Origin of the sequence: Stenotrophomonas sp. GD03877 (assembly GCF_029840555.1) — a bacterium.
Taxonomy (GTDB): Bacteria; Pseudomonadota; Gammaproteobacteria; order Xanthomonadales; family Xanthomonadaceae; genus Stenotrophomonas; species Stenotrophomonas geniculata.
In genome coordinates this window covers 1-55,637 of sequence record NZ_JAOCCT010000030.1, presented here as the reverse complement: position 1 = coordinate 55,637, position 55,637 = coordinate 1, and the positions used below count along the sequence as shown (strand labels likewise).

Annotated in this window: 58 protein-coding genes and 1 pseudogene (1 of these 59 running past the window's edge); 26 read left to right on the top strand and 33 right to left on the bottom strand. The window is 62.4% G+C overall.

What is annotated here, in order from left to right:
* From fusA to N5D20_RS19140, 3 genes are all read left to right on the top strand, one after another.
* Nucleotides 1–212, top strand: the final stretch of a protein-coding gene (fusA, locus tag N5D20_RS19150; protein WP_197578635.1) for an elongation factor G. Its footprint begins 1,825 nt before the window's first position; only the last 212 of its 2,037 coding nucleotides appear in the window; the start codon falls outside the window, past its left edge; it ends in the stop codon at nt 210–212.
* A 274-nt stretch (nt 213–486) separates the two neighbouring features.
* Nucleotides 487–759 (top strand): hypothetical protein, encoded by a 273-nt coding sequence (locus N5D20_RS19145; RefSeq protein ID WP_005409616.1) that lies wholly within the window; start codon nt 487–489, stop codon nt 757–759.
* Nucleotides 760–869: 110 nt separating this feature from the next.
* Nucleotides 870–1,625 (top strand): SapC family protein, encoded by a 756-nt coding sequence (locus N5D20_RS19140; RefSeq protein ID WP_010485810.1) that lies wholly within the window; start codon nt 870–872, stop codon nt 1,623–1,625.
* On the opposite strand, the gene N5D20_RS19135 is transcribed toward N5D20_RS19140, so the two are convergent.
* The 12 genes from N5D20_RS19135 to N5D20_RS19080 all read right to left on the bottom strand — a co-directional run bounded on the left by N5D20_RS19135 (nt 1,626) and on the right by N5D20_RS19080 (nt 13,443).
* A complete protein-coding gene (locus tag N5D20_RS19135) occupies nt 1,626–3,950 on the bottom strand; it encodes an ATP-binding protein (protein ID WP_197578636.1) in 2,325 nt (774 codons plus the stop codon). It abuts the gene before it with no gap.
* Nucleotides 3,947–4,693 (bottom strand): response regulator transcription factor, encoded by a 747-nt coding sequence (locus tag N5D20_RS19130; protein ID WP_279914599.1) that lies wholly within the window; start codon nt 4,691–4,693, stop codon nt 3,947–3,949. Before N5D20_RS19130 ends, N5D20_RS19135 begins: the two co-directional genes overlap by 4 nt.
* A 53-nt stretch (nt 4,694–4,746) precedes the next feature.
* On the bottom strand, nt 4,747–5,265 hold the full coding sequence (locus N5D20_RS19125) for a GNAT family N-acetyltransferase (RefSeq protein ID WP_057502829.1): 519 nt from the start codon (nt 5,263–5,265) through the stop codon (nt 4,747–4,749).
* Between the two features lie 135 nt (nt 5,266–5,400).
* A complete protein-coding gene (locus N5D20_RS19120; RefSeq protein WP_019337464.1) occupies nt 5,401–5,934 on the bottom strand; it encodes a lipocalin family protein in 534 nt (177 codons plus the stop codon).
* Between the two features lie 8 nt (nt 5,935–5,942).
* On the bottom strand, nt 5,943–7,016 hold the full coding sequence (locus N5D20_RS19115) for a class I SAM-dependent methyltransferase (RefSeq protein WP_171954271.1): 1,074 nt from the start codon (nt 7,014–7,016) through the stop codon (nt 5,943–5,945).
* Nucleotides 7,013–7,798 carry a DUF1295 domain-containing protein gene (locus tag N5D20_RS19110; protein ID WP_010485798.1) on the bottom strand — a complete coding sequence of 262 codons (786 nt, stop codon included), beginning with the start codon at nt 7,796–7,798 and terminating at the stop codon, nt 7,013–7,015. Before N5D20_RS19110 ends, N5D20_RS19115 begins: the two co-directional genes overlap by 4 nt.
* A complete protein-coding gene (locus N5D20_RS19105; protein ID WP_019337466.1) occupies nt 7,795–8,343 on the bottom strand; it encodes a DUF2878 domain-containing protein in 549 nt (182 codons plus the stop codon). The genes N5D20_RS19110 and N5D20_RS19105 overlap by 4 nt, the downstream gene beginning before the upstream one ends.
* Before the next feature lies 1 nt (nt 8,344).
* Nucleotides 8,345–9,604 carry a cyclopropane-fatty-acyl-phospholipid synthase family protein gene (locus N5D20_RS19100; RefSeq protein WP_197578637.1) on the bottom strand — a complete coding sequence of 420 codons (1,260 nt, stop codon included), beginning with the start codon at nt 9,602–9,604 and terminating at the stop codon, nt 8,345–8,347.
* On the bottom strand, nt 9,601–10,368 hold the full coding sequence (locus N5D20_RS19095) for a DUF1365 domain-containing protein (protein WP_197578638.1): 768 nt from the start codon (nt 10,366–10,368) through the stop codon (nt 9,601–9,603). Before N5D20_RS19095 ends, N5D20_RS19100 begins: the two co-directional genes overlap by 4 nt.
* Nucleotides 10,365–11,642, bottom strand: a complete 1,278-nt coding sequence (locus N5D20_RS19090; RefSeq protein ID WP_197578639.1) for an FAD-dependent oxidoreductase — start codon at nt 11,640–11,642, stop codon at nt 10,365–10,367. Before N5D20_RS19090 ends, N5D20_RS19095 begins: the two co-directional genes overlap by 4 nt.
* A gap of 1 nt (nt 11,643) precedes the next feature.
* Entirely contained in the window at nt 11,644–12,594 is a 951-nt protein-coding gene (locus tag N5D20_RS19085; protein WP_054171735.1) for an acyl-CoA desaturase, read from the bottom strand.
* Nucleotides 12,595–12,675: 81 nt separating this feature from the next.
* On the bottom strand, nt 12,676–13,443 hold the full coding sequence (locus N5D20_RS19080; RefSeq protein WP_197578640.1) for a hypothetical protein: 768 nt from the start codon (nt 13,441–13,443) through the stop codon (nt 12,676–12,678).
* A 132-nt stretch (nt 13,444–13,575) separates the two neighbouring features.
* Here N5D20_RS19080 and N5D20_RS19075 point away from each other — a divergent pair, with 132 nt between their 5' ends.
* Genes N5D20_RS19075 through N5D20_RS19065 form a run of 3 tightly spaced genes read left to right on the top strand, consistent with a single transcriptional unit; the run spans nt 13,576 to nt 15,577 of the window.
* On the top strand, nt 13,576–14,199 hold the full coding sequence (locus N5D20_RS19075) for a sigma-70 family RNA polymerase sigma factor (protein WP_054171738.1): 624 nt from the start codon (nt 13,576–13,578) through the stop codon (nt 14,197–14,199).
* The gene (locus N5D20_RS19070; RefSeq protein ID WP_049436408.1) at nt 14,196–14,867 is read left to right on the top strand and encodes a ChrR family anti-sigma-E factor; all 672 of its coding nucleotides are present in this window, start codon (nt 14,196–14,198) and stop codon (nt 14,865–14,867) included. Before N5D20_RS19075 ends, N5D20_RS19070 begins: the two co-directional genes overlap by 4 nt.
* Nucleotides 14,868–14,884: 17 nt before the next feature.
* On the top strand, nt 14,885–15,577 hold the full coding sequence (locus N5D20_RS19065) for an oxidoreductase (RefSeq protein WP_197578641.1): 693 nt from the start codon (nt 14,885–14,887) through the stop codon (nt 15,575–15,577).
* A gap of 2 nt (nt 15,578–15,579) precedes the next feature.
* On the opposite strand, the gene N5D20_RS19060 is transcribed toward N5D20_RS19065, so the two are convergent.
* The 3 genes from N5D20_RS19060 to N5D20_RS19050 are packed head-to-tail and all read right to left on the bottom strand — an operon-like array spanning nt 15,580 to nt 20,673.
* Nucleotides 15,580–17,979, bottom strand: coding sequence for a response regulator (locus N5D20_RS19060; RefSeq protein ID WP_197578642.1), 2,400 nt, complete (start codon nt 17,977–17,979; stop codon nt 15,580–15,582).
* Nucleotides 17,972–18,439: a response regulator gene (locus tag N5D20_RS19055; RefSeq protein ID WP_049436417.1), complete on the bottom strand. Its 468-nt coding sequence runs from the start codon at nt 18,437–18,439 to the stop codon at nt 17,972–17,974. Before N5D20_RS19055 ends, N5D20_RS19060 begins: the two co-directional genes overlap by 8 nt.
* On the bottom strand, nt 18,436–20,673 hold the full coding sequence (locus tag N5D20_RS19050) for an ATP-binding protein (protein ID WP_197578657.1): 2,238 nt from the start codon (nt 20,671–20,673) through the stop codon (nt 18,436–18,438). Before N5D20_RS19050 ends, N5D20_RS19055 begins: the two co-directional genes overlap by 4 nt.
* Before the next feature lie 266 nt (nt 20,674–20,939).
* Here N5D20_RS19050 and N5D20_RS19045 point away from each other — a divergent pair, with 266 nt between their 5' ends.
* Nucleotides 20,940–21,233: a hypothetical protein gene (locus tag N5D20_RS19045; RefSeq protein ID WP_049436419.1), complete on the top strand. Its 294-nt coding sequence runs from the start codon at nt 20,940–20,942 to the stop codon at nt 21,231–21,233.
* Between the two features lie 16 nt (nt 21,234–21,249).
* Here the strand turns inward: N5D20_RS19045 and N5D20_RS19040 are convergent, their stop codons facing one another.
* The gene (locus N5D20_RS19040) at nt 21,250–21,735 is read right to left on the bottom strand and encodes a TspO/MBR family protein (RefSeq protein ID WP_197578643.1); all 486 of its coding nucleotides are present in this window, start codon (nt 21,733–21,735) and stop codon (nt 21,250–21,252) included.
* A gap of 74 nt (nt 21,736–21,809) precedes the next feature.
* Complete coding sequence (locus N5D20_RS19035) at nt 21,810–23,993, bottom strand: hypothetical protein (RefSeq protein WP_197578644.1); 2,184 nt, start codon at nt 23,991–23,993, stop codon at nt 21,810–21,812.
* A 180-nt stretch (nt 23,994–24,173) separates the two neighbouring features.
* Between N5D20_RS19035 and nudI the strand changes: the two genes are divergently transcribed.
* Nucleotides 24,174–24,605: a nucleoside triphosphatase NudI gene (nudI, locus tag N5D20_RS19030; RefSeq protein WP_057502819.1), complete on the top strand. Its 432-nt coding sequence runs from the start codon at nt 24,174–24,176 to the stop codon at nt 24,603–24,605.
* A gap of 187 nt (nt 24,606–24,792) precedes the next feature.
* Here the strand turns inward: nudI and N5D20_RS19025 are convergent, their stop codons facing one another.
* Entirely contained in the window at nt 24,793–25,434 is a 642-nt protein-coding gene (locus tag N5D20_RS19025) for a DUF3693 domain-containing protein (RefSeq protein WP_197578645.1), read from the bottom strand.
* Between the two features lie 132 nt (nt 25,435–25,566).
* On the opposite strand from N5D20_RS19025, the gene N5D20_RS19020 reads away from it, so the two are divergent.
* From N5D20_RS19020 to N5D20_RS18965, 12 genes are all read left to right on the top strand, one after another.
* Nucleotides 25,567–25,845: a hypothetical protein gene (locus tag N5D20_RS19020; RefSeq protein WP_197578646.1), complete on the top strand. Its 279-nt coding sequence runs from the start codon at nt 25,567–25,569 to the stop codon at nt 25,843–25,845.
* Nucleotides 25,842–26,018, top strand: coding sequence for a hypothetical protein (locus N5D20_RS19015; protein WP_197578647.1), 177 nt, complete (start codon nt 25,842–25,844; stop codon nt 26,016–26,018). The genes N5D20_RS19020 and N5D20_RS19015 overlap by 4 nt, the downstream gene beginning before the upstream one ends.
* Nucleotides 26,008–26,214 (top strand): hypothetical protein, encoded by a 207-nt coding sequence (locus N5D20_RS19010; protein WP_197578648.1) that lies wholly within the window; start codon nt 26,008–26,010, stop codon nt 26,212–26,214. Before N5D20_RS19015 ends, N5D20_RS19010 begins: the two co-directional genes overlap by 11 nt.
* Nucleotides 26,204–26,338: a hypothetical protein gene (locus N5D20_RS19005; RefSeq protein ID WP_279914595.1), complete on the top strand. Its 135-nt coding sequence runs from the start codon at nt 26,204–26,206 to the stop codon at nt 26,336–26,338. The genes N5D20_RS19010 and N5D20_RS19005 overlap by 11 nt, the downstream gene beginning before the upstream one ends.
* Nucleotides 26,328–27,434 (top strand): replication initiation factor domain-containing protein, encoded by a 1,107-nt coding sequence (locus N5D20_RS19000; RefSeq protein WP_197578649.1) that lies wholly within the window; start codon nt 26,328–26,330, stop codon nt 27,432–27,434. Before N5D20_RS19005 ends, N5D20_RS19000 begins: the two co-directional genes overlap by 11 nt.
* 4 nt (nt 27,435–27,438) lie before the next feature.
* A complete protein-coding gene (locus N5D20_RS18995) occupies nt 27,439–27,750 on the top strand; it encodes a single-stranded DNA-binding protein (RefSeq protein ID WP_197578650.1) in 312 nt (103 codons plus the stop codon).
* 3 nt (nt 27,751–27,753) lie between these two features.
* Nucleotides 27,754–28,005: a hypothetical protein gene (locus tag N5D20_RS18990; RefSeq protein WP_197578651.1), complete on the top strand. Its 252-nt coding sequence runs from the start codon at nt 27,754–27,756 to the stop codon at nt 28,003–28,005.
* A 35-nt stretch (nt 28,006–28,040) separates the two neighbouring features.
* Nucleotides 28,041–28,181, top strand: a complete 141-nt coding sequence (locus N5D20_RS18985) for a hypothetical protein (RefSeq protein ID WP_049422023.1) — start codon at nt 28,041–28,043, stop codon at nt 28,179–28,181.
* A 59-nt stretch (nt 28,182–28,240) separates the two neighbouring features.
* Nucleotides 28,241–28,390: a hypothetical protein gene (locus tag N5D20_RS18980; RefSeq protein ID WP_279914594.1), complete on the top strand. Its 150-nt coding sequence runs from the start codon at nt 28,241–28,243 to the stop codon at nt 28,388–28,390.
* A 109-nt stretch (nt 28,391–28,499) separates the two neighbouring features.
* A complete protein-coding gene (locus tag N5D20_RS18975; protein WP_197578653.1) occupies nt 28,500–29,507 on the top strand; it encodes a hypothetical protein in 1,008 nt (335 codons plus the stop codon).
* Nucleotides 29,504–29,851 carry a phage coat protein gene (locus N5D20_RS18970; protein ID WP_057501157.1) on the top strand — a complete coding sequence of 116 codons (348 nt, stop codon included), beginning with the start codon at nt 29,504–29,506 and terminating at the stop codon, nt 29,849–29,851. Before N5D20_RS18975 ends, N5D20_RS18970 begins: the two co-directional genes overlap by 4 nt.
* A gap of 1 nt (nt 29,852) precedes the next feature.
* The gene (locus tag N5D20_RS18965; RefSeq protein ID WP_197578654.1) at nt 29,853–31,172 is read left to right on the top strand and encodes a zonular occludens toxin domain-containing protein; all 1,320 of its coding nucleotides are present in this window, start codon (nt 29,853–29,855) and stop codon (nt 31,170–31,172) included.
* A 13-nt stretch (nt 31,173–31,185) separates the two neighbouring features.
* Here N5D20_RS18965 and N5D20_RS18960 read toward each other — a convergent pair whose 3' ends face one another.
* The 11 genes and pseudogenes from N5D20_RS18960 to N5D20_RS18910 form a co-directional block, all read right to left on the bottom strand.
* A complete protein-coding gene (locus tag N5D20_RS18960; RefSeq protein ID WP_197578655.1) occupies nt 31,186–31,662 on the bottom strand; it encodes a hypothetical protein in 477 nt (158 codons plus the stop codon).
* A 67-nt stretch (nt 31,663–31,729) separates the two neighbouring features.
* Complete coding sequence (locus tag N5D20_RS18955) at nt 31,730–32,053, bottom strand: DUF3653 domain-containing protein (protein WP_197578656.1); 324 nt, start codon at nt 32,051–32,053, stop codon at nt 31,730–31,732.
* 672 nt (nt 32,054–32,725) lie between these two features.
* Complete coding sequence (locus N5D20_RS18950) at nt 32,726–33,451, bottom strand: DUF6602 domain-containing protein (protein ID WP_026070607.1); 726 nt, start codon at nt 33,449–33,451, stop codon at nt 32,726–32,728.
* A gap of 135 nt (nt 33,452–33,586) precedes the next feature.
* Nucleotides 33,587–34,519 carry an AAA family ATPase gene (locus N5D20_RS18945; protein WP_017355006.1) on the bottom strand — a complete coding sequence of 311 codons (933 nt, stop codon included), beginning with the start codon at nt 34,517–34,519 and terminating at the stop codon, nt 33,587–33,589.
* Nucleotides 34,519–35,034, bottom strand: a complete 516-nt coding sequence (locus tag N5D20_RS18940) for a hypothetical protein (protein ID WP_026070608.1) — start codon at nt 35,032–35,034, stop codon at nt 34,519–34,521. Before N5D20_RS18940 ends, N5D20_RS18945 begins: the two co-directional genes overlap by 1 nt.
* Before the next feature lie 7 nt (nt 35,035–35,041).
* Nucleotides 35,042–36,007: a CBASS oligonucleotide cyclase gene (locus N5D20_RS18935; RefSeq protein ID WP_026070609.1), complete on the bottom strand. Its 966-nt coding sequence runs from the start codon at nt 36,005–36,007 to the stop codon at nt 35,042–35,044.
* A gap of 215 nt (nt 36,008–36,222) precedes the next feature.
* Nucleotides 36,223–36,443 (bottom strand): annotated as a pseudogene (locus N5D20_RS18930) (integrase); the annotation flags it as partial.
* 1,705 nt (nt 36,444–38,148) lie between these two features.
* Complete coding sequence (locus N5D20_RS18925; RefSeq protein ID WP_329761816.1) at nt 38,149–39,072, bottom strand: ATP-binding protein; 924 nt, start codon at nt 39,070–39,072, stop codon at nt 38,149–38,151.
* A gap of 80 nt (nt 39,073–39,152) precedes the next feature.
* Nucleotides 39,153–41,003 (bottom strand): hypothetical protein, encoded by a 1,851-nt coding sequence (locus N5D20_RS18920; protein ID WP_049399271.1) that lies wholly within the window; start codon nt 41,001–41,003, stop codon nt 39,153–39,155.
* A complete protein-coding gene (locus tag N5D20_RS18915) occupies nt 41,000–41,743 on the bottom strand; it encodes a hypothetical protein (protein ID WP_017354507.1) in 744 nt (247 codons plus the stop codon). The genes N5D20_RS18920 and N5D20_RS18915 overlap by 4 nt, the downstream gene beginning before the upstream one ends.
* 532 nt (nt 41,744–42,275) lie before the next feature.
* Entirely contained in the window at nt 42,276–42,515 is a 240-nt protein-coding gene (locus tag N5D20_RS18910; RefSeq protein WP_049399270.1) for a hypothetical protein, read from the bottom strand.
* 119 nt (nt 42,516–42,634) lie between these two features.
* Here N5D20_RS18910 and N5D20_RS18905 point away from each other — a divergent pair, with 119 nt between their 5' ends.
* Nucleotides 42,635–43,822, top strand: coding sequence for a hypothetical protein (locus tag N5D20_RS18905; protein ID WP_146257381.1), 1,188 nt, complete (start codon nt 42,635–42,637; stop codon nt 43,820–43,822).
* A 432-nt stretch (nt 43,823–44,254) separates the two neighbouring features.
* On the opposite strand, the gene N5D20_RS18900 is transcribed toward N5D20_RS18905, so the two are convergent.
* A complete protein-coding gene (locus N5D20_RS18900) occupies nt 44,255–44,500 on the bottom strand; it encodes a helix-turn-helix transcriptional regulator (RefSeq protein WP_017354505.1) in 246 nt (81 codons plus the stop codon).
* Nucleotides 44,501–44,595: 95 nt separating this feature from the next.
* Between N5D20_RS18900 and N5D20_RS18895 the strand changes: the two genes are divergently transcribed.
* The 3 genes from N5D20_RS18895 (at nt 44,596) to N5D20_RS18885 (ending at nt 46,582) form a co-directional block, all read left to right on the top strand.
* On the top strand, nt 44,596–45,396 hold the full coding sequence (locus N5D20_RS18895; RefSeq protein WP_017354504.1) for a hypothetical protein: 801 nt from the start codon (nt 44,596–44,598) through the stop codon (nt 45,394–45,396).
* A 95-nt stretch (nt 45,397–45,491) separates the two neighbouring features.
* Nucleotides 45,492–45,926, top strand: a complete 435-nt coding sequence (locus tag N5D20_RS18890) for an NIF family HAD-type phosphatase (RefSeq protein ID WP_017354503.1) — start codon at nt 45,492–45,494, stop codon at nt 45,924–45,926.
* Nucleotides 45,927–46,021: 95 nt separating this feature from the next.
* Entirely contained in the window at nt 46,022–46,582 is a 561-nt protein-coding gene (locus N5D20_RS18885; protein WP_026070517.1) for a cyclin-dependent kinase inhibitor 3 family protein, read from the top strand.
* A gap of 2,286 nt (nt 46,583–48,868) precedes the next feature.
* On the opposite strand, the gene cydB is transcribed toward N5D20_RS18885, so the two are convergent.
* The 3 genes from cydB to fdhD form a co-directional block, all read right to left on the bottom strand.
* Nucleotides 48,869–49,882 (bottom strand): cytochrome d ubiquinol oxidase subunit II, encoded by a 1,014-nt coding sequence (cydB, locus tag N5D20_RS18880; protein WP_017354501.1) that lies wholly within the window; start codon nt 49,880–49,882, stop codon nt 48,869–48,871.
* Between the two features lie 11 nt (nt 49,883–49,893).
* A complete protein-coding gene (locus tag N5D20_RS18875; RefSeq protein WP_017354500.1) occupies nt 49,894–51,282 on the bottom strand; it encodes a cytochrome ubiquinol oxidase subunit I in 1,389 nt (462 codons plus the stop codon).
* Nucleotides 51,283–51,391: 109 nt separating this feature from the next.
* Nucleotides 51,392–52,252 (bottom strand): formate dehydrogenase accessory sulfurtransferase FdhD, encoded by an 861-nt coding sequence (gene fdhD / locus N5D20_RS18870; protein ID WP_026070516.1) that lies wholly within the window; start codon nt 52,250–52,252, stop codon nt 51,392–51,394.
* A gap of 477 nt (nt 52,253–52,729) precedes the next feature.
* Here fdhD and N5D20_RS18865 point away from each other — a divergent pair, with 477 nt between their 5' ends.
* Nucleotides 52,730–55,003, top strand: coding sequence for an FdhF/YdeP family oxidoreductase (locus tag N5D20_RS18865; protein WP_049399264.1), 2,274 nt, complete (start codon nt 52,730–52,732; stop codon nt 55,001–55,003).
* Nucleotides 55,004–55,034: 31 nt separating this feature from the next.
* Nucleotides 55,035–55,637: radical SAM protein (locus N5D20_RS18860; protein WP_279948135.1), on the top strand; the 603-nt coding region annotated here is incomplete at its 3' end.

The window sequence follows — 55,637 nt, the reverse complement described above, 5'->3', positions numbered from 1 at the left end:
CATCAGCGTCGGTGGGTGATGTGGTGGGCGACCTCAACCGTCGCCATGGTCGCATTGCCCGCATCGACGACCAGGACGGTCGCGCCGAGGTCAGTGGCTTTGCGCCGCTGGCGCAACTGGTGGGTTACACCACGTCGCTGCGTTCGCTCAGCCAGGGGCGGGCGAGCAGCGAGGCGCACCTGCACGGCTATGAGCCGGTACGCGCTGCATGAGGAAGGTGAGGGGAGCCCGTTCGCGGGCTCCCTTTTTTTTGTGGTCGGGAACGCGCATCCACGCATGGCGCGGATCTACTGGGAGTTGGCGGGTTTCCGTATCCACACAAGGCGCGGCGATTCCGCAGTAGATCCACGCCATGCGTGGATGGAGCCCTCGGCATGCGATTTTTTGCATTGCATCGCAACAAAACTGCAGAAAAGGCTGGATTAAAGTGATGCCTCACGATAAATTGCGCACCCCCCGTTGCTCGCCGCCGCCCGCACCCCTCTCATGCGTGATGACAAAGACCCCGGAACCCTGGAGCTGACCCTGCCGCGAAAGCGCGGTCGTCCGCCCAAGTTCGGGTACGCCATGAGTGATGCGCAGCGGGCCGCGCGCTACCGCGCGCGCCGGGCAGGGCAGGCCAACCACGCCGATGTGCGCTCCTGCTCGGACATGGTGCTGCTGGACAAGATCCGCGCCGCAGTCAGTGCGCGCGACACCGAGCTGGCCGGTTTCCTGGTCCACGTGCTCTGGCAGCGCTACCCCCTGCAACTGAAATAGGCCGTCGGTGGGGTGGCCGTTGTCATCGAGCTTGTTGATAATGCGGGATTCAGGTTGTTCCCGCTGGCGCGCCCGGGATGGCAGGCGCGCATGATCGAACGGTTCCCAAGATGACGACCACCAGCGACACCACCACCGAAGCGGCGCCGAGCAGCGCCCCCCTGTTCTACACCCGTCCGGTGCCGCTGCAGGCCGATGTGCATGCCGATCTGCGCATCCTGCCGGGCAAGCTCGAGTTTGCCGCCGGCAACAACGCCATTCCGCTGGTGCTGGGCGAGTTCTCGCTGGCCCTGCACCACTTCCCGATCCTGTTCGCTGGCCCGACCGCCGTGCCGATGGCCGCCGTTGGTGTTTCCGACCAGAACCTGTTCATCAAGGACGGCCTGTGGGAAGACGAGGCCTATATTCCGGCCTATCTGCGTCGCCACCCCTTCATCTTCATCGACACCGGTGCGGACAACGACTTCCTGCTGGGCATCGACGAAGAGAGCTCGCGCGTGGTCAAGGGCGGTGACGAAGGCCAGCCGCTGTTCGTGGACGGCAAGGCCACCGACATGGTGCAGCAGGCGCTGGAGTTCTGCGGCCAGTACACCCGCGAGCATGAACAGACCCAGGCCTTCTCCAAGGCCCTGATCGACAACGGCCTGCTGGTCGAGCGCAATGCCACCGTGCGTACCCCGGATGGCCGCGAGTTCAATCTCAACGGCTTCCTGGTGGTGGACGTGGAGAAGTTCGTGGCGCTGCCGGAAGCGACCGTGGTCGAGTGGCACCGCAGCGGCTGGTTGGCGCTGATCCATCAGCACCTGATGTCGCTGGGTCGCTTCAACGACCTGACCCGTCGCCAGGTCGAGCGCCTGGCGGCCTGATCAGGCCGATGGTGCGGCTTCCGCCCTGCGGGAGCCGTGCCACTGCTGCAATCCCTGCAGCAGCCGCCGCGCCTGGACCCAGTCGGGCGCGGCCTCATGCCCCATCTCCCACAGAGCGGCCGCCATGCCGGCCTGATCCATTGCCCGGCACATCTGCAGCGTGCCCTGCAGGCGGTGCGCATGGTGGCGTAGTGTCGCAGCATCGACGTCGTGCACGGCCTGTTCGATCCTGGCCAGCTCATAGGCAATGTCCGCAGCGTAATCCGGCTCGACGCCAGGGGCGTCATCGGGCGCAGTACGGTGCGCCGGGGGCGGAAGGCCCAGTGCCTGCAGCAAGCTCGCAACCTGCAATGGCTTGACCAGGATGGCGTCGAATCCGGCTCTTCGGCAGCGCGCCGCATGGCGGCGCCCCATGCGGGCGGACAGGGCAATCACTCGCAGGGGGGGCTCTGCCTGCGCGCGCAGCTGCTGCGCCAGAGCGTAGCCATCCGAGTCGCGAAGCCCGATGTCCAGCATGACCGTGGCGCGCGGTCGTAGCGCGTGCTCGGCCAATGCGGTGTCGGCATCGGCAACCGCGCGTACATCCGCACCCAGCCGGCGCAGCTGCTCTGCGACGATGTGCCGGCTGAGTGCATGATCTTCGACCAGGAGCAGGTCGATGCCGGCCAGTGGTGTCTGCTGCAGCGGCTCGATGGGTGGCGGATCGCCGTGGACGGCGCGGACCGGCAATCGCAGGGTGAAGCGGCTGCCGCGCCCATGCACGCTGTGTGCGGTCAGGTTGCCGCCCATGGCAACGGCCAGTTCGCGCGCGATCGTCAGGCCCAGCCCGGTGCCGCCACGTCTCTGGCCATCCTCGCTCTGCTGGAATGGCCGGAACAGAAGCGCCAGTTGAGCGGGCGCAATGCCGATGCCGCTGTCGATCACATCCAGCAACAGCTCCCGGGGAGACAGGGCGGGCGATAGTTGCAGGCGCACTTCGATACCGCCGACATCCGTGAATTTCAATGCATTGCCCAGCAGGTTGTCGACAATCTGGCGTAGTCCATCGGCATCCAGCGCGACCACCGGCGCTGGATCAGGCGTGCGATCGAGCTGGAGTGACAGGCCTCTCCGTAGTGCCTCCGGCCGGATGGCTTCCAGTGCACGGGCACAGAGTTGACCGACGTCACAGGGCACGGGATGCGGCCTGAAGCTGCCGCTGGCAAGGCGCGAGAACGCCAGTGAGCGATCGAGCAGCCTGCGCAGCGACTGGCCGGCAGCAAGCGCTGCCGCGAGCAGTTCGCGCTGCCCCTTGGGCAGGTGAGACTGGCTTAGCAGGTCGATCGAAGCCAGAATCGTCTGCGCGGAATTCCGCACCTCATGGCTGATCATCCCCGCCGCGCGCCCCAGGCGGCGTTCCGTGCGGCCGATTCGCCAACGTAGCGCCTGCCAGAGCACGGGCAGGCCGATGAGTGCCGTGGCCAGACACAGCAGCCATCGCAGGAGCGGGAGGCGCATCTGGTCAAGTGTGCTCTCGATGGATGCGGGCAGCATCTGCTGTGCCCACAACTCCAGCAGCCCTGCGTGCTCTTCGAGCGTGATGGCGCGCAGCGCCTGATCGATGCGCGCCAGCAGTTGCTGGTCCTCGCGGCGGACAAACAGGTGCAGATCGGTGGAAAAATCGCTGTCGAACGGGTGCAGTTGCAGGTTGCCCGCGAAGTGCTTCCGGATCATCGACTGCAGCGTTGCTTCCAGGCCGATGGCCGCATCGGCGATACCGCTCTCCACGGCGGCCAGCGCCGCATGGCGGTCGTGAAGGCGCAGCAGGTGGATCTGAGGATGGTGGGTCGCCAGCCAGTCGGCATAGGGGCCACCGTCAACGACGGCCAGCACCTGCGTCCTCACCCCGGTGACGTCACGGGGTGGGCGCTCGCCTTTACGCGTGGCCAGCACCGTCTTGCCGCCATGGAAAGCGCCCGATGCCACCAGGTCGGGACAGGGGAGCGGGCGACGCGAAGGGCTGCCCATGACCAGCACCAGGTCGGCCTCGTGCCGGCAGACGGCAGCGACCGCCGCGCTCGTGCTGGTGTAGGTGAGATCACGGAAGCGCAGGCCGGAATGCTGAGCGACAAGGTCGGCATAACCATGGGCGAGGGTGAGGGGCGTGCTTGAATCTGCCAGCGCTGCAGGTAGCGGGCGCAGTGATGGCGCGGTGGCGACCCGCACTTCGCGGCCGGCGGGCCATCGCTGCAGTTGCGCATCCTCGGCCGAGGCTGCGGGCAGCAGGATCAGGGCCAGCAGCAAGGTGCACGAAGTGCGCAGGCGGAGACGAGCGCGGCGCCTCATCGCACCTCCAGCTGCCGCCGCAGTGCATAGATCTCCACGTCATTGCGCAACCCGAGCTTGCGCAGGGCGGCGATCTTCTGGGTGCTGACCGTCTTGACGCTGCGATGACGGTGCAGCGCGATCTCCGAGACGGTCAGGCCGGCCAGAAGCAGGTCCAGCACTTCGCGTTCATTGCGACTGAGCTCCTGGCGGTTGGCCGGGAACAGGCAATCGGCGGGCAGGCGGCACAGTCCCTGCGAGATGCGCACGATGGCTTCAGACAACATCTCCAGGGGCTCGGACTTGCTGACCACGCCGCTGATGCCGGCCGTCAGCAGGTGGTCGATGCGGGTGGTTGGCGTCAGCGTGGCGAAGGCGAGCAGGGGAACATGAGGAAAACACTGGCGCAGCAGGGAGACCAGTTCATCACTGCTGCGGTCGCCGGGCGCCAGGGTGAGATCGATGATGGCGACATCCACTGCCAGCTGGCGCAGGCTGCTAACGAGCTCATCGCTGCGGGTGTGACTGGCGACGATATCGAAGCGGAGGTCGCGGGACAGGTGCAGGACGGTGCCGCGGCGGACGACTTCGTGATCGTCGAGGAGTGCCAGCCGCAGTCGGCGCGGTGCAGGGTATCCATTCATGCGCTGGGAGGTGATCGGCGCCCGAAGGGCGTGGCGATCATTCTGGCGCTGCTGTCGCGTCGAGCATCGAATTTGTTGGATTTTTGCGATTATTCCTAAGGGTCGATGTGCAAGACCCATCAATCCAGTGTTGCCGATTGATGCAGTGGATCGTCAGGCCACAGTCAGGCCCTTCAGGGCACGTCGCCCCCGCTGCGCAGGTCGCGGGCCATTTCGCTGGTCGCAGCCCATCCGAGATCGGCATACAGGGGCTTCCCTTGGGCAGTAGCGTGCAGCACCGCGTAGGCCACCCCTCGCCCGGCGAACGCGTGGTCGGCCAGCTTCATCAGCTGGCGGGCGATGCCGCGACGCCGGTAGCCGGGGTCCACGTAGACATTGAGTACGTAGCCGCGCGAGTCCTGCTCTGGATGGGCGGGGTGGGGCGGCCAGTCGATCAGCATCAGGCCGATGCCTGCGATGGGTTGTCCATTGTCGGAAAGGACATGGCCGAAGTAGTCGCCCGACATCAGGCGCGGCTCCAGCCATCTACGGAACGGGGCGGCCATCTGCTGCAGGACCTCTTCGCTCCGGCCGCTCTCACGGAACATCGCTTCACGGTGGGCACAGATGAGGTCGAGATCGCACGGAAGGATCTGCCGGACGACGAAGCCATTCCAGGAGGCTGTGATGGTATTGTCCGGAGTGCTGTCCATCGATCGTGTATCCGTTCAGACCCTGCTGGCTTGCCCAGCATCGTATCTGAAGGGCGCATGGTGAAAGCACCACGTTGCAATGATTGATGATCGATTGTTGCTCCAGGACGATCCACCGGGGACGAGGGTGCGGTGTCATCGCACCGACTGCGGCACCCGCCTCAGCGTGCGGGTGTCGTAACCCATCGCCGCAATCCGCTCGACTGCCTGCTGGTAGTCTCTGTCCGACACCTGCGGGGTGCGGGCCATATACCAGACGTAATCACGCTTGCTTCGCGCCACGATGGTCTGGCGGTAGCCTTCGTCGAGCCAGGCGATCACGTACTCAGCCTGGATCGGCCAGATGAACTGCATGCCCCAGATCGCGCCATTGCCTTCCTTCTCGACACGGCCGATGGGGTGCATCGACTTCTGTGGCGCATCAAAACTGCCCTTGCGATAGGTGAAGGTGGTCTGGATGCGCCCATCGGAGCGCAGGGCATAGCTCTCCACGGCGTCGAAGGCCTCGCGTTCAGGGCGCGATGGGATATGCGCGATCACGTACCAGTCACCCATGAAACGCGGCACATCCACCGATGACGGACGCGGCAGTGGGCGCGTGTCGCTGGAGCTGCAGCCGGAACCGAACAGGCCGATCGCGATCAGGGGAAGCAGTGGAAACTTTCGCATGTCACACCTCAGCGGGGCCGGAACAGGTAGTGGGCCACCAGCCACTGCTGGCCGTCGTCGTAGCCGAACAGCTCGGCGCATGCCATCCAGAACATCCGCCAGCGTTGCCACCAGATGCGCGCAGCCGCCGGCCCATAGGTCGCCGCCAGTATCGGCATCACCCGGTCGCGTGCCGCATCCTGATTGGCCAGCCAGTGCTCGGCGGTGCGTTGGTAGTGGGTGCCGTCCAGCAACCAGCGCTGATCCAGCCGCAGGTCGCGCTGGAAATGCAGAAGGGTATCGGCGGCCGGCATCAGTCCGCCGGTGAAGAAATGGCGGCCCATCCAGTTGTCGCCACCCTCGGTTTCGAACGGGTACATCAGCGTGCGATGGGCAAAGATATGCACGAACAACGCACCGTCTGGCTTCAGCCACTGCGCGATGCGCGCCAGCAGGCGCTCGTAGTTGCGCACGTGTTCGAACATCTCGACCGACACGCAGCGCTCGAAGCGTGCCGTGGGCAGCTCAAGCTGGTTGACATCGCGGGTGATCACCTCGACGTTGCGCAGCCCCCTGGCTTCACACTGCGCCATGATGTGCTGGCGTTGGCTGTGCGAATTCGAAACGGCGGTGATGCTGGCCTGCGGGTAGCGTTCTGCCATCCACAGGGTCAGTGAGCCCCAGCCGCATCCCAGTTCGAGAATCTGCTGGCCATCGGCCAGGCCTGCGCGCTGGCCGTACAGTTCCAGCATCGCGTCCTCCGCCTGGTCCAGCGTTTCGCGCCCGGTTGGGTAGTAGCAGCTGCTGTACTTCAGTCGCTTGCCCAGGCAGGCCTGGAAAAAGGCTGCTGGCACTTCATAGTGCTGTCGGTTGGCTGCGTCGGTGTGTAATGCGAGTGGGCTGTCGGCCAGCTCGGCGATGCTCCGGCTGAAGCGCGCCGACTGGCCTTCGATGCCACCCTCGCTTTCCTCATGCAGGCGTCGCGCGCACAAGCGGCGGATGCCGGCACGCAGCGCCGCATCGGGGACCAGCCCGCGTTCGGCCCAGGCGATCAGCCCGGTTTCCGCGTCTTCGGCAGGATTCAGTGAGGGGATCGCGTTCATGCGGAATGCTCCTTGGAAGGGCGGGGGAACCAGGGAAAGAACATCGGCGTGCTGCGCTGATAGGCCTGGTAGTCGTCGCCGCGGCTGCGCAGGGCCTGCTTCTCGGTGAACGGGATGCCGCTGAGATAGCGCAGGAACACATACATCAGCACGGGGCCGAGCCAGGCCAGCCACCACAGCGGGGAGCCGACGGCCAGCAGCACGTAGGTGAACCAGTGCAGCCACTCGAAGAAGTAGTTGGGGTGGCGGGAATACCGCCAGAGTCCATCACGGCAGGTGCGGCCCTTGTTCGCCGGGTTGGCGCGGAACCGGGCCAGCTGCTGGTCGGCCAGCGATTCTCCGCCCACGCTCAGCAGCCAGACGAGCGCAGCCGCCATCACCCAGGGTGCCGTGCCTGCGGTTTGATTGGCGGCGACCGCGACGAAGGGCAGGGCAAACAGCACCACCAGCAGTGCCTGTGCCATGAAGAACCCGAAGATCTTTCCCTGGTGTCCTTGCCAGTGCTCACGAAGGTAGCGATAGCGCCCGTCCTCTTCTTCGTGCCGGACCCGGTGCCAGAGATGAAGGGCCAGGCGACCGCCCCACAGGCCACCGAGCACAGCCAGCGCCACCCGTGGCGTGACCGCACCCTCGCCCAGCAACGCCAGTAGCAGCGCGGCGGCGCCCACGCCCTTGGCCCAAAGTACGTCCACAACGCCGATGTTGTGGTGGCGGCGCTGCCAGGCCCAGCCCCAGCTCATCACCAGTACCGCGTAGAGCAGCACCCAGAGCAGGTTGATCATGATGACGCTCCGACCAGAGGTGGTTGTGGCGTGGTACGCGGACCGCCACGGGCGGCGCGGCACAGGAGGGAAAGCGCAATGGCCCAGCCTGCGCCCAGCACCAGGACGCCATGCCACATCGGGCTGTTGAACTGCACCGCATCGAATCCACGCGCGGCCGACAGGTAGGCCAGTGGCGCCAGCAGCAGGCCGAACAGAGGCGGCAGGGCAGGGTGTCGCTGAAGGAAGCGCATCGAGGTGGTCAGGGTCATGGCGAATGCCGCCCACAAGGCCATGATCCAGGGCGGCGGCGCCCATCCCAGCGGGGCAGCGGCGTAGCGCACGGTGCCGCTGGCGGCCGCAGTGGCATCGACCAGCCAGGCGCAGGCCAGCGCAAGCACCAGCAGCCGCAGGTCCAGTCGCGGATGCGCCGACGCCAGCAGCTGGCTGCCGATGTAGAGCGACGCGGCCAGCAACGCAGGCCACTGCCAGCCGCGGCCCGCGCCGGCTACCGCGCACAGCCAGACCAGCTGGTTGCCAAGCAGATTGGGCCAGAACCGGCGCATTTCAGTTGCCTTCACCCGGTGCGCCCGCGGGCCGATGGCCCGGGCGCGCCAACAACAGATGCGAGACGCCGATCGAACGCTCCAGGAAACCGCCTTCGCAGTAGGCCAGGTAGAAATCCCACAGGCGGCAGAAGCGGGCATCGAACCCCTGCGCCTGCACGGCAGGCAGCTGCGCAAGGAAGCGTTGGCGCCAGGCGCGCAGGGTCAGCGCGTAGGAATGGCCGAAGTCCTGCTGGGCGATCAGCTGCAGGTCGCTGGAACGCGTCTTGGCGGCCATGATCGCGTTGATCGATGGGATGAAGCTGCCGGGGAACACATAGCGTTTGATGTAGTCGACGCTGCGCCGGGCCTGCTCGTAGCGATGATCCTCGATGGTGATGGCCTGCAGCAGGGCAACACCATCGGGCTTCAGCAGTCGCTGCAGCGTGGCCATGTAGGTGTCCAGGTATTCCGCGCCGATGGCTTCGATCATCTCGATCGATACCAGCTTGTCGAACTGGCCCTGCAGGTCACGGTAGTCCTGCGTCAACAACGTGACCCGGTCCTGCAGTCCTGCGTCCCGCACGCGCTCGGTGGCCAGCGCATGCTGCTCGGCAGAGATGGTGGTGGTGGTGACATGGCAGCCATAGTGCCGGGCGGCGTGTACCGCGAAACCGCCCCAACCGGTGCCGATTTCCACCACCCGGTCGCCCGGCTTGAGTTGCAGCTGGCGGCAGATTCGGTCCAGCTTGCGGCGCGAGGCGGACTCCAGTGATTCGGATTCGCTGGCGAACAGCGCCGACGAATACATGAGATCCGGCGACAGGAACAGGGCAAAGAAGTCGTTGCCCAGGTCGTAGTGGGCGGCGATGTTGCGCCGGCTGCCCTCACGGCTGTTGCGATGCAGCCGGTTCCAGCCGCGCAGCAGCCAGCCAGCCACACGGGCTGGGCCCTGCTCCATGCCATCAAGCAGGTCGCGGTTGCGCACCAGCAGCTGTATCAGCGCGACAAGGTCATCACAGTGCCAGTCGCCCTGGATGTAGCTCTCGCCGGCGCCGACGCTGCCCTGCGCAGCGACCTTCCGGTAGAACGCGGGATCTTCGATGGTCACCGTCACCTGCAGCCCGGCGTGGGCGTTGCCCAGCCGGACCTCGCCAAGGGCATCGCGCACGCACAGGTGGCCATCGCGCAAGGGGGCAAGCTGCGCCAGCAGGCGGCGGCGCAGGAAGGCGTCCAGCGCGCCGGGGCGCGGCAGGGTCACCGAAGGCGTCATCGAGTTCATCGTGGTTTCCCAGCAAGGGTGGGGTGGTCGTGTACGGGGTTGCGCTTCAGCCACAGCCGCAGCGCGTGCCAGTGGATGGCTGCCACCACCTGGGTGGTCATCAGTGGGTAGCAGGCGAGGACCCGCGCCAGCCCGCGGCCATCCAGGCGGCGGCGGCGCATCGTCTGGGTGGCATCGAACTGCCGGATGCCGTCGCGCCAGACCTGCATGTGCACGCGCAGGTCCTTTTCGGGGCTGTTGAATCGCCAGTCGTAACGGCAGTCCATCGGCATGAATGGCGAAACGTGAAAGCGCTTGTCGAACTGCCAGCGCAGTGACGTGCCTTCGTGGACGGCCGTAGCGACCGGCAGCACGTAGGCATGGCGTTCCTTCCAGGGCGTGTTGGTGATCTCGGCCACGATGCAGTCCAGCGTGCTGCCGTCGGCGTGGTAGCAGTAGTAGAAGCTGACCGGGTTGAATACATGCCCGGCAAAGCGAAGGTGGGTGAGCAGGCGCACCGGCCCCGAAGGTCGATGACCGAGCGTCTGCGCGGCGTGGTCGCGCACGGCATCGGCCAGAGGCTGTGCCGGATCGCCGAAATAGTCGCTGCGCCGGAACTCGGCAAGGTTGCGCCGATTGACCGACCACAGCCAGCGTCCCGCAAACACGGTCTCCAGCTCATCCAGGTCGAGCAGAAGCTGCGCAACGGGGTAACGGAACGCATGCGGGTGCGGGTGATGCCGGCGGTGCATGACCTGCCCGAAATAGAGTGCGCTGGCGCTCATGCCGCCACCTCGCCCGGTGCGGACACCCTGCGATGCGGTGCGCAGGACTCCAGCGCATCCACCACGCGGTGGGCGCTGCGGATGCCATCTTCATGGAAGCCCCAGCCCCAGTAGGCCCCTGCGAACCAGGTGTGGCGATGGCCCTGCAGCTCTGCCCAGCGCTGCTGCGCGCGAACCGCAGCATGATCGTGCACTGGATGGGCATAGTGCAGCGTGCGCAGCACCCTGGCCGGATCGATGGCCTCGCTGCGGTTGAGGGTGACTACCAGCGGCGTGCTGCCGGGCAGGCCCTGCAGCAGGTTCATGCAGTAGCTTACCGTGCAGGGCGCCGCTGGATCCTGCGGGACATGCGCGTTCCAGGCCGCCCAGGCCTTGCGGTTGCGCGGCAGCAAGGATGCATCCGTGTGCAGTACCGCCTCGTTGGATTGGTAGCGGATGGCACCCAGTACCTCGCGCTCAGCGGGGTCGGCATCACCCAGCAGGGCCAGCGCCTGGTTGCTATGGCAGGCCAGGATGACTTCGTCGAAGGCCTCGACGCCTGCGGCGCTGTGCACGCGTGCGCCCCTAGGCGTGCGTTCCACCCGCTGCACCGGGCACTGCAGGCGCTCATGCACCCGCCAGCGGCGGCGCAATGCATCCACGTAGCGGGCCGAGCCGCCGGTAACGACCCGCCAGGACGACCGCCCGGTCATCTGCAGCATCTGGTGGTTGGCCATGAACTGGGCCAGATAGCGCGCGGGGAAGTCCTGCACCGTGGCGGTGGGCGACGACCACAGCGCCGAGGCCATCGGCAGCAGGTGCTCTTCAATGAAGGCCTCGCCGTAGCGCTGATCTCGCAGGTACTCGCCCAGCGTTGGACCTTCCTCCTCGGCCAGCAACAGCGGGGCATCCCGGTAGAACCGGCGCAGATCGGCCAGCATGCCCCAGAAGCGCGGCGATACCAGGTTGCGTCGCTGGCAGAACAGGCCATCCAGCGAGGTGGCGTTGTACTCCACGCCGCTGCGTTCGCTGTGCATCGAAAAGCTCATCGTGGTCGGCTGCGACGCCACTCCCAGCTCTTCGAACAGCGCCGTCAGCAGCGGGTAGTGCTGGGGATTGAAGACAATGAAGCCGGTGTCCACGGCCATGCGCGTGCCGTCTATCTGCACGTCGTGGGTATGGGTGTGGCCGCCCAGGTAATCGTTGGCCTCGAACAGCGTCACGTCGTGCCGTTCCTGCAGCCACCAGGCGCTGGCCAGCCCAGAGATGCCTGAACCGATGACGGCGATACGCATGTCAGTACCTCGCCTTTGCCAGCACCCACTCGGGGATGGCCTTGAGTCCCTTGACCAACCCGAACGCCGCCATCACGCGCAGGCCGTACCAGGTCAGGTCAATTTCCCACCAGCGGAAGCCCTGGCGCACGGTGCCCGGGAAGAAGTGGTGGTTGTTGTGCCAGCCTTCACCGAACGTCAGCAGAGCCAGCCAGAGATTGTTGCGGCTGTCGTCTCGGGTCTCAAAGCGGCGACGACCGAAGCGATGAGCCAGCGAGTTGATGGTGACCGTGGCATGGAACAGCACGATGGTGGAAATGAAGAATCCCCACACCAGCAGCTGCGGGCCGGAGGTGTGCAGGCCCGGAGCCCATTGCTCCAGTGCTGCACCCAATGCATACAGGCCGATGGCCAGCAGCACGGGAATGGCGGTATCGAAACGGTCCAGCCAGCGCAGCTCCGGGAAGCGCGCCAGGTCCGGCACCCGCGACAGGTCGGTGGCGAAGGCTTCGCGGGTCAGGAACCAACCCATGTGGCTGCGCCAGAAGCCGCCTTCGCGCGGTGAATGCGGGTCCAGCGGCTGGTCGGCGTGGCGGTGATGGTGGCGATGGTGGGCAGCCCACCACAACGGCCCGCGCTGTACGCTGGACGCGCCGATCACCGCGAACACGAACTGCACGGCGCGCGGTGCCTGGAAGGTGCGGTGCGAAAAGTAGCGGTGATAGAACGCGGTGATGGCAAACATGCGCACCGCGTAAAGCGCCGCGGCCACGACCACCGCCGTCCACGACACGCCCACCCAGATCACCGCGATGCACGCTAGGTGCATGAGCGCGAACGGCACCGCTCGCAGCCAGTCGATGCGGCCGGGCTGTTCCGAGTTGGCATCCGCAGCGTTGCTGGTATCAACCCAACGCTGCAGGGTGTGCACCAGGCGCCAGCGTCGACGGGGGAGGGGCGATACAGAGGCCATGGCGGATCTCGGCGGGTGTCGTGTCTTCCTGTACGCAGCAGAATGCGTAATGGATGCGACGAGTTGCGGTGAATGTCGGCTTCACGTGTTCGTGACGGGGCAGCGGTCGACCAGTGGCTGCGCCCACGCCTGCTGCCACTCCGACGCGGGGCGTTGCGCGGGAGGTGAGCCGAAGCGCACCGTCACCTGCGGATAGGTGCCGCGCGCATCGCGCAGGTTGCTGGTGCCGTTGAATTCCAGCAGGCGCCGGTCGGCGCTGGCATAGACCAGCGACAGGCGGGGCGCGATGCCGCCATACCAGGTGTCCAGGCTGACCTCGATGGACTGGGCGTCGATGCCCTGCCAGCGCAGGGTGCCGGTATGCCGGACCTGCACCGGGAAGTAGCGCTGCCGCCCGGGCACCAGGAAGGGCAGCGAAATGCGTTCGCCCTGCATCAGCGCTGTCCAGTGCAGGCGGACCGCCGCGTCGAATCCCGCATCGATCACTGCGTCCGGCGGCAGATCGAGCCTGCGCTGCCGGGGCGGGCTGGCGGCATCCTCCTTCCAGGCGACCGACACGGCACCGCTGGCGGTCTCGATCTCGGCCGTCTGGCCGCTGCGTCGGTCCTGCAGCGAATAGCCGCGAGCCTGCGCAAAGGGGCTGGCCGGCAGGTGCTTGCGGGCGAACGGCTGGCCACCCGGGCACTGGTACAGCACCCAGCGCTCGGCACCCTCGCTTGCATCGCGGCGCCAGTGCACTTCCCGGTAGAGGATCCGGCCCTGCGAGGACGTTGCCACGCCCTCGCTTCGCAGCCAGGGGGCCGCCAGCGCGGCATGGGGCAGGCACAACAACAGCCAGGCGATGCGCATGGACTTCATCCGTAAGGGCGGGTCGAGGTCGTACGGCAGGCGGGGCGGGTTGGATGCGCAATGCGGGCTGCATCCAATTGCCATTCCCGCCCGTACAGGGAACAGACCTTCACCCGCCCGCCGCGAACGCAGATGTACCCTGACGCCGCCAGCACCCTCGCCAACTTCAACAGCGCACGCACCGTGTCCAGCTCCCAGCAGCCCAGCAGCGAGCCGAAAAACTGGGCCGGTGACATGGACGGTGTCGCGCGGCTGCGCGACCGCGACTGTTTCATGCGGATCTATGACCATTTCATGCCGCGCCTGTGCGTCTATCTGCGCGGGCTGGGCGCACCCGACGCGGTGGCCGAGGAGTTGGCGCAGGAATGCCTGCTGCGCCTGTGGCTGCGGGCGGCCGACTATGATGCCGCGCAGGGTGCGCTGAGCACCTGGCTGTACCGTATCGCCCGCAACCTGCATATCGACCGCGTGCGCCGCGAGCGCAGCTGGATGCAGGTGCAGGTGGCGGTGGAGCACGCCGCGATGATGGACGTGGTCGAGCGCAGCAGCGCCGAACAGTTCGCCGACCAGGCCCGGTTGCGCCAGCGCATCAACGAGCTGCCTGCGGTGCAGGCGCGGCTTGTGCGCATGTCCTACTTCGAGGCCAAGAGCCACAGCGAGATCGCCGAGGCGCTGGGCATGCCGCTGGGCACGGTGAAATCGCACCTGCGACGTGCGTTCCTGCAATTGCAGTCGAAAGTGGGAGGTGCGCTGTGAATCCGCACCACCATCTACACGAATCCACGCTGATGAGCTACGCCGCGGGCGCGCTTCCGGCGCCGTTGAGCATCGTGGCGGGCGCGCATCTGGAGCAGTGCCCGCACTGTCGCCAGCGCCTCCGCGAGGCCGAGGCGATCGGATCGGTCTTGCTGGAACAGACCCAGCCATCCACGGGCGATCTACGCCGCGAGCAGTTGCGCGACGCGATGTTGATGCGGCTGGCGACGGACGCGCCTGCCGTGGCAGTGGCGTCGCGGCCCGCTTCGAGAGAGCGGCCCGAAGCCGATCCGGACCATCTTCCTGCTTCGCTTCACCCGTATTTCGGCGCGTCGCTCAGCGGCCTGCGCTGGCGCTGGATGGCGCCGGGCGTGCACTGCATCCGTGCAGAGCAGATGCCTTCGCTGATCATGCTGAAGATCGCCCCGGGCAAGTGCCTGCCGATGCACAGCCACGGCCGCAGCGAGCTGACCCAGATCCTGCGGGGCTCGTACAACGATGCGCTGGGGTTGTTCGCGCCCGGCGACGTGGCGGACCTGGATGAGGACGTGGAGCACCAGCCGGTGACCGCGCCGGGGGTGCCGTGCATCTGCGTTTCGGCGCTGGATGCGCCGCTGGTATTCAGTGGCTGGTTGGCGCGGAAGATCCAGCGCTTCGTGAAGCTCTAGCGGGGCAGGAGACGGTGATGGCCAGGGTAGAAGCATTGCGTATTCTGTTGACCGGCGCCGCCGGGCTGGTGGGGCAGGGCGTGGCGCTGGCCTGCCAGCGCTCACCGCATGTCGGCCATCTGACCGCGCTGGTACGGCGTCCGGGCAGCCTCAACGGTGCGGGCAGCGAGCGGGTCGTGCCGGATTTCCTGCGCATCGATGAGCAGCGTGACGATCTGGCTGGCTTCAACGCGTGCTTCTATTGCGCGGGCGCACCTCCGGTGGGCACCGCCGAAGCCGAGTACCGGCGGGTGACGCTGGACACCACACTGGCCGTGGCCCGCGCGTGGGCCGCAGTGAATCCCGACGGATGCTTCCTGTATGTGTCCGGCGCCGGCGCGGACCCGCAGAGCCGGGTGATGCCGCTGCGGATCAAGGGCGAAATCGAACTGGCGCTCCGCACGATGCCGGTGCGTACCGTGATGCTGCGCCCGGGCGGCGTGCGGCCGGTATCGGGAACCGGCACGCGCCACGTGGTGCTCAAGCCCTTGTACTGGGGTGGCGCACCGCTGATGAAACTGGCTGGCGCACTCGTCCCTTCACTGGTCACCAGCAATCTGGCGGTGGGCCAGGCGATGATCGCACTGGCCGGACGGGAGCATCCACCTGCGACGGTGGAGTGCGCGGACATCAACCGGATCGCAGCGGGAACACCTGATCCGGCGCGTTGAGCTTAGTGCGCTGCGGCGTCCAGCACGGTTCGCACCGCCTGTGCCAGGTCACTTCGGGTAAATGGCTTCGGCAAGAGAGCAGCAGCCCGCCCTTGGCTGCCCACCGCATCGTGGTCGCGCGGATAGCCTGACGTGAACAGGATGGCCACGTCGGGCCAGCGCTCGCGAACCTCGCGGACCAGTTCCCAGCCCGACATGCCGGGCATCACCACGTCGGAGAACAGCAGGTCGACCTTGGTGTCCGGTCGCTCCAGCAGGCGCAGCGCCGACGGTCCGTCGTGCGCTTCCAGTACGCGGTAGCCCAGCAAGCGCAGTGAATCAACCGTGTGCGCGCGCACATCGTCGTTGTCCTCGGCCACCAGGATGGTTTCCTCGCGCGGCGCGTAACCGGCCAGGCCAGACTGCTGCGCACGCGCTTCGCAGGGCAGGGCCAGCGCCGAACGCGGGAACATCATGGTGATGCTGGTGCCGGCACCCTCCACCGAATCGATCAGGACGTGGCCGCCGGATTGCTTGACGAAGCCGTGCACCATTGACAGGCCGAGCCCGGTGCCGCGGCCGACCTGCTTGGTGGTGAAGAACGGCTCGAACACGCGTGCCAGCGTGGGCGCATCCATGCCGTGCCCATTGTCGCGTACCCGCAGCATCACGTACTCGCCGGGTTCGGCGTCGGGGAACAGCGCGGCGTAGTCGAGGTCCAGATGGCTGTTGTCGACCTCGATCACCAGCCGGCCACCGTGGGGCATTGCATCACGGGCATTGACCGCCAGGTTGAGCACCGAGGCCTCCAGCTGGCTGACGTCGATCTCCACGCACCAGATGTCCTGGGCGCTGCGGATCTCCAGCTGTACCAGCTCGCCCAGCGCACGCTGCAGCATGTCGTGCATGTCCAGCAGCCGGTCGTTGAGGTTGGCCGCCTGGCTGTGCAACGGTTGGCGGCGGGCAAATGCCAGCAACCGCTGGGTGAGGCTGGCGGCACGACCCACGCCTTTCAGGGCATTGTCCAGGGCGCGGCCGACCAGCGCGGCCGGCTCACCGGCGCGCTCGCTGAGCAGCATGGCGTGCTCGACGTTGCCGGAGATGACCGTCAGGATGTTGTTGAAGTCGTGGGCGATGCCACCGGTCAGCTGGCCCACGGCCTCGATCTTCTGCGACTGGCGCAGCGCGTGCTCGGCCTGCAGCCGGGCGGTGGTTTCCACCGCTTCGGAGACCACGGCCGTGACTACACCTTCGGCATCCACCAGTGGACGGAACGAGAAGTCGAAGCTGCGCCGTCCGGTAGGCAGCTCGATATCCAGCGCATGCAACGAGCTTCGGCCGTGCACGGCATCGGCGACGGCCCTATCAACGGTCGCGGCGACCTCCTCAGTCATGGCGAACCACGGAGACCGCGCATAACGTTGGCCCACTACATCCTTCTTGTCGGCCAGCACGGCGGCCAGCGAGGCGACGTTGGCATCGACCACGCCGCCGGAAAGATCGAGCAGCACCTGGTGCTGGAAGCTGGATTCGAAAATGGCCTGCAGGCGGCGCTTGCTGGCCCTCAACTCGGCCGTGCGCGCCTGGACCTGGCGCTCCAGGGCCTGGTTGTCCTCGCGCAGCGCCAGCTCGGCCTGCTTCAGCCCGGAAACATCGCTGCCCAGGCAGATATAGCCGACCACCGCGCCGTCGCCGCCACGCTGCGGCACGCAGTCCATCTGCACGAATCGTGACTGCCCACTGCGATGGGTCATTTCCACCTGGAAGCTGGTGCGCTCGCCCTGAAGCACGCGCTCCAGGGCAGGTAATGCGTGTTCAAACGCAGAAATCCCACTGACTTCCCGTGCCGTGCGGCCCAGCAGTTCTGCAAGGCTGAAGCCATGCCAGTCCAGAAACGCCTTGTTGGCAAACCGGTAGCGATGGTCCTTGTCCAGCTGGGCGATCAACGCAGGAACGGCGTCGGTCACCTGCTGCAACTGGGCCTGGCTGTCGTTCAGTGCGGCCTGCGCATTGGCCAGCTGGGCGCGCTCGTGCGCCTCCTGGCGGGCGCGGCGGATCGCATCGGGCAAGCGTTGCAGGCGTTGCTTCACCACATAGTCGCGGGCACCGCGCGTGAGTGCCTGGACCGCCAGCTCCTCGGTCAGCGTGCCGGAAACAAAGATGAAGGGCGTCTGCGGAACGCGCTCACGCGCCAGCGCAAGGGCGGCGTCGCCATCGAAACCCGGCAACACATGATCGGCGAGAATCACGTCGAACGCACGGTTGTCGATGGCCTCGATGAACGCGTTGCGGGTCCACAGGCGCTCGGCCTCGAAATCGAGGCCGGCACGCTGCAGCTGGGCGCTGATCAGCTCCGCATCAAGTGCGCTGTCCTCCAGCATGAGGATGCGCAGGCGCTCGCTGCGGCGCGATCCATCACGCATTGTGCTGCCCCGAGCCGTTGGGGCGATGCGGCGGTGGCTGGTTGGTGATGCCCCAGAACATGCCCAGGCCCTGGATCGCGTCGAAGAATTCCTTGAAGTCGACCGGCTTCACCACGAATGCATTCACACCCAGTTCGTAACTGCGCACGAGGTCCTGCTCTTCGCGGGAAGAGGTCAGCATGACGATCGGGGTGCTGCTCAGCTGCGGATCCCCGCGAACCTGTTCCAGCACTTCCAGCCCGTTGACCTTGGGCAGCTTCAGGTCCAGCAGCACCACCACCGGGCCGCCGTGCATGGCGCCGGCAAACTTGCCTTCGCAGCGCAGGTAGTCCAGCGCTTCGGCGCCGTCGCGTACATGGATGACATCGTTCAGCAACTGGCAGCGCGACAATGCGGCCAGCGTCAGCTCTGCATCCTTGGGGCTGTCCTCAACCAGGAGGATCGGCCGCAGGTCCCTCATGGGTGATCTCCTGTGGAACGGGGTAGGGTGAAGTGAATGGTGGCGCCCATGCCGGGCTCGCCCTCGGCCCAGGTACGGCCGCCATGGCGGCTGATGATGCGACGCACGTTGGCCAGGCCGATGCCGGTGCCTTCGAATTCCTCGACGTGATGCAGGCGCTGGAACACGCCGAACAGTTTGTCCACATAGCGCATGTCGAAGCCGCAGCCGTTGTCGCGCACGAAGAAGTGATCTTCGTCGTCACTGCGCTCGTGGCCAACCTCGATCACCGCCTGGTCGCGCTCGCGGGTGAACTTGATCGCGTTGGCCAGCAGGTTCTGCCAGACCAGGCGCAGCATCGTCGGATCGGCTTCGACCTCCGGCAGCGGTGCGAGCGTCCACTGCACGTCGCGGCCGGCGTAGTCCAGGGCCAGGCTCCGGCGCACATCCTCGGCCAGCGCGGTCATGTCCATCCGCACACGCCCCAGGGTGGAGCGCCCCATCTGCGAGAAGCTGAGCAGGTCATCCACCAGTGTTCCGGCGGACTTGGCCGATTCCACGATCGTGTCCAGGAAGCGGCGCTCGGTATCGTTCAGGCGCTCGCCCGCCGAGCTGCCCAGCAGTTCGGAATAGCCGACAATGTGACGGAACGGAGCGCGCAGGTCGTGGCTGACCGAGTAGGAGAAGGCTTCCAGTTCCTTGTTGCTGCGGAGCAGCTGCTCGTTCAGTTCGGCCATTTCCTCGGCCTTGCGCAACACGATATCGACGATGGCCGTGCGCATCTCGTGTGCCGCGTCGCAGTCAGCATCGCTCCACGGCAGGCTGCGCTGCTGCACGGTCTCCTTCCAGGCCTCGAACGAGTTGCGCGGAGACAGCGCCACGCCCGGTGCTGCTTCCTTGCGGGGATCGCCACCCCAGCGCACGGTGCGCACCACTTCCGGCCGGAACCACATCAGGTAACTGTCATGCAACTGCGAAATGGACACCGCCAGCACGCCGCTGGCTACGTCGGCCAGGTGCACGGCAGGTGACCAGTCGGCTGCCAGGTGATCGGTGCAGTAGGTTTCCTGGCCGGCCTGCTGCGTGGCCAGCCAATTCGCCAGGGCCAGCACGTCGCTGGCAGAAGGGCATTGGCCCATGCGCATGCAGTCGCCCTTGTGCACGATGGCCGCGCCAGTGGCGCCGGTCAGCGATAGCAGGCTGGCCTCATCCATGCGCAGCGCGGCAATGAAGTCCTCGTCGCCGGCCATGCGCGCGAGCAGCTTGACCAGCACGGAACGGCGAGCCACGCGTTCTTCGATCGCGCGCGCACGCTCCTTCAGGGCAATCTGCAGCGACAGGATCTGGCCCATGAACTCGCAGGCCGTGCGCACGTGGTAGGGCAGGCGGCGCGGCTGCACCGTATGGCACGACACCAGCCCCCACAACTGGCCCTCATGGACCAGCGAGACCGACATCGACGCCCCGGTGCCCATGTTGCGCATGTATTGAAGGTGGACGGGGGACACGCTGCGCAGCACCGCCAGGCTAAGATCGGTCGGCGGTGCATCCCGATGGGCCTCGGCGCGCATCAGCGGGGCAGGGGTGTAGTTGTTGTCTGCGATCAGCCGCACGCGGTTGCGGCGGTACAGCTCACGGGCCTGCGCAGGAATATCCGATTCAGGGAAGCGCAGGTCCAGGTACGAGGGCAATAGGCCATTGCCGTCCTCGGCCACCACGACGCCGTTCCAGCCGGCGTCGAACTGATAGACGAGGGTGCGATCGAAGCCGGTGAGCCGGCGCATGTGCGCGGCGGCCAGTTGGCACAGGTCTTCCACCGTCGAGGCCGATTCGATAGCGGTCATCAGCTCGCGGATGGCCGGATACAGTTCTTCCAGCGAGCCCGGTTGGCCCGGGACCGGTGCTTCCAGCTCGACAAGGAGGTCGGTGGCGGAGCGATGCACGAGCAGCTGGTGCCGACCGTGACCATCCAGGTGCACGGCGCCCACATGCGCACTGCTGCCGATGGTGGCCTGCTGGAGCAGCGCCTGGAAGGGCGCCAGCACGCCACCGAGTACCTCACTGACGTGCTGAAGCAACGGCTCGCCGAACTGCTGAAGGACGCTCGGCTGACTGATGGCGCGCTCGCGCACCCGCAGTGACTGCGGCTCCAGCACCAGCAGCACACCGTAGGGCTGGATCGCGCCGGGTGTGTGGATCGGTTCGCGCGCACAGCGGGACAGGGCAAGGTCGTGCGTGGACTCGGCAGATGGTATCAAGGGCGGGACTCATGATTCATGGATGGCTGGAAAAGCCCGGCGATACATCCGGCTAGCAGGGATGGTGAAGCAAAACTACGCATTCGCCTACCACCTGATGCATGTGAAAGGCATTTCATTCAAACCTGAATTCTTCATCTACGCAGCGACAAACGATGTGGAAGGCGTCCGTGCAAAAGTTTCGCAGCCGGTGCATGTTGGCTGCACGCCAACTCGACAACGATTGCCCTACGGTGATCCCACCTTCAACCGTTGCCACGCCCGTGAACCTGCAGACGCTGCCATCTCTTCCGTATCGCATGCTGCCTGACAGCTGCCAGTTTGAACTGCTGGATGTGGATGCCCTGCAGGATCCTGCCAGCGGTCGTCTTCTGCATCTGTACTCACTGGTGGCCCGCTGCCTTTCCTGCGAAACGGTGTTCAAGGCAGAGGAAGGCCAAGGGTTGGTGAGCCATTCTGCAGCCAGAGTGGTGCGCTGCCCCACCGGCTGTGGCCAGCAGGCCTTCAAGCCCTCCCTGTTGCGGGCGTGGCGCCCGCAGGCCATTGCCCAGGCCTGATTCAGATGTGTTGCGCTCACAGCAGTGCGGGATTGGCGCGCCACACCGCGTAGTTCAGCGCGCAGGCAAACACGATCCAGGCCAGGTAGGGCAGCAGCATTACTGCCGCAATGCGGCTGACGCGTGCAAACCTGACAATCGTGGCGCACACCAGCGCGATCAGCAGAAGAATGTCCGCGAACGCAAGAGCGCCAAGCTTCCAGCCGAAGAACAGCCAGCTCCACAGTGCGTTGACGGCCAACTGCAGCAGATAGAGTCGCAGCGCCGTTTGCGCGCCGCGCCAGCCGCGCTCGCGCCAGACCCACCAGGCCGCCACCGCCATCAGGGTATAGAGCAGCGTCCACACCGGGCCAAAGACACCGGCCGGCGGCGCCCACGCGGGCAGGGCAAGCGAGGCATAGAAGGAGGCCGCCGATGAAGATGCCCACGCGCCCAACGCGGCCGCAGCGAAGGTGATCGCCAACCAGCCCAGAAACCCGGAAATCTGTGTGCCGTGCTTCATTCCGATACCGCTCCTTGCTCCGTATGCCCCTGCATACGCTTGAAAGCGATGTTTGGATGCAGGTGCCGCGGCTTTCAGTCTGAAGATCCGTCCGTACTTGCCGGCAGCAGGGATGGGCGCTCGTCAAACCACTCGCGCGCCTTGGCCAGGTGCCACTGGCGCTGGTCGCCATCCAGTTCGATGCCCGCTCCCAACAGCCCCCAGCGCAGATAAAGGTCGCCGCGCTTGCGCTGTTCCAGCAGATCCAGCCGCGCGCGCACCGACAGCCGATCATTCTCGGCCTGCAGGCCATCGATCACCAGATGGCCGGGGCGCCAGCGCAGCCTGGCCTGTGCATCCACCTGGCCGGAATCCAGCAGCGACAAGGTCCAGCGCGGGTAGTCCGTGCGCTCGGCGAACAACGCCAGCAAGGGGCGCGCATCACTGAGCGTCAGGTCGGTGGTGGCGTCCACCTGGAAGGGCGATTGCGCATCGATGCGGCCGCGCTTGAAGGCCGCACGCCCTTTCCACGCAGTCGAGCGTTCAGTGCCGGCCACCTGCACGTTACGTAGCTCGACCGTGGTGCCGGACAGATCAAAGTGACGCTGGTTGAAGTCGCCCCGGCGCAGCGTTGCGTTCACGTCCACATCGCCGCCCATGTCCAGGCCGGCGACCTTGGCGCTGGTGTTGCGCCCCCGCAGGCGGGCCGTGCCATGGCCAACGCGGCCATCGGTATCGAGGGTGGCATCACCGCTGAGTGAGCCGGTGCCGCGCAGCAGGCGCACCTGCTTTGAACCGAGATAACGGTTGTAGGCCGACAGATCTGGAATCGTGGCTTCGCTGAAGCTCAGGTGCGCGCGCACGCCCTTGCGCAGCTCCTGCAACCGGCCGTCGCCGGTCAGGTCCAATGCCAGATCGCGGCCGTCGAACAGCCGAACGTCCCTGGCATTGGTGGGGCGCGCGGTGAAGCGGGGCAGGCGGACGGCAAGCAGGGCCTGATTTGGAGCGCCTGACTTCAGTTCCCCGTGCGCGCTGGCGGTACCGGCAAGCCGGACGCCGGCGACCTCGGCAACTGCTTCGGCAGAGGGAATGTCCACCGTGCTGCCTTCGCTCAGCTCGCCGTTGCGCAGCCGGAGGTCTGCCTTCAGCGTGCCGCCGCCGTCCAGTTGCAGCCACGGTCTGCGGACGAACAGGGCAGGGATCCAGTTGAGCGAGGTGAACGTCCATGCGCCGCGCACCGTGCCGGAACTGCGCTCCAGCAACTGCGCCGGATCCTGGAAGGGAATATCACGGCCCGTGATGTGCAGGTCCGCGTCCACTTCGCTGCCCGACCCGGGCTTTGGCGGCAGGCGGGCCTGCAGGCGCAGGTCGTTGGCCACATTGAGCTGAAGGGCCAGCACGCCGCGATCGGGAGCGCCGTCGCCAAGATAGAGCGGCACCTGCCAGAGAGCGTGGTCGCCGGGTTGCAGTTGGCCGTCGATCAGGTGTGCCGAGAGCTGCAGGCGGCCGGGCACCGGGGCGCTGGAGATCTTCGGGGTGGTTGCATCCGTATCCATGCGCAAGCCCTGGCTGCGTGCATCAACGTCCAGCTGGGCATGCAGGATTTTCAGCTTGGCGAGCCCAGGCGCCTGGTCCCGGTAATGGCGCGGGTAGCTGAAGCGCGCGGCAAGGTTCATGTCATCCAGCAGCTGCACGCCATCGAAGCTGGTGTCCGCACCCTTGAACGTGACGGTTGAATCGAGCAGTTCCGAGGGGCCACCGCGCAGCTGCTTGATGAAGCCGACCGTGCCCTGGCCCTTGCCGATGATCAGCAGCTTGCCGAAACGGGCGCTGCGGATGCTGTCGCTGTGGATGGCATCGAAACGCAGCGTCCAGCCCTCGTCACTGCGCGGGGGCGGCGGAATGGCCTCGTCAACGCGGCTGATCTCGGCCGATACGCCCGTGGCCTGCAGGCGCGGAACCCGTACTTCGCGCTGGAACAGCGGCAGGACTGCCAGCCTGGCGCTTGCCCGGTCGGCATGCAGCACGTAGACGGTGTGGTTGACGTGGCCGCGCATGTGCACGTTCCAGGCGATCACGTGGCCGGGCAGCAGGGTGATGGCCGGGCCCGTGGTCATCACGAACTTGTGCGGCTTGCGGTTGGTGACCTGGTCGAACAGTGGCGTGTTGAGGAAGATGTTGCCGGCCAGGAGGTAGGCAACATACAAGCCCAGCAGGATGTAGATGGCAATGCGCCGTCGCCGGGGCAGGTGATGTACGGGCGCAGGAGGAGGGGACATGAACCACTCGAACAACGAGGACCCCCGCACTATTGCGAAGTGACCGGCGGCAGCATGTGAAGCCGGCGCGCCGCTCAGATTCGTTGTGGCCTGCCACACTAAATCAATTGCAACCCATCGGAATGCCGCCGGGTTTCATACAATCCTTCCGGCATCTGCCCAACATCCAAGGAAGACCCTGTGAGACAACGCGTCATCGTATGCCCGCTGATCCAGAACCAGGGCGCCTATCTGCTGTGCCGCATGCCGTTGGATCGTGGTGCATTTCCGGGCCAATGGGCACTGTCCGGCGGTGGGCTGGAGCCCGACGAACGCATCGAGGAAGGCCTGCGCCGGGAGATCCGTGAAGAGCTGGGGCACGCGCTGCAGATCGGTGCCGTTCAACCATGGACCTTCCGCGACGACATCCGCACCAAGCTCTATCCGGACGGTTCCAGCGAGCAGATTCACATGATCTACCTGATCTTCGACTGCGAAGCACTGAACCGTGACGTTACGATCAACGAAGAGTTTGATGCCCATGCCTGGGTGGAACCGAAGGATCTGGGTGCGTACGACCTCAATGCGGCGACCCGGATCACGCTTCTGGCGAAGGGGCTGCTTTCGAGCTAGTGCAGAAAGGGGCGCCAGGTTGAGATGGAGGGCCTGCGGCAGCGGACTGCCATAGGCCATTAACGTGACGCGTCACGCCGGACGGAAATCACGTTCCTGTCATGGCAAGTGACCGGCCGATGCAATTGGAGGCGGGAGAACGATGAAGGTCCTGCTTTGGGCGCCTACAGCTTTGTTTGCCTTGCTGTCATTGAGAGCGTTGGCTTTCGTTGCCTATCAAGGACTGAATGGACCCGCCTTTGAAGAGGAAGAGATCATTGTCGCGGGGGGTGGCTTGGTCTGCGGCTGGATCGCCTGGGTCATGCACAAGACTCTGATCGGACGATGGAGGAAGCCGTAGCAGCCAGGCCGCGAGGGGCACGCTGGGGAGGCTGGCTTCTTGGCTTGGCATAGCAAGGCCGGTGATTGAGGCGAGCGGTACGCGAGCGTCCTCGGAGAGGCTTTGAACATAATATACAGAATGGGTCAGTAGACCGCCGCTAACCGCCTGATTTTGGGCGGTTTTTGCGTTTGCGAGGCCCGGCATCGACAGCGCTACCAGCGCGACGACCGCAGCCGCCGCGCCCATTCGGTCCAGCATCAGCCGCCACAGGGCACGTTCGGTCGCCGTCGTGGCGCGCTCGGCATGGATCATGGCGATCCAAGTCGGGCCATCGAGCTTCGCAAGAGCGCAAATCTGCGCAATTCGCTCATCAGAGATCGGTTTTTCGCCCGCGCGGGCCTTCGACAGCAGCTGCCTCTGAATTCCCAGTCGGGCCGCCAAAGCGTTGTCAGACGGGATTCCCGTGCGTTCGCGGGCGGCATCTAGCAGTTCACCTACGGCGGTCATGGTGTCCTCTTGGTTGACAACTTGTGGTCCTTTTAGATTACATGCTCCGCGTGGTCCAGATGGACCACACCCGCCACCGGCACCCCAAGGCCGTGGGCGGGTCCCCTTGGGGGCTTGGGGTAGGGGACAGGGATGATCGATCCGCTCATTACCTTCGTGCTGCTGGCGGCCATCGTGGCCGTTTCGATTGGCAGCGCCAAACTGGTTTCGTGGTGCCTCGACCGGCGTGGGGAGTCCGCCCGTCGCAGCGCACACGAAGCGGCCTTCGTAGCCCAGGCACGCGCCGAACTGGCCGCAACCGGCTGGACCCCGAATCGCGAAACGCTCTATCAGGCCGAAATTGCCGCCACCAAGCGCGGCGACCTGCTGGCCGCTGCTCGCTACGCCGAAGAGCAGGGGCGCGCCGCATGAGCAGGTTTCCCTCATTCGCCGAACTGGCGGAGTTCGATATGGGTCTTGCGGCGTGCGCCGCGCTCATCGCCGTTTGGCTGGGAGCGGCATTGCTCTCCATCGTGATCGAGCAGGCATGGCTGGGGCTTCGTCGCCTGTGGAAGCTCGGCAAGGAGCGCTCCAATGGCCGCTGAGTGTTTCGTCATCAACAGGGCGGATTGGGATCAGCTGATGCTGGTTTTCGGCGGCATGTGCCTGCTGATTACCGTCTTTTTCGTGTTGTCGCTGATCGATTGGGATGTGTTCTGGCATCTCCTGCGGCACTACGTGAGGGTGCAGCTGCGTCGCCGTCGCATTTCCCGTATCCGGAGCGCTGCCAATGGCCGTTGATCAGTTCCGCGAGTTCCTCCGCGATCCGTTTGTGGTCGCCGTGCTGGGCGGCGTGCTGCTAACCGGCTTTTATTGGTCGCTGGTGTTCGCCCTGCGCTGTAAAGGTGGCCCCAATGGCCGGTGAGCGCGCGGTGCTGGCCGAGTCGGGACTCCCCTCGTCTAACAGGGGAGTCAGTGAATTCAGGAACGCCGATGGAACCCTGACGGTCGGCATTGACTGGTTCTCCGCTTCCATCGATCTGTGCGCAGCGCTGGACGAACTTGCGTTCCGTGATGGCGACAGCTTCGAAGAGGTCCGCCAGTGGATCGAGTTCTCCCCGGAGAACGCACGCATCGCGGCCCTGCAGGTGTTCTGCTGGTTCTTCGCCGGGCTTGGCCTTGAACTGGATGAGGCGGCGGGCGGCGGGCGCTTCTACACGTGGCGCATCAAGATCATCGACGCGGCCAAGAAGTTCGTCGGCATGATCGAGCTTGGTGGCGAAGAGTGCCGTCGCGCAGATGGGACGTATACCGCCCGCATCGAGCTAACTGGTGATGGATGCAAGGCGATAGGCGCAGCGCGCTGCGGCCATGCGCAGCGGTGGCTGGAGCTTCGAGCGAAGCTCGAAAGCTGCGCCGGAAGGATCACCCGTGTTGACGTCTGTGCCGATGACCTGGTGGGCGAATACCCATTGCGCCTCGCGCAGAAGTGGTACGAGGAAGGCGAGTTCAACAATCGCGGTCAGCGCCCCAAAGCCCAGCTGGTGGACGACTACGACAGCGGTGACGGCAAGACGTTCTATGTCGGTGGCAAGAAGTCGGAAAAGCAGCTGCGCGTCTACGAGAAGGGTAGGGAGCAGGGCGACAAGAGTTCGCCGTGGGTGCGCTATGAGGCGCAGTTCCGCAACTCCAACCGCAAGGAACTGCCGCTCGACATTCTGCGTGATCCGGCGTCCTACCTGCTAGGTGCCTACCCGGTTTTGTCCTTTCTGCGGTGCGTCGCCACGCGTATCGAAATCACGAAAGCGGCCGTCGAGGCCACGTGGAAGAGCGTTCGCCGTCACATCCGCCGCCAGTACGGCGCGGCCCTCAACTTCATCGCCAAGAACTGCCCGGACGATCAGTCCCTGCGGTCGGTAATCGAATCCTGCACTTCGCCATCGCTGCCGAAGTGGGTCACAGGCGACACAGCAGCGCACTGGCCCGAAATCGCGGCCGTACAGCCAACCTCAAAGGGGTAACGAAATGATCCAGAACGTCATCAAGGTCACCGTCCTGTCGTCCAGCGTTGATGAGCGCGGTGGCAGCTTCAAGAACGATGCAGGCGAGAGCGTGGAGTACACCACCCGCAAGCAGAAAGCCAAGCTGGAAACGGCCGGCTTCGCCTATCCGTTCGATGTGCGCCTGGACAAGGGCCAGCAGCCGTTCGCCGAGGGCGAATACGAACTGGACGTTGCCACCATGGCGCAGGTCAACAAGGGCGTGCTGTCGCTGAGTAAGTTCACCGCACTGCGCCCGCTGCCGAAGGCTGCGCCGCGCGTAGCCGGGCAGGCCTAAGTCATGAGCCTCTGCGTTGCTTTAGGGGAAAACGGAACGCTGATCCCAACCGGTCAGCCCGTCGATCAGTGCACGGGGTATGTGCTGATGAGCAGCGCGGAGGCTTCCTCCGTCGCCATGTTCGCCGAGGCGTTCAAGGTGCCGGACAAAGAGGTACTCGCAGGATGGGCGTCGGGGCCGTTCATTCTGATCATGACCTTGTATTTGGCTGCGCACATCGGTGGCCGTGTTGCAGCTGTGTTCGACAAATCGTAGGCCGCCATCAACTCAATCAATGAAAGGGGATTTACATGGATTTCGAATCGATTCTGACCGGCCTGTCGGTCGCTGCCGCGCTCACCGCCATCGGTGGTGGTCTGGCTCTTATCGCCGTCGTCGGCTTCTCCCTGTGGGGCGGCCGCAAGGTGGCGGGTCTGTTCGGTAAGTCGTAAGCCGAGTAGTGATGGGGTAGGGGAGGCCATGCCTCCCCTTTCTATTTCAGGGGAGCGATATGGACTATCGGATGATCATCGGAGGCCTCCAGGTCGGCATGGTGGTTCTTGCGGTGCTGGGCGGCTGCGCCGTCATTGCGCAGTTGAAGTTCGGCCTCTGGGCAGGCCCGAAGGTGGCACGGCTGTTCTTGATGCGAGGGGGCAAATGATCCTCTGCCTGTTTGCCGGGTTCATCAGCGCCCTGTGCGGAATCGCCGTCTGCATGGGGATCGATCGGTGACGGCTCAGTGGCTCGGATTCAAGTTCACAGGTATTGGCATGCTTCTGGCGGCTGCGAACTTGCTCGCACTCGGCTTGGACACTGCGTCAGCGCAGGACATGTCGTTCTGCACGCGGCTGGGCGACAAGTGCGATGAGGGCATGGCTTTCGCCTCCGCAACCGCGTACGCCACTTTCAAGACTCAGGCACCGAATAGACAGGCCTGTGTCGTAAGGCAGTCCGGTTCTGTGTTCTTGGCAGGATGGACGAACCCGGGCAACGTTTGCGGTCCCAGCAACGTGGCAGAGGGCCAGTACTACAACTTTGTATCGCTATGCACTGCCCGTGCAGAGGAATTCGGTTGGCAGGGCGGGGAAACCGCAGCAAGCGTCAACGCATGCCATAAAGGATGCATGTACACCAGTGCGCTTGATCCACAGGGTACTGCTGGTGTCTCGTTCATGCCGACTGGCGGAACGTGCACCGAGTCCGACGCCCCAGCACCCACACCGGCTGGTGATGGTGGCGAGGAAGGGGGCGGCGATGGTGGTGGCACGGATCCGGGTGGCGGCGATGGTGGAGGCGACAACGGGGGCGGTGATGGCGATGGCGGCGGCACCAATCCGGGCGGCGGTGACGGAGGCGAGGGAGGCGGTGAGGGCGGCGGTGATGGAGATGGAGACGGGGACGGAGACGGGGATGGCGGTGGTACCGGCCCTGGGCCCGGCCCAGGTCCCGGAGATGGCGATGGCGATGGCGATGGCCCCGGCCAGCCGGGCGGCGATGGGGACGCGTTGTACAAGCCGGAAGGCAAGACCGTGGAGAAGCTGTACGACGAATTTGCCGAGCGGGTGAGCAAGGCCCCGATCATTGATGCCACCAAGAGCTTCTTTGAAATCAGTGTCAGCGCCTCTTGCCCGATCTTCACGTTCCCAGCCACGCCGTATTGGGACGCCATGACGTTCGACTTCCTGTGCAAGCCTGAAATCGTCGCCATCCTTCAACTGCTGGGCTGGCTGCTGCTCGCGTTCGCCGCCTTCCACGCAATCAAGATCGCGCTCACATGATCAACCTAATCGCATTCGTGACGCTGCAAGCTGGGTGGCTCAACGATCTGACCGAGTACATCCGCAGGCAGGTGGAACGCCTGTGGACCGCCATCGTTGAGTTCTTCCGTGATCTTGTGCTGTACGCGATCGAACAGGTCCTGGACTTGGCCGCACATGCGCTGGAAAAGCTGCCGGTGCCGGAGTTCATGACCGAGTACAAGCTCGGCACCCTGTTCGCAAATGCGGGGCCGACCATCGCGTGGTTCGTCAACATCTTCAAGATTCCTGAGTGCATGACCGTGGTGTCGCTCGGGATCGTGTTCTTCATCACCCGGAAAATTCTGACCTTGGGGAAGTGGTGACATGCTAGTTTTCAACGAGGGCGTGCCGCGCGCAGGCAAGAGCTACGACGCGGTCAAGAACCACATCCTGCCCACGCTCAAGAAGGGGCGTCGGGTGTTTGCGCGCCTCAACGGCCTGCACCATGAGCGCATCGCCGAATACTTGAACATGCCCGTGGATGAGGTCCACAAGCTGCTGACGCTGGTTGAGACCAAGGACGTTGCAACGACCTTCGTATGCTCCAGGCATCCAGAAACCGGCCAGTGGTGCATCCCCGATGAGTTCAAGGATGCGCTCGTCGTGATCGATGAGGTGCACGAGTTCTACGTCGCACAGCGCAACCAGCTGCCGGAGGAAGTGGAGAACTTCTTCGCCCTGATCGGCCAGAACGGCGGCGACGTGCTGATCATGACGCAGTGGATTAACCGCGTGCATCAGGCGGTGAGGGCGCGTATCGAGCGCAAGAACGTTTTCCAGAAGCTCACGGCTGTGGGCCTGAAATCGCGCTACCGGGTCACGTATTACCACACCACCAGCCCGGGCAAATTCGAGGTCGTTGGCGGCAAGACGCTTAAGTACGATCCGGCCATCTATCCGCTGTACCACGGCTATGCGGTCGGCGCTGAGAATGCAGAGGTGTATGAGGAAGGTGGCACCAACATCTGGAAGCAACTTGCCCCCAAGATCGCCATTGCTGCCGTGGGCCTTGTGGTGGGAATCTGGGCGTTCGGCGGCTACTTCATCAGGATGATGGGAGACGATGAGCCGGAAGCTGCTGTAGAGGCCCCGGCAGGCACCAAGGCAACGCAGGGGCAGGGTGCCCACAAGCCCATCAGTACCGGCGCTGTGCCGGCCGCGGCCGTTGCAGTGCCCGCCGCCGATCCACTGGCCGGGATGACCGTCGAGCAGCGCTATGTGGCCGCCATGACGCAGGCGAACCGGATTCGGTTGGCCTTTACCGCCCAGTTCGGGGAGCGCTCGGTGGGAATGGTCGAGTGGGTCGACGGCTCAGGGAACACGGTCGATCAGTTGACCTTCGATGCACTGATTGCAATGGGCTACCGGCTCAGGGTTGCCGTATACGGGGTGCGCCTCACGGCGGGTTCGTTTGAGACGGTCGCCACGGCGTGGCCGAGGGAAGCACCCCGGCGCGAGGAAGAGCCAACGTTGTACCGCCTGGACAGTGACCGTGCTGCCGCTGATTCTGCGAGCGTAGCGAGTGGAAGCGGCGGCGGCGCGGGCGCGGTCATGGCGGCGAGTAGTGGGGGCGCTATCGTGCGCGTAGGAGAGCGCCCCATGGGCACGTTCCCGGAATCCAAACCCTACCCGCCAAGCTTCTGATTATCGTGATGCATCACGGGCAGCGGTCGCGCGGCGAAAGGACCCAGCCGCCGTCTGCCGCCATCTGCCGATAGGGTTTGCCTGCAAAGCACTGCACATTGTTCGATGGCTGGTCACCGCAACGGGAGCCGGGCAGGTTCTCCCAGCCACCGTCGATTCGGCGGAACATCATCCCGTTGATGCAGCGCAAGCCATCATTTTGACTACGGAATGCGGCCTCGGCTTGCGCGCGGCGTGTCCTGACGTTTGCAATTTCGGTGGCGCTCGGCCGCGTTTCAGCTTCGGCCCGCGCCGGGAGTTCCGAGCGTTGGGACTCTGCTGGCTGACCTGGACCCAGAAATCGCTGGTTCCATGCACTGTTGGTGCGACCAAGCATCAGGACGCCAATCGTGCCAAGGCTCAACAGCGTGAGAAATCCGGTGATCAGCCATGGGAAGTTCCAGCGACTGCGCTGGATTGGCGGCAGGTAATCCGGTCGTTCGCGTTCCATACGTCCCCCAAGGCGTCCTGCGCGCATTGTAGCCGGGGTGTAGGGGCAGCGCCCCTACGGAAACGCCTCACACGCGCTGGCGAGACCTCGGCCCCGGTACCGGCAGGACACCTGCAACAGGATCGGCGTCAGGACCAGCCATCACCGTGGAAGACCGCTTCGCGCGGCGGTGGGCAACCTCAGCCAGGTCAACGATGCCTGCACGCCCGAATGGCCGTTTCTGACCACCTCGGGCAATCTCCATCATTCGGCGCCATTCCTGCGCCTGTGCGGCCAGCAGGGACAGCCAAGCAAGGTCCTGCGGTTCCAACTCGCGGCCTTCGGGTGTGACCAGTCGGCCACCCTTAAACGAAAAACCGGCCCAAGGGCCGGTTAGGTTGCGATCACGCACAATCAGGCTCCATGCCACAGCAGGGCTGTTGCACGCGCAAAACTATGATTCTGTATCTCATTGATTAATCAATGGATCGATGCGGTGTTGCACCACAATCGCGCGCGCGCCAATGCTGTGTAGTTGGACATTGCACAACGCTAGTGCATGAATTTGGTGCGGCGCCAATGCACGGCTTCTAATTTGAGGCAAAGCCAATGGAGCGGCTGTGCCCGGCGGCGTAGTTCAAACGAGCGTAATCAATGCTGTGGGGACTGGAATGCTCTTGTCCGGCAGGCTATCGATGATTGTGGCCGAGCCGCTCTCGCAGCAGTCGAGGTGGCCATTGGAGGTTGCGAACCTCTTCCTTTAGGTCGGCCCCGCCACGTGGTCGAGGTGGGGCTCGGACTCGGACTCGGAGGAAGGGATAGTCGCGGCATCGCTAGAGATTCAGCCAGCCTCGCGCTGGCCCGCTGACGCTGATTGTGCACAAGCTAATCGCGCGACGCCCCAAGTTGAAACATCCGTGCTCCGGGCCGGAAGGCAGCGACCTCACTCGGTGCACCTCGAGCTGGGCACGAAGCGCGTGAAGCCTAGAGGCGTCTCCCTCAGGCAAGCTTCCTCGCTAAACAGCGCGGAGTACCCGGGCAGGCATGCCTCATGTCGCGCCCAACAGCTGCCATGACCAAGCCATCACTTCGTCAGCCACTGGCCGTAAGCCTCAACATCAATCATCGGTACGGTCCCACTGAACTGAAGTTGGGCGATGAGTTTGAAGAGGAACGCCGTCGCGGGCTTGTTCTCATTCACAAAGAGATAGCGATCCTTGGAATGGTCAAAGAAGAAGTGACCATGCGCAGCAACGCAGCCAAGGTCCAAGCGCCCGTCGCCGGGATTGGCGGTCAGTGCCCTTTCCAGGGAGGGCCCAAGCGCTGGACTCCAGTCACTTTCAAAGGTCAGCAGCCCGCCAAGAATTGGCATCAAGGCCTTTGGCGGATAGACCCCACCCGCGTGCGGGATTGGCAGGCTAGTGCGCTGCAACTGTCGAACGCTTGCCACCTTCTGCTGGGCGTACGCCACCAGCTCTGCATTCGCTGTCTGCTTGGCTTCGAACACCGCATAGACGCTCTCGGCAGGAACAATGATTTCACCCTCGTAGGTGAAAATAAACGGTGAATACTGCCGATCGAAAATCACCACATCAATCTGCTGGCTGAAATTTCCTTGACTATCCACCACGTGTGCCTTCGCAGCTTGATAGCGCTTTGGTAGGTAGGTATCCAGCAAGCTGATCCACACGTTCTCACTGGCATCCCCCTTGGACCCTGGGTGATTGAACGTCTTCCGGACAGTGGCAAGGCGCAGCTGAACATCCTCATGCAATGAAGAAAGCAGCTGTGAAAGTGACCATTGGGACATCTTGGGACCTCCATACACTCAGCAGCAGGCGCTTGCCTGGTCAACAATGTGAAATAGCAGCGACTGGGGTGGGGCAGCCAGCTGTGCCACACGAAACAGTGTCAGCGGCGCCCCGGCGCGTGCTGGGAAGGCATCTCAGCCATGATCCTGAAACGCCGGCGTTGGCTGCATTGGGCGAGCAATCTCAAGCGCGCGTTTGCTCTCAATCGATCGGTCTGGATAAGCATCTAGTACGATCGAGGGGATCAACCGCTGTGTGATGTCAGAGTAGGTGAAGCCGACCTCTTGTCCATCCTTCGCTCCAGTGGCCTCTACCAGCCCTTCGATCTGCACGGAGGATAGACCCAGCGGTCGCAACTGGTGTTCCAGGACGTAGCGTCGCTGAGCTGAATCAGGACGGTTGAAGGTCAAAATGTCAGCGGCGCGACGGCGTACGGCCGGATCCAGCGCGTTGAGGCGATTGGTGCACATGATCACGGCGGCGGGCACCTTCGTCTGCGCCAGACGATCGATACCCCTGATGAAGGCATTGACCCCTGCTCGATCCTCATGGTGCATCTGCGCCGATTCCCGAGACTGGGTCAGCGCATCGGCCTCATCCACCAGCAAGATGACCCCTCCGGTGCTTTTTCCGCGACCTTGCAATTTGGTCGCTTCTGCCAGCGCGTAGTCGAACGCTGTGGTGAGTAGCTGGGTCATCTCGCCAACCTGTCCCTTGCCTCGGGTGGCCAGGCTGAGCGGGAACAAGGTGATATCAATCTTCTCCTGTCGCGCCACGGCATCACCGATAGTCTCTGCCAATTCGGTTTTGCCAGAGCCGACGTCACCGGAAAGAATGACCAAAGGAGGTCGGCGCAGTACGGAATCAAGCAGCGTTGCGGCACCTGGGTGATGGCGCTTGGCCCACAATTCCAGGCCAGCTGGGTGGACTAGCAGGCCGAGAATCTTCGACAAGCGAGCCTTCTGATCGTCCACGCCAATCAGCCGATCCAATCGGGTGCGGGCGTCGATGTCCGGATAGATGCGACGTTGATCAAACAACTCGTCAAGGGTTGGCTTTGAGTGCATTAGTAGCTCCTGACACTGAGGCGGTCGAGTGCCTTGCCACCCGCAGAGTAGCTGCGGTCAGACACCAGGCTTCCGCTGATACCAGGCTCGGCTGCCCCGGTACGCTGAAATGGAAGCGACTTTTCAAATGACTCCCGCTGAGGAGCCGACAGCGTGAACCAGGCAGAGGAATACGTCAGGTAGTTGTAGAAGCTCGCCCCGGATACATCTGCGCCTGGGCGGAGCTTGCCGGGATCGTCATCGATTCCGGACATGCCTGCAAGATCTTTTGCGGTGTAGCGCAGTGTGGGCTCGATCCAGTTATCACCCCGCTTGAAACCGTAGGTGACTGTGTCCAGATAGCCGGCCTTCAACAATTCAACCACTTCGGTCTCATAAGCGGCGATTCTGTCATCGCTGGGCGCCCCATAGAAGCGCTGCATACGCTTGAGGTCGGCGGCCAATTTCGCTGCCATGTGGCGGGCATGAGTGATCGTAAAGGTGCTGGTGCTTGATTGTGTGTAGCTGCCAGTCATAGGGCCCTCACGCTTGGAAGGAAGAGCCGAAGACCTTTTGCCAGTAGCGCACGGTCTCCTGCTTGGTCGGTGCAGCCAGTGCCGCATCAATCGCGTCGCCGGCATCCAATGCCGCCTCGACAATGGCATCGACCTGCGCGTGACCGTACAATTTGGCCACGTTGTTCTTCTCGTTCACCGGATCAATGATCTGCATAGGCTCGGAGAAGGCGGCGATAATGGCGGTAGGGTAGTAATCCTGGAATGCGATTTGTTCGCGAAGGCCGCTCTGCGCCACGTAGGTGAAGAAGTGCTGGAGCGCTTCGGGGTAGTTGGAGAAATCACGCCCCTCATCGCACAGCTTTGCCAGGATCATCTCGATCATGAAGGACTTGAAACGAAAGCCGGGAACTTCCGTCTTCATGCGCCTTGCCCAGAACTTGACCAAGCGCACCACCTGCACAAAATCCGAAGGCTGCAATTGTTTACGCCGCTTGGCAAACTCTAGGTGCCGGGGAATGCTGGTTCTCAAGAACGAGCCATCATCCTGACTGACTAGGTTGCCATACCAGTCAGGATCGCCGTCATAGAGGATCGGCACCACGTCCACATCCAGCCCAGAACCTTGGAACGAGACTGTTACGGAGTAAGTCTGGGGCTTGACTTGTTCGGGCTTGAAATTTGGATAAGCCTTTCGAAGCCGCTCTGCCAAGTACTCCAGCAGCCTCCCAATGTCCTTGGGGGCGTCTGCCCCACTGATGTAACAGGCCACGTCAATGTCGTTGAGCGACCGCAATGCGGTGCCTTTTGCCAGACTTCCCGAAAGGATCATCTTTCGAAGGGTGAAATCCGGGTGCTGCCCTAGGTAGGTCTCCAGACGCTCTCTCAGTCCACGCGCCTGCGCGCGTAGCTCATTGGCTTTATCGCGTGGCAGATTGACCCGATCGTCGGCAAAATTGACAAGCTCCCTATGGCCTACGTGCTGCGTTCCCATGCATCGATCTCCAAGCCGGGCGCGTGCCGACCGGCGGATAGGTGAGGTGGTACTGCGACTTCCCCGCTGCCAACTTGCCGGCTCGTTGTCGCAGGAACTGCGACTCTTCCCCGATCACGGGCCGGAAAGCTGATAGCTCCCGATCAACATTGGGATGGCTTTCACAGTTTCAAGGGCGTGGGTGGGTGCCGGGACGCGGCGCGCCTGGGACGGGCTCAATCCGCGTCGAGCAGCCGTGCGGCCGGGTTGTGCTGGGCGCCGCCCTGCTGGAAGTAGCCAGCCGCGCTGGCCACCGAGCGGTGATCGGTATTCGCCATCAGGGCGGGCAGCGCCAAGCCTTGGTGCGCCCCTTCGGTGATGAAGCCCGAGCGCAGGTTGTGTCCGCCGAAGTCCCCTCCAGGCCGGCGAGTGCGGCGCGGTGCTGGATGACCACGGCGGTGGTGTGGGGCGCCTATCGCCAAGTCAACCCGGGTGCCCGCACGCGGCAGGACAGCGCGTCATCGGTGATCCTAGCGGTGGGCAGTATCCGCAACTGACTGGCGCACAACGGCAGATGGTGCGCGAGGAGTACATGCGGGGCACCTAAGGTCTTCGGTTTGGGGTGGAAGTCCCGCTGGTCCAGTACGTCATTCAGGCCTATCGCGCGGCGCCGAACCCTCAGCGTCATCTTGCTCCTGACTATCTACTGATGGTAGACCAGCCAGAGTCTCTGCCCGATGGCGCCATCTGGCATTGACTGGTGCATCAGCATCACGGATTGAAGGCGCCTGGCCCTGGCGTGGATTCGATTGCTGTTGTTGGCAAATGCTACGAATAAATGGGTGCCGCCCATTTCCAGGTGCAAACAGGCGGCTTCTCTATCTCGGCAGCTGAGTTGTGCGTCAGAAGTTTAGGGTGGGGCGATCGATGCCTTTGCTTAGGGTTGCGTTATCCGAACGCCACGCGCAATTCGTGTGGATGGCTCGTATCCAAAAGCGCAATGGGACTGGGCGATCTATAACGCTCCGGAAGCGCGCTCAAGTTGCCCTCATGCTCCGAGAGGAGGATGCCGTCCGCGTAGCCCTGGGCGAGCACCGCTAGTCTCACTCGTAGTCCCAATCCCGAGTTGCTCACCCGCTGCGGGCTGGAATGGCTGAATTTGCCCAGGAGCTCATCTACGAAGTTCAAATAGTTGGGGTGAATCACTCGATAGCGCCCGCCTGGCCTGGTCGCGGCGTAGCTGCTCCATCCATCCGGAGCCGGTTGATCCCGAGCTCCGGCGACTCGCTCGCCTTGAGGGCTAAAGGCCTGATCTGATCGACCTCGTCGGGAACCTCTGGCTGCATTCTGGTCAATGTAACGGAGGATTGGGCCTGAGTCGTCCTCAGAGCCCGTATGGTTTGCACGTAGTGCTGTATCTGCGCCTGCTGGTGGTGATTGTTGATCTGGGTGTGTCGTGAGCCTGTACCTTTTAGCGTTGCAGACCCTCCTGGCCTGGCGTAGCGCCAGGCCAGGAGGAAGGTCCACAAGGCTGGAAATCCTGCTGGGATCAACGTGTACCCCTGGAGTTACGATCAGCCGACTTGTACGCCTTTGCTCCGCACACCAGTTGAGGTAGGCCTGTAGATACGCCGTGGCATTGGGGTGGGGGTGTCTCTGCAAGGCGGAAGCCGACTCATTCATAAGGTCAAAGCCGCACGCACAGGTGAGCAACTTCGTGGGCGTGCCAGCGACTGTCACCGGAAATCCATTGCATCGTGGGCAACTCTGGCGCAGGCGAACGCCATGCCAGGGACACGTGGAAATCCAGGGCAGCTGATGCAGTGTGGTGTGATACCCGAGTCTGATGCAAGGAAGGCAGTACCTCAACCTGAGATGGGAGGGCAGTCTCGGGTCGTCCGTCATGAACGGATACCACGCCGCCAAGTCCCACTCGGGCGGAGTCTCGATCCCAAGGGTTGTAGAGAGTGCCTCTTGTTGTACTTGCGAGGTCGTCAGGCTCAAGAGCAGGTTGATGTTTCTGTTTGGCTTGATTCCGAGGAGTTGTGAGTACTCCGTGACCCGCCTGGCCTGGTTCAGTCGCGATAGCCTCGCGACGCAGCCAAAAGCCGATTGGTATGGAACAAGTCGGAGGTTGCCGCCGACCAGCTGAGCGCCGCTCCTCATTTGCCTACGGCCCTATTTCTTGAGCTTTCGAAGCCGGCGTATGCGCTGCGCAGGAGAGCTTCATCAATGTGCTGGGTAGTAAGCCCTTCGAAATCGTTGCGCCCAGCAGCGATCTTGGTGAGTAGGTGGTAGACAAACTGGTTGAAGGAGGCCATGAGCCAATCCTTGGGAACGGGATAGTTGCCTTGATTGGCAAGGTTCTCAATTCGTTCGCGTATCGCTTCGGTCTCCTTCTCAAGGCGCCAGCCAACGCTGTAAGCATAGGGTGCGAATGCTTCGGTGTAGGTCTTTCCTCCCTCGTCCGGCCACCTCATAACTTGGTCAAGCTGGCGAAATGCCAAGGCGACATCACATGCGTCCTGCACGTCAGCGTCCTCCGTCGGGATGTCCCAGAGAAGCCCGGTAAAAGGATGGCTGTCGACAAAGAATCGGCCATACAGATGTGGCGGCGCCAGCTGACTAAGATCGTCTGCGCCTCCAATCACGCTGTTGCTCTGGTGGATGAAGAGAAAGAACGGTTGCACTGATGATCCGAGGAAGTGGTTCTGAAGCTTTGCAAGGTGGGCGTAGTCCTTGAGCGTGAGCTGCTCAGCCGTATCGATCGCAATCACGACCACGTCGGCCGATGCTCTAGCGGCTTCCTGCTCAATTGCCCGGATGATCCTGAGGAGGAGATCCTGTGGGCTGGCTACGGTTGTTGCCCTCATGCCCAGTCCAAGGATGACCTCGCGGAAGAAGTTGCCTTCGCTAGGGGTAGTCGGTTTTCCGACGACCATCCGGAGGAATCCAATAGGAAATGGTCGCCAAGAAGTGGTGGTTTCAAGTATTCGCGTGGCAGTTGACTTCCCACACCGGCCATCGCCAATGATCCTCAGGCTCGGCCGCCCATACTCCAGGCACGTGGCGAATCCAGATGCCATTCGCAGTAAGGGGAGAGTCTGGATATTGGGGCGATGTCGCGCGTGCATTGGGTGGTTCTCAAGGCTCGCCGGGGCCTTCATCAGCGGAGCCTCGTGTTGAACGTGGCCCTGCGGATTCCCATCAGTGGAGAGCCTTGCCCCTGACTGTTGGTCGTGGAAGGTGGCTTGGGCACATCGCCAGCTGCCATGAGCGAGGCGCTGTCCCTGACGCCAGCGGCCGCCGATCGGACGGCTGCGTGATAGGCCTCAATGTTGTCGGCTAAACAGTAGTTACCGGGCTCCCGTGACGCGTCGCTCTTCGCCCAGCGTGCCGCGCGCTTCCTGATCGACAGCGTGTGGGCCACGCTCGCATATGGGGCGAGAGCGTGAAGTGTGAGTACACGCTTACCGCCTCTCCAGAGGGTCAGCTTGCGAATGTCTCGCCAGTCTTCGTAGGTTGCGTCAAATGACTGCCCAATCAGGTGCCACTGTCCAGACAGTGTTGGTGACCTGTACCTAGCGTGGTCGAGATAGACGAGGGGAGGTACACCACTCCTTCTGGAGCCTCTGATGGTCACCTTCATCCGCCTAACGGTCATGTTTCTCACGTCATCTTCGGTGCCAGGTGCATGCCACACCCACTCCCCAGATGCCAGATGCTCATCAATGATTCGCTTGGGCGACCTGGGTTCGCGAGTGGACCGGCTCGTCACATTGTGCGAGGTAACATAGGTGTCAATGAGGTCTTTCAAGACCTCCAGGAGAATGGGGTGGTCTTTCCCGTCAAGCTTTGTAGTGACTTGACGCTCATTCACTTGCGTTGCGGGAGCAAAGCCGCCGGCGATGTGGCGCAGCAGGCCATTCTCAATCTTCTTGAATAGAGCCTCGATGTAGGGGCGACCTTCGCCCATCCCGGATCGTCCAAAGTGCAGGATTCCCTTGTGATGATCAATGAGATTTCGGACTGTCATCTTGGCGTGATGGGATGAGTCGTTGTCCATTGCGATCATTGCGCTTCTCATCACTACCTCATCCACTAGGTAGATCGACGGCATCCATGCACTAGTCGAGTAGCTCAAGTTCGACGTGCTCAGATCCCTTGGTTGCCAGGGGCTCATGATCTTCGCGAACAGGCTGACTACATCGTGTTGCTCGTACTTCCGGCCAAGCACCATTTCCCAACCAAGGATGGCGCCACTCCCGACATCAACAACTGCCAGTAGCCAGATCCGACTAATCTTCTCTAGCCGGAATGAGCCGTCCGCCATCGGCATGGCCAGCCATGCGTCGATGTCGACGGAATGCTCGTCGTACTCAACTCGATCAAATGGCCGAATGCTGAGTAGGTTCTCGATTCGGGTGGAAGTAGGCTCATCCGCAGCCAAGAGCATCTCATTTTCGCTCTTTGTGCCTCGGATGCGCTTTATGAGGGAGGTCAGTGCTCGTCTTCCCTTGTCACGGATGTTGAGCGGATACATGGCCTGAAAGCCCTTCCCAGTCAGCACCTTCACGAACTGGGAATGCAGCCTGTCGAACGCGGGGCTCCTTTTGGACTGTGTTGGCAAGGCGCCCTTGAATCTTGCGACTGCATCGCCGAGTTCGGGGATCGCTTGCAGGACAGCATCTATGGCGAACGGATGTGAACTATCGGGGACGACCGAGTTGTTGCGATCTGACACGCTGAATCGCGCATAGGGAATGCAGGCTCGGTATCCGACTCGATGACCGCTCTCGTCGAAGAGCAGTGCGGTCCGGATCATTCGAGAGAGGGTATTTCGCGGCACGCCCCATCGAAGGGCTGCGTCGACCAAGGTTGCCCCATCAAGGACGCTGGTGAGTGCTGACAGGCGGGCTTGAAATTCCGACTGTTGATCAGCTGGAAGTACGATCCCATTTGGCCTTGGAGTTGCCCGGATCGACTCGAGGTCGACGGCATTGAACTTGGAACTCATGGGTCGGCCCTCCAGATCCTTGATCGCCCCGTCATTCGAGGAAATGCATCGGTCGCCAGAAATCCGACGTGAAGCAACTCAGCCACGACCCCCTGAATGTGAGTTCGAGGGTGGTGCCTGAGCTCATGGATGAGTTCATCTGCACTGATGCTGCCGCTTCGCTCGATGGTCGCGGCGATTTCCTGTCGCAACGCCAGGCTGCTCCCCAGATCCTTGGCTGACTGGCAGAACCCGAGCAGTTGGTAGCAGAGCTCATTCCTGCCGCCGGGCGCCTTGAGTTCGTCCTCCGTGATTAGCCACAAAGAGATGCCTGCATCCTTGGCTGCTGAACGAAGCCGGTCCAGCTCGCGAGGACGACGCTTGCCATCCACGCCGGGTACTGTCTGCGAATTCGGAATGACGTTTGCATAGATCTCCTGGCCTCCGCGCCTCTGAAACCAGAAATGGAGTTCCATGCTGTCAAGTCCTACCGGGATGGACCGAGGCCTCTCGGTCACGGCCGCCACTGATGGATCAAACTCCAATTGCAGTCGAAGCGCGAGTTGCAGGGGGCCGTGTACGGTAACCGTCCGGTTCTCTTTCGGGCTAAAGAAGGTGAAGATGTCCCCCCTCTTGATCTGGCCAGCGGTTAGTTCACGGGGGGCCAGCGGTCGATCCTTCCCATTGTGGAGCGGGTCGGAGGCGCGTGCAGACGCTACGCCTTGGAACGGGCTCACGGGATTGGTCGCGTGGTTGCTCATGCTGCCTCCTTGTGGATGACTGCAGTTCGCATGGTCGAGGAGTGGCGCTGCGCAATCGCGATTGAGGGATGACTCAATGCATGGTCAGCTGAGTGTTGGATCTTCATCGATCGACTTCCCGGTTGGCCTCGGAGAATGAGGCTCGGTACTGGCGGCAATGGCCAGCAGGGTCATTGGGGATTTCGGGCATGGGGTGCCGTGCCGATTGCCATACGATGGCAGTCGGAGCGCGCAGATGCCCGCTCAAGCAGCTTTGCCGCTTGACACGAAGTCGGAATTGCGGGAGCCTACATACGTTATCGTAGAGCTTCACCCCCTCTCGCTCCGGCGAGAGGCTATCGCCCCCGTTGCTGCGGGGGCGATTTCATTTCCGGGGTCGGAGATTTGATGAACTGGGGGGCTAAATGCCTCCTTTGAAGCTGGAGTTTTGGCGTCAAGCCGTTCAGGGGCGCACTGTGCGCCTAGGTGAGTTTCAGCAGATCAGAAGTGGTGCGGGCCTTTTGGCTTCGGCCTCAGCTCGCGTGCTCAGGAATTACAGCGAGTTCAGCCACTCAGCGACATCTCGCGTTTTGGCGAACAACCCCCGCCGACCTGGCAGCGGAAAGGTGCGAACCGGCAAAAGTTCACGCTGGACGGCTCGGCCGAAGGTGCGGCCGTTTGGAAAGCCAAGGTTCCGCTGGAGGTCGCTGCCGCCCATGAGCTCCCCATGCCGCTCTAGCAGCTCGCGACTGAGTTCGGTGGAGACTGCTGCTTCTGGATTCTGGATAGGCATGACGCAACTCCTAGCTACCGTTGGACCCCATCATGCACAATTGCAGCCAGTTCTAGGGGATTCTTTAGTCCCGCTTCAGAAGATCCATAAGTATGCCTCGTGGCAAGATTCCAACAGACGTGGCGCTGGTCGTCCGCAATAGCGTGTGGGCCTGCGTTGTGCGAAGGCTGCATGGCGATCGACTGACCTGGGATGATCTTGATCAGTTGCTCTTGCCTAGAGTTGGGCTCGATATACACGCGCAAGCGGCCAACGGTCGTCCCCGATCCTTCTACCGGTTCTTCAGCAAGGGGCATCATCCAGGGAAGCTACGCGGTCCTGGTGGATACTTGATTGACTCGGTGCATGGGGATCCAGCGTTCGCGGCTGCAAAGGAGGCCTTCGAGCATCCGATCTGGATGATCTGCAGCACAGAGGCTCCCACTGCGGAGCAATTGCGGGGCGTACGTCGATCACTAATGGAGCGTCTTGGGCTACTGATGCCGTCCATCACCGAACGCCTGGTGGCTTCTCATCACAATCTCCCTGGCCTCAGCAGCTATGCGCCAAGTCGGGTAGATGCCTTGGAGTCCATGTTCAACGTGGCCGAAGGTGGCTCCTTGGACGCGATAGGCCTGTGTGCGTGTAACTATCTGTTAGCTATAGACAGCGGTAGGCTCGAGACTGCAGTAGATGTCCGGGATGCACTACGCTGGGCAATTATTCGTTTTTGTGCTGTTTGGGGATTGCGCCCCGACGCATGCACGGCAATCCAGCTGTTGATGGAGCAGCGGGTGGTCAGGCTTCGTAGGGGATCGCTGTTGCCAAAGGATGTTGGGTTTCCACTTGGCAATACGGATTCCAGCGCGTTTAGTAGCAATTCGGCGAAGGGGGTATTCTTCGCAGATGACTATCCGTGCATGCTTCCGGTGACTCCTCGCACAGGTGGGGTGGATACATTCTTCGCCCGGTTTCACTCGCACTATCTTGCTTTCGTGAATGATCTGACAAGGCAAGGAGCATTCGCGCAGCTGGCTGGGACTGAGCTCGGCGGATCTTTGCCGACTCAAGATGCAATTGACGACCTGTTTCTTGGGCTGCTGGACGTGCCGGAGGATGTTTGTCACGGCGAGGTTGCAACTCTCAAGCAGTTTGCGCCAATCAGTCCGGTAGCGGCATGCGTGGCGGAAGTCCTGCCCACTTCTAGCATCGGAAGCTCGCCTTACACCCGCATCAAGCCTCTGGGCGCAGTGCTTCTGAAGTTCATGCGTTCTGTCGACATGCTGGTTGACGTTGAGCATCCGCATCCCATGGTTGATGAGCCGTGAGATGCGCCTCCAGGATCTTTCGTTACCTTGAAGTGGCGTCAACAAGGGAGAGGTATCAACGCTAGCCGCGCGGTGGAGGTCACTGTTCTTGCGGGGAGATGCGCATGCTGGTTCTGCAATGCATGCCGAGCCTTTTAAGCTATGGTCAGTACGAAGAGGTCGCCCCAAAGGGATTTCCTTGAAGCGCTGAACCTCTTATTGCGAAGGAATCGTCAGTCAAGCGCGCCGACAGGGCTTATGAATGCTTTCCCTTCTAGCTCGGATGGTGCGCTGGAGGCCACCACTTGACCAGCCAGTCCTGTGTAGCCAGAACTGGCAAGAAGCCATTTGCTCAAAGTGGTCGCATGCTCGTTGAGCGGGATAGTGGGGTGGGCACTAGGCGTGAGCCTAGTGGTACGCATCTGAAGAAGACTGAGCCTTAGCTCAGTAAAGTCAGTCTTTGAGTCGCTTCTCAAAGTCGGCAATGAGCTTGCCCAGGGATAGGCCTGTCAGGCGCGCTATGTCCCTAAGCTCCACGACGTCAACCCTGCGCTTCCCTGTCTCAACATCGCTAATGAACGACTGGCTGCGCCCCAGCTTGCTGGACACTTGTACTTGGGTAAGGCCAGCAGCCAAGCGCGCGTCTCTGACGGTCTCAATCAGGGCGGCGTATTCCTTGCGATGGATTGTCTTGGCCACGGCCGCACCCTGGTTGAGCGGCTTCAGAAGCTATATCCAGTTCTCCGATATCTAAAAACCAGATATCCTGTGCTTCTCATTGACAGGGGAAGGGCATGATCAAAGAACAACGTCGACGCGACGCAGCTGGCTGGGGCAGGCAGGGCTTGCTGCTTGCTCTGACGGTCCTAGTTGCCGCCTGCAGCGGTCCAGTAGACAGGAAGTTGGTCACTGACGGCACGCAGGAGCAATACAGAGCGTCGATTGACGCAATTGACGCCGAGCTGAGTGCCCATGAGCGGGATGCCTTCAACTGGGCCGTTGCCGGCCTTGATCTGGCTGAGCTGAACAAGGCCTACCCGAATGCATCTATAAGACAGGTGGTTAGGGGGCACATCAAGCAGATTAGGGATGCCCATCCAAAAGAAATTCTTGCTCTGCAGGAGCAGGCCAACGCGCAGCGGCCGACGATCACCGAACTAGAAAGAGTGCGTGCGAGTGGCGCAACGTTACGGATCGAGGACAGCTTCTTTGGCCCGAAGCCGGTCATTGAGGCGCGAATTGCGAATAGCTCAACTTTGGCGCTCAGCCAGGCCAGCTGGGCGGCGACGCTCTACATCAATGGCGAAGCTCAGCCCACGGCAAAGTCGCGGGTGCACAGCGACTTCCGATCGATTGATGGCCTCAAGCCGAGCCGCGGCGTCACGGCGCGCTTCAATGTTGGCTTCGTAAAAGGTGATGATGCGTGGTCGACACTGGCAATTCGACAAGCGTCTTCAACGCGAGTCGAGCTCGAACTAATTCCTCAGACGGCTTTGGACTTCAATGACAAGCCCTACATAGCTGCCAACTATAGGGAAAAGATCCAGTCTCTGGAGAATCAGCTTAAGCAAGCCGAGAAGTTCTCAGATATCTGACTCATTGGCGTTCCGCAACTGCGTCCGATGACCAAGCGCAGCGCGGAACGCTCCAGATCCAAGTGTCCAACTGCTGATGAGGATCCTAGCGCTCAATGCGACCGACCATCCTTGCTCTCGATCTCGAGGGGACGCTGATCTCAAATGCTGTCAGCCAGATTCCACGCCCAGGGCTTTATCAGTTCCTTGAGGTCGCTCATGAACTCTTCGAGCATCTGGTCATCTACACCACGGTCCCTGAGGCAGCTTTCCGCAGGATTTCGCGGCTGCTGGTCGAGGAAGGGAGCGCGCCAGGCTGGTTCGCTGAGTTGCCATATACATTCTGGGGAGGGGCAACGAAGGACCTCCGGTATGTGTCTCCGATCCTGGGTGCAGCGCTGTTGCTGGACGATCACGCGGACTACATCCATCCGGGGCAGGAGCGCTATTGGATTGAGGTCTCTTTGTTCGGCGCTCCATATGACGCGGATGACGCCGGCCTGGAAGTGGCCCTTGAGATGCTGAAGGAACGATTGGTTGTTCCGTTGTAGTTGGTGTGCTTAGTGAGTGGGTTGGCGGGTGCAGCTCTTCCAGCCAGCAGCGCCGGTTGCTGCATAGGAATGGGCTGTCGTTCAGGAGATCCGACATGATTCGAACAAGTTTGACCCACCCTTTAGCTATCGCGGAACTCCCGGTTGGCGAAAGGGGAGGGGCAATTGGTGTGACCTTCGCGCCAGGTAAGTACCAAGAAGTTGCGATGACGGGGGCATGGGCGAGAGACATCGATGTGGATGTCTCTGTGATTCAGTGTTGGGGAGCCAGCCACCTGATCACGCTACTCGAGCCGTGGGAGTTCAGTGAGTTGCGGATCGAGTGCTTGCCTCAAGTGGTTGAAGGGCAGGGCATCTCATGGCATGGCCTTCCAATCACGGATGGCGCAGCACCTGACCAGAGGTTGCTCGAACGATGGCCAGTACTGGGGTCAATGCTCGTTCGGAGTTTGCATTCGGGCCTGCGCATTGTGGTCCACTGCAAGGGTGGGCTGGGGCGAGCCGGCACTGTCGCAGCGATGCTTCTACTGCAGTCAGGGGCTGAGCGAACAGCGCAGGCTGCCATTGGCTCGGTGCGACGTGTCAGGCCGGGTGCCATCGAGACCGCTGTCCAGGAGGATTTCCTGCAGCAATGGGCACAGGGACTGCGCTCGTAGTTGCCCTTCCAGATCAAACGCGTGGCGAGCTCATCAGTCGTTCAAGGCCAGCCCTGGCTATTGGCGCCACCGATACCTACGCGATCTAGTCGACCGCTGACACCGGATTCGCTGGGTCGCGCGCCCACTAGTGGACGCGGCGCGGAGAGTATCCGCTAAAGCCTCCAGTCGCTACTTGGCTGCAGCCAGTACTGTCTGCCCAGAGGGATAAACGTCTCCATTGCCACGTCCAAGATCAACGGCTGACGCCAGCCATGGCCTGGCACGAAGCAAAAGTCAGTCGGGCCAAGTGCTCCCGATTGAACTCGGCTAACGAGCCAAGTGCATCTCCTGCTGATCTCTCGATCAAGTACCCGACGGGCGGCCTCCTCGTCCAGATCAGCTTTCAGGAACTCCGACGCAACGTTGCGCATGCCGGCCCACAGTACATACCTCTTGCGTCCCAAGCTCAGTGCATTCCACTCCGGGAGCTGGGTCGATCTCAGGCCATTGCCCAGCGTGGGAGATAGCCGATACTTGCGTAGCAGGTTGGCCAGGTATGCACGGGCTTCGCTCTCTGCGAGCGAGGTTCCCAAGGTCCGTTTGGCAGTGGACGGGCATTCGGCAGCCCATCGGGTAAGCGTACTGGTCAACCTGGCCTCCAGACTCACGTCCTGACGTGACCAAGCGGCCTGATAGGTCCATGCCAGAGGCTCATACAAGGACCTCGCCCCGGAATTGGGGGCTGCGATGGGAATGCGCTGCAGTACGCGAAGTGAGGCAAGCGTATCGAGTGCGGCTGAGGCCAAGCCCTCGGCGGCAACAGGCCCGCTTACGGTCCTTGAGCGCTCCAGTGCGCACCAGGCGCAGGCTAAGAACGGGCCGATTGAACGAACGAAATCGTCCAACTCTGGCCAATGCGAAATGAGGGTCGGTTGGGTGACAACATAGGCCACTTGTCTCTCAGATCGCTCGCCTAGCTCACCAGCATAGCAGCGAGGCGAGTCCGCGTCTATCTGATCTTCAGATATCGCCACACTGCTGTCCGTGGCTGCGCTGGAGTTGTGAGTGAAAGTCCCGTCGCTTCCTCCAGCGGTGTTCTAGGTTCTTTGGGGAGCCGTGCTATGCCGAGGAGCGCGAGTAGGCCATTGAGCATGGACGAATCAGTGGTTCAAGTTCCATGTCGCGCGGCCGATACAGCCCTGTCCAGACTCCTGGCGGGTCGTCCCGGCCACGAATCCAGTCGATGGCATCCCGTTTGCCCAGGAGCTCCGGAGCGACGTTCTAAGTACCCTGCCATGTACTCAATTCAGAAGATCATCGACCTGCTGCTGCTATTGGGCGTTCCTTCGCTGCTCTTCATTGGCGCTTACGTTCTGCGCCGCCCCAAAAGAGAGCTCAGTTGGGAGCCGGTGCTGGATCAGCGAGTTCATTGCTGGAAATGGTGCGCCTATGGCTTCATTTTTCTCTTGTATGTTCCCGGGACGACGTTGTATCGAACGTTGATTCCTACGGGTTGTGATGGACTTGTTTGCGTCCAGTTCTTCACCGCGAGTGGATACCGTATCGCCCCGAGCGAACTTCATGTTGTTCTCGTCGCAACTGCCGTTTTCGCGGGGTACTTCTTTGCGCGTGTTCGAGCTTCGTACTCACCGATTCCTACCAGGGCCCGGGGCTACGTCCTGAAGGTTGCCTATCATGGCAAGGGGGAGTACTCGCCACACTTGGAGATAGCCCGCCAAGTTCGCCGGCGTCAGCTCAGAGCGGAGCTTGCTGAAAGGCGTAGGCTTGAGCGGGAGGGCTTCCACCTATGGTTAAGATCCGTACGGCCGTGGGTTTGCACGTTGGCCAGAGGCTCTACTGTTGAGCTACTTAGCCCCATGCTGTCGGGAAGGGACCCACTCACTCTTGTCAGGTGGCTATCTCGTAGCGGCCCCATACATGATGTAGTCCTTCTTTCTAGGCGACTTCGTTGGTGTGAGGCGTTCTTCTACCACCTCACCGTGAATCATCGACTTTCCTTCAAGTCAGTTCGATCCGAAGGCATACGATTCAGGGTCGGCTGAAGGCCCCACTCATCACATCCTGTGTGTCTTAGGGCGATACACGATTCTGGGAGGCCGGGCGTATTGGCTAACTGATTGAGTCAAGTCGAGGGCCAGAGGCGGTGGCATTTGACCTTCGGCTTAGCTGAAGATAGTCCAGTGACATTCAGTTCATGAGTCGGCCGCCACCGAACCCACTCGCCCTTTCCGGGCTTTAGTTGAGCCCATTCTCCACTTCAGGCGAATGGGCGGCATATCACGCTCAATGATAGCTCGTGCTCGCACTCACCTTGCCGCGGAAAACGCGGTATGACCAGGCGGTGTAGCCCAGGATGACAGGAAGCATGACCGCCAAGCCGACCAGGCTGAAGCCAAGCGACGACACTGGCGCTGCTGCATCCCAGATCGTCAATGCCGGGGGGAGCAGGTACGGCCACATGCCGAGTACGAGGCCTAGGTAACCCAGGACAAACAACGACAGGCTCAGTAGGAAAGGGGCAAGATCATGAGTGGGGCGTTTCTCCGCGCGCCACAGCGCCACTGCCACGGCGAGCGTAAGAAGGGGGACGGGGGACAGCCACCAGAAATTCCCGTCACTGAACCAGCGAGTCATTAGTCGCAGATCAAGGAACGGCAGCCAGCTGCTCACGAGCCCCATGGCCACGATCACGGCGACCACCAGGGGGCGGGTCAGGCGCCTGGCAAGTGCGTGGGTTCGCCCCTCGGTCTTCAAGATTAGCCAGGTGCCTCCAAGCAAGGCGTAGCCGGCAACCAAGGCTGCTCCGGTAAGCATGGCAAAGGGGCTGAACCATAGGAATGGCCCGCCAGCGTAGGTGTCACCAGTCATTGGCACGCCTTGCACCACCGTGCCAAGAATCACTCCTTGAGAGAACGCGGCCAGAAGCGAGCCAAGGCCGAAAGCCACGCTCCAAAGCCTCTTGGAGCGATGGGCTTTGAACCTGAACTCAAAGGCGACCCCCCGGAAAACCAATGATACAAGCAGCAGAAGTACTGGAAGGTACAGGGCCGAAAGAAGCGCTGCATAGGCTGTTGGAAACGCTGCTAGCAATCCGGCTCCGCCGAGCACCAGCCAGGTTTCGTTGCCATCCCATATTGGGGCAGCGGTGTTCATCATCACATCGAGCTGCTCTTCATCCTCGGCAAAGGGCGCGAGAATGCCAATACCGAGTACGAAGCCGTCGAGGACGACGTACATCAGGACGCCGAAGCTGATGACGGCGAACCAGGCGATGGGCAACCAGGTCATCGAGTCCATGTCAGCGTTCCTCAGAGAGATTGATCAGCGGCCGAGATAGGCCGTGCAGGTGTGCGATCACCACCCTCTAGCGACGGACTTCCGTCTTGGGCATGTGGGCCATGTCGGAGGATCTTGACCAGATACCAGATGCCCCAACCAAATACGAACGCATATCCAGCGACATAGACCGCGAGTGAGATCGCTGTCATCCAGGCCGTTTGCGGTCCCACGGCATCAGCCGTTCGCAAAACGCCATAGACAATCCAAGGCTGGCGCCCCATCTCGGTGACAAACCAGCCGGCCACCAAAGCAACGAACCCACTTGGAAGCATCCAGTTCCAAGCGCGCAGCAGGGCCCCGGAATCGAACAGCTTACGGCGGGCCAGGGTGAAAGCAGAAAGCCAGGCGAGCAGTAGCATGAGGGTGCCTATCCCAACCATGATCCGGAATGCGAAGAACACAGGCGTGACCGGAGGTCGTTCGCTCGCCGGTACGGATGTCAGCGGTGCGAAGGTTCCATCCATGGAGTGAGTCAGGATGAGGCTGCCAACACGCGGAATCGCGATCTCAAGATCGTTCCGCTCTTCCTTCTCATTTGGTACAGCGAAGACGACCAGCGGAACTCCTTCACCTTCTTGGCCCTGATGCCAGTGAGCCTCTACCGCTGCGATCTTCATCGGCTGGTGCTTGAGGGTGTTCAGACCATGCATGTCACCCACGAAAATCTGAACAGGAACGGTAATGGCCGCAAATATCACAGCCGCCCCAAGCATCTTGCGGCCGGCTTCGACGTGCTCCTTACGCCGCAGGTACCAGGCGCCAACACCACCCACCACGAAGCAGGTTGTTATGAATGACCCTATTGCCATATGGGCCAGTCGATAGGGGAACGATGGATTGAACACAACCTCGAACCAGTCAACCGGATGGACCACTCCGTTGATCATTTCGTAGCCCGCAGGCGTATGCAACCAGCTGTTGGAGGCAAGAATCCAGAACGTTGAAAAGAGCGTTCCAAGTGCGACCATGCATGTGGAAAAGAAGTGCAGGCGTGGTGATACTCGCCCCCAGCCGAACATCATCACTCCGAGGAAACTTGCCTCCAGGAAGAAGGCTGTCAGGACCTCGTAAGTCAGTAGGGGGCCGATTACGGTTCCGGCGATCTGGCTCAAACGAGGCCAGTTTGTGCCGAACTGGAACGCCATGACGATACCGCTTACCACGCCCATGCCGAAGGACACGGCAAAGATCTTCTGCCAGAAGAAGAACAGATCCCGCCACACCGGGTTGCGGGTTCGAAGCCAGCGCCATTCCACGAAACCAAGCCAACTGGCCAAGCCAATGGTGAAGGCAGGGAAGAGCACATGGAAGCTGATGAGAAAGCCGAACTGAATTCGGGAAAGGAGGAGGGCGTCCATAACGATCCCAATAGGGGGTGGGTGGTGGCTAGCGGCTCAAGTTCCGATGGTGCCTAGCAATTTCATCGGCGGAGATCCTTGCTCATTGCACGGCAGGCGTCATCTGGCGTCATACGGCTGCTAGGTGTGCAGCTTCCAAATCGAGTAGGCGCTGGGGGTGTGAATAGATGTTGAAGCCATCCGAGCGCGCGAAACCGACAAGACAGATCCCTGCGGCCTTTGCGAGATCTATGGCTAAGGCTGTGGGTGCCGATACCGCTGCAACGATCGCCATGCCTGCATAGGCGGCCTTACTCACCATTTCGTAGCTAGCACGGCTAGATAGAAGCACGAGACCTTCGTTGGTTGAAGTCGATGAGCGCCTCATTGCACCAATGAGCTTATCTAGTGCGTTGTGCCTGCCCACGTCTTCGCGTACCACTTCGATAGCTCCGTCCGGGAGAACCCATGCTGCTGCGTGGGTTGAGCCGGCAGCCTCGTTCATTGGCTGTAGCCCTTTTAGCGAGGACAGTGCTACGCGTAGCGCCAAGGCGGAGTAGGTGGTGGGTCGGTCGATTGGCAAAGGCATTCTGAGCACTTGCTCCAGTCGACTAGCTCCACATAGCCCGCAACCGCTACGCCCGGGTAGGTTGCGGGTGGCGTCGTTGGGCATTGACACGATGGGCGCACTATCTGTGACTTCCATCGCCAGCTCAATGCCTTCCAGCGATGGCCTCACTTCAATCCGGAGAAGTTGGGAGGGATCAGAAATTGTTCCCTCCGTCATGGAAAAGCCCAGCGCAAAGTCTTCCAGATCCGTTGGGCTGGCCATCATCACCGAGAAAGGACTGTCGTTGTAGAGCATCGCGACAGGCACTTCTTCGGCAACGCTGTCCATGATTGAGCCGCGCTCGCCACCACGCCACCGAAGGGTTCTTCGATATGCGATGCCGCAGGGCTCGTTGGCAGGTACTGGGCTGGGCGCTTGCATGGAGATGAGGCCTGGCGGGGAGGGAAGCCGGTAACGATGATCTGGGCGTGCAGGGTCCCTCGGGTCGGGGACTTCTTAGTGGTTTGACAGTGCGGAGAGTATCCCAAGGCGTACACCCCGCTGCGGTCAAAATTTACAAATGTTCGCAGATGGACAGTTTGGCTGAGTTGATCCGACATTCTGTTCGAGGGGCTGTGGCCCGCCTGTCCGCTACATGTGCCTGTAGCTAGAAAACGCCCGATAAATTAGATAGTTACAATCGATGGCGGGTGGCGTGAAGACCTGTTCGTGGTGAGGGCCAGGATGAGCGCTTCGGGTCCGTTGAGGCACTCGTATCGGACACCAGTGCCTCGATTCGATCCCCGGCGTGTACGCCGGACGTCTTGTCTGGGCAGGGTGGACATACTGTCCGTGGAAGGGGAGGCCGTCGCGTGCTTAACTTTTCCCACTCCCAATTGCATGCTGCGAGTGCCTGTCATGTCAGAGCAGAAGATCCCCCGTTACAAAGCCTACGACCATCCTGCCGGTGGTTGGGGTGCCACCGGTGCAACCGCCAAGGTTCTGATGCAGCAGAGCGTCATTGCCAAGGGATCTAAAGCGCTTTTGTCGATGAATCAGCCTGGGGGATTCAAGTGCCCCAGTTGCGCTTTCCCGGATGCAGATCACACCAAGAAGCTGGAGTTCTGCGAAAACGGTGCGAAGGCCTTGGCATGGGAGGCAACCAAGCATCGCGCCACGCGTGAGTTCTTCGCGGAGCACACTGTCCAGGAGCTGATGGCGCAGTCCGACTATTGGCTGGAGATGCAGGGTCGATTGACCGAGCCGATGCGATATGACCCGGTATCCGACCATTACGTTCCTTGTAGCTGGGATGAGGCCTTCGCGCTGATCGGGCGACACCTGCAGGCCCTGTCCAGCCCGCATGAGGCTGAGTTCTACACCTCGGGGAGGACGCCGAACGAAGCCGCGTTCCTGTACTCGATCTTCGTGCGCGAGTTCGGAACCAACAACTTCCCGGACTGCTCGAACATGTGCCACGAGCCGACCAGCCGGGGGTTGCCGCCGGCAATTGGTGTCGGCAAGGGCACTATCGTGCTCGATGACTTTGAGCATGCTGAGGCCATCTTCGTCATCGGCCAGAACACAGGCACCAACTCACCACGAATGATGTCCAACTTGGTGGAGGCGCGGAAGCGTAATGCTCCAATTGTCGCGGTCAATCCTATGCCGGAACGTGCGCTGATTCGCTTTGCCGAGCCCCAGGACGTCGTGCAGATGGCCACGTTTGGCTCCACCGAGATTTCCAGTGAATTTGTACACATTCGCATCGGCGGTGACCTGGCCCTGATCAAGGGCATCATGAAGGCTATGTTCGAGCGGGAAGCGGCCGGCGAGTCTGTTCTCGATCACGAATTCCTGACCGAGCACACCGTCGGGCTGGAGGCATTGCGTGAAGAAGTGATGTCCCTGGAGTGGAGCCAGATCGTCCAAGTGTCCGGGATCAAGAAGGAGCAGATTCTGCGTTGTGCAGAGATCTACATCCGTTCCCGTGCGACCATTATCTGCTATGGCATGGGCCTGACCCAGCACCAGCAAGGATCTCGCCTTTTGCAGCAGGTTGCCAATCTGCTGATGCTGCGCGGCAACTTCGGAAAGCCCGGGGCGGGCATTGCTCCTATTCGCGGCCATTCCAACGTGCAAGGCGACCGTACCGTCGGCATTGATGAGAAGCCGACGCAACGCTACCTGGACCAAGTTCGCGACGTGTTCGGGTTCGAACCGCCGCGCGAACATGGGCACCATGTGGTTGAGTCTATTGAGGCGATGCTGGCTGGAACCGCCAAGGTCTTCATCGGCATGGGCGGGAACTTCATCCATGCTGTTCCTGATACCGAAATTGCCTACAGGGCAATGCGTGGTCTTGAGCTTACGGTTGGCATCGCCACCAAACTCAACCGTGGCCACCTAGTGCATGGCAAGGAGGCGCTGATCCTACCGGTGGTGGCGCGCTCGGAGTGGATCCATACCCCGCTGGGTGAGCAGTTTGTCACCATTGAGGATGCCATGTCGAATGTCACCGCATCCCGTGGAGTACTGGAGCCTGTGAGTGAACATGTTCTTCCGGAAGTTGAGATCGTGTGCCGCATGGCAATGGCAACACTGCCGGACAGCAAGGTCGACTGGGCAGCTTGCATGCACGATTACAACCATGTTCGTGAGCTGATCGCGGCGGTCTATCCCAGCATCTACGCAGACTTCAATGAACGGATCCAGGCGCCGCGTGGCTTCCACTTGGACATTCCGCCGCGCCGCCGTGAGTGGCCGACACCTAACGGGAAGGCCAATATTCTGGTGTTGCCGGGTCTTGAAGTGAACGACCTGGTCGAGGATCCCACTATGCTTCGGCTGGCCACGGTTCGCTCCCATGACCAGTACAACACGACAATCTACAGCTACAACGATCGCTATCGCGGTGTGTATAACGATCGAATGATCCTCTTCATGAACCTGGAAGATCGAGTAGCACGAGGGATTGGGAAGGAGGAACAGGTGAGCCTCGAGACGATCTCCAGTGATGGCGTCTGCCGGCGGGTCGATGGGTTGACTGTGCTTGACTATCCGATGCCGCGTGGCGCGATTGCGGGCTACTACCCTGAACTCAATCCACTGCTACCTCTGGATTACTTCGATCGCATCAGTGGTACCCCCGCGGCGAAGTCGATCCCGGTCAGGGTGGTCATTTCACAGTGATTGCGCCGGCATGTCGTAGGGAGGACTAAGAATGTCAGCCGAGCTCATTCGGGCGCCAGAGCCGGTAGGTGAGGGCGCACTGGCAGATCATCCCCGCCAACTCACCGACGGTTTCGGACGCAGCTTTCCGTACCTGCGCCTTTCGTTGACCGAAGCCTGCAACTTCCGTTGCAGCTACTGCCTGCCCGACGGCTACCAGGCCGATGGCCGCCCGCGCTTCCTGCAGGTGGAAGAAATCGCGCGCCTGGTGCGTGCGTTTGCCGCGCTGGGCATGAGCAAGATCCGCCTGACCGGCGGCGAGCCCAGCCTGCGCAAGGACCTGGATGAGATCATCGCCACCGTGGCGGCGGTGCCGGGCATCCGCAAGGTGGCCATCACCACCAATGGCACGTTGCTACCGCGGCGCCTGCCGGGCTGGCACCGCGCCGGCCTGACCGCGCTGAACGTGAGCATGGACAGCCTGCAGCGCGAACGTTTCAAGACCATCACCGGGCATGACCGCCTGCCGGAGATCGAACAGGGCCTGGCCCTGGCGCAGGCGCTGGGCCTGCCGGCGATCAAGCTCAATGCGGTGCTGCTGCGTGGCCTGAACGACGACGAGCTGCCGCAGTGGATGGACTACCTGCGTGACCGC

Bases quoted from the DNA above. Each gene is read 5' to 3' on its own strand.
- N5D20_RS19025 (WP_197578645.1), bottom strand. From the start codon at position 25,434: ATGACCGCCGTAGGTGAACTGCTAGATGCCGCCCGCGAACGCACGGGA.
- N5D20_RS18920 (WP_049399271.1), bottom strand. From the start codon at position 41,003: ATGAGTTCCAAGTTCAATGCCGTCGACCTCGAGTCGATCCGGGCAACT.
- N5D20_RS19055 (WP_049436417.1), bottom strand. From the start codon at position 18,439: ATGAGGGACCTGCGGCCGATCCTCCTGGTTGAGGACAGCCCCAAGGAT.
- N5D20_RS18975 (WP_197578653.1), top strand. From the start codon at position 28,500: ATGCTTCTGGCGGCTGCGAACTTGCTCGCACTCGGCTTGGACACTGCG.
- N5D20_RS19110 (WP_010485798.1), bottom strand. From the start codon at position 7,798: ATGATCAACCTGCTCTGGGTGCTGCTCTACGCGGTACTGGTGATGAGC.
- N5D20_RS18935 (WP_026070609.1), bottom strand. From the start codon at position 36,007: ATGGGAACGCAGCACGTAGGCCATAGGGAGCTTGTCAATTTTGCCGAC.
- N5D20_RS19120 (WP_019337464.1), bottom strand. From the start codon at position 5,934: ATGCGAAAGTTTCCACTGCTTCCCCTGATCGCGATCGGCCTGTTCGGT.
- N5D20_RS18865 (WP_049399264.1), top strand. From the start codon at position 52,730: ATGTCAGAGCAGAAGATCCCCCGTTACAAAGCCTACGACCATCCTGCC.
- N5D20_RS19115 (WP_171954271.1), bottom strand. From the start codon at position 7,016: ATGAACGCGATCCCCTCACTGAATCCTGCCGAAGACGCGGAAACCGGG.
- N5D20_RS19015 (WP_197578647.1), top strand. From the start codon at position 25,842: ATGAGCAGGTTTCCCTCATTCGCCGAACTGGCGGAGTTCGATATGGGT.
- N5D20_RS19005 (WP_279914595.1), top strand. From the start codon at position 26,204: ATGGCCGTTGATCAGTTCCGCGAGTTCCTCCGCGATCCGTTTGTGGTC.
- N5D20_RS18875 (WP_017354500.1), bottom strand. From the start codon at position 51,282: ATGGACGCCCTCCTCCTTTCCCGAATTCAGTTCGGCTTTCTCATCAGC.
- N5D20_RS19105 (WP_019337466.1), bottom strand. From the start codon at position 8,343: ATGCGCCGGTTCTGGCCCAATCTGCTTGGCAACCAGCTGGTCTGGCTG.
- N5D20_RS19095 (WP_197578638.1), bottom strand. From the start codon at position 10,368: ATGAGCGCCAGCGCACTCTATTTCGGGCAGGTCATGCACCGCCGGCAT.
- N5D20_RS18980 (WP_279914594.1), top strand. From the start codon at position 28,241: ATGGACTATCGGATGATCATCGGAGGCCTCCAGGTCGGCATGGTGGTT.
- N5D20_RS19090 (WP_197578639.1), bottom strand. From the start codon at position 11,642: ATGCGTATCGCCGTCATCGGTTCAGGCATCTCTGGGCTGGCCAGCGCC.
- N5D20_RS19130 (WP_279914599.1), bottom strand. From the start codon at position 4,693: ATGGGTCTTGCACATCGACCCTTAGGAATAATCGCAAAAATCCAACAA.
- N5D20_RS19080 (WP_197578640.1), bottom strand. From the start codon at position 13,443: ATGCGCATCGCCTGGCTGTTGTTGTGCCTGCCCCATGCCGCGCTGGCG.
- N5D20_RS19020 (WP_197578646.1), top strand. From the start codon at position 25,567: ATGATCGATCCGCTCATTACCTTCGTGCTGCTGGCGGCCATCGTGGCC.
- N5D20_RS18985 (WP_049422023.1), top strand. From the start codon at position 28,041: ATGGATTTCGAATCGATTCTGACCGGCCTGTCGGTCGCTGCCGCGCTC.
- N5D20_RS18965 (WP_197578654.1), top strand. From the start codon at position 29,853: ATGCTAGTTTTCAACGAGGGCGTGCCGCGCGCAGGCAAGAGCTACGAC.
- fdhD (WP_026070516.1), bottom strand. From the start codon at position 52,252: ATGCAAGCGCCCAGCCCAGTACCTGCCAACGAGCCCTGCGGCATCGCA.
- N5D20_RS18940 (WP_026070608.1), bottom strand. From the start codon at position 35,034: ATGACTGGCAGCTACACACAATCAAGCACCAGCACCTTTACGATCACT.
- N5D20_RS19060 (WP_197578642.1), bottom strand. From the start codon at position 17,979: ATGCGTGATGGATCGCGCCGCAGCGAGCGCCTGCGCATCCTCATGCTG.
- N5D20_RS19010 (WP_197578648.1), top strand. From the start codon at position 26,008: ATGGCCGCTGAGTGTTTCGTCATCAACAGGGCGGATTGGGATCAGCTG.
- N5D20_RS19100 (WP_197578637.1), bottom strand. From the start codon at position 9,604: ATGAACTCGATGACGCCTTCGGTGACCCTGCCGCGCCCCGGCGCGCTG.
- N5D20_RS18915 (WP_017354507.1), bottom strand. From the start codon at position 41,743: ATGAGCAACCACGCGACCAATCCCGTGAGCCCGTTCCAAGGCGTAGCG.
- cydB (WP_017354501.1), bottom strand. From the start codon at position 49,882: ATGGACTCGATGACCTGGTTGCCCATCGCCTGGTTCGCCGTCATCAGC.
- N5D20_RS18970 (WP_057501157.1), top strand. From the start codon at position 29,504: ATGATCAACCTAATCGCATTCGTGACGCTGCAAGCTGGGTGGCTCAAC.
- N5D20_RS18925 (WP_329761816.1), bottom strand. From the start codon at position 39,072: ATGGCATCTGGATTCGCCACGTGCCTGGAGTATGGGCGGCCGAGCCTG.
- N5D20_RS19075 (WP_054171738.1), top strand. From the start codon at position 13,576: ATGTACCCTGACGCCGCCAGCACCCTCGCCAACTTCAACAGCGCACGC.
- N5D20_RS19140 (WP_010485810.1), top strand. From the start codon at position 870: ATGACGACCACCAGCGACACCACCACCGAAGCGGCGCCGAGCAGCGCC.
- N5D20_RS18950 (WP_026070607.1), bottom strand. From the start codon at position 33,451: ATGTCCCAATGGTCACTTTCACAGCTGCTTTCTTCATTGCATGAGGAT.
- N5D20_RS18945 (WP_017355006.1), bottom strand. From the start codon at position 34,519: ATGCACTCAAAGCCAACCCTTGACGAGTTGTTTGATCAACGTCGCATC.
- N5D20_RS18890 (WP_017354503.1), top strand. From the start codon at position 45,492: ATGCGACCGACCATCCTTGCTCTCGATCTCGAGGGGACGCTGATCTCA.
- N5D20_RS18885 (WP_026070517.1), top strand. From the start codon at position 46,022: ATGATTCGAACAAGTTTGACCCACCCTTTAGCTATCGCGGAACTCCCG.
- N5D20_RS18895 (WP_017354504.1), top strand. From the start codon at position 44,596: ATGATCAAAGAACAACGTCGACGCGACGCAGCTGGCTGGGGCAGGCAG.
- N5D20_RS19000 (WP_197578649.1), top strand. From the start codon at position 26,328: ATGGCCGGTGAGCGCGCGGTGCTGGCCGAGTCGGGACTCCCCTCGTCT.
- N5D20_RS18990 (WP_197578651.1), top strand. From the start codon at position 27,754: ATGAGCCTCTGCGTTGCTTTAGGGGAAAACGGAACGCTGATCCCAACC.
- N5D20_RS19145 (WP_005409616.1), top strand. From the start codon at position 487: ATGCGTGATGACAAAGACCCCGGAACCCTGGAGCTGACCCTGCCGCGA.
- N5D20_RS18960 (WP_197578655.1), bottom strand. From the start codon at position 31,662: ATGGAACGCGAACGACCGGATTACCTGCCGCCAATCCAGCGCAGTCGC.
- N5D20_RS19065 (WP_197578641.1), top strand. From the start codon at position 14,885: ATGGCCAGGGTAGAAGCATTGCGTATTCTGTTGACCGGCGCCGCCGGG.
- N5D20_RS19040 (WP_197578643.1), bottom strand. From the start codon at position 21,735: ATGAAGCACGGCACACAGATTTCCGGGTTTCTGGGCTGGTTGGCGATC.
- N5D20_RS19125 (WP_057502829.1), bottom strand. From the start codon at position 5,265: ATGGACAGCACTCCGGACAATACCATCACAGCCTCCTGGAATGGCTTC.
- N5D20_RS18910 (WP_049399270.1), bottom strand. From the start codon at position 42,515: ATGCCTATCCAGAATCCAGAAGCAGCAGTCTCCACCGAACTCAGTCGC.
- N5D20_RS18995 (WP_197578650.1), top strand. From the start codon at position 27,439: ATGATCCAGAACGTCATCAAGGTCACCGTCCTGTCGTCCAGCGTTGAT.
- N5D20_RS19035 (WP_197578644.1), bottom strand. From the start codon at position 23,993: ATGTCCCCTCCTCCTGCGCCCGTACATCACCTGCCCCGGCGACGGCGC.
- N5D20_RS19085 (WP_054171735.1), bottom strand. From the start codon at position 12,594: ATGGCCTCTGTATCGCCCCTCCCCCGTCGACGCTGGCGCCTGGTGCAC.
- N5D20_RS19135 (WP_197578636.1), bottom strand. From the start codon at position 3,950: ATGAGGCGCCGCGCTCGTCTCCGCCTGCGCACTTCGTGCACCTTGCTG.